Raw genomic sequence first — 57,515 nt, 5'->3', positions numbered from 1 at the left:
TACGAACGCCTGGATGGCGTGGTGGCGCCCGGTGCTCCAGTGTCTCGTGTACGGGATGAGGAACGCGCCCGCCATGCCGCAGACGAACATCGGCAGGTGGCAGAGCGGGTTGCGGTAGAGCCAGCGGTGCGCGGAGGCCGGGTTGTCGGCCCGCATCGAGGTGTGGCCGGTCAGGTTGAAGGCGGCCCACAGCGTGAAGATGATCAGCGTCATCACGAGGATCAGCAGGACCGGGCCGCGCCAGCCGAAACGGCGGGCCAGCCCGGCGACGAGCGGGATGAGGAACGGGAACAGCAGGTAGAAGAACAGCTCGACGCCGATGGACCAGCCGGGGCTGTTGTAGTAGCCCATCGCCACCTTGAGGTCACCGCTCCAGGTCTGCACGGCGAGCAGGTTCTGCAGCAGGGCCCAGCCGGGGTTGTCGCGGCCCTCGATCCAGCGGATGGCCACGCAGTAGCCGACGACCACCCAGTAGAGGGGCATCACCCGGGCGATCCGGGCCAGGTAGAACCGGACGGTACGCCGGCCCTGCCATCCGTCGAGGTGGGCGTAGTTGTAGGCGAGCACCACGCCGGAGAGCATGAAGAACATCGGGACGCCGATGTGGCCCCAGCCGGCGATCTTGGCGAGTGGCTCGGGCAGGCTCGCCGGCACCCCACTGTGCGAGATGACGACACCGATCGCCGCTACCGCCCGCAGGCCGGTGAGAGCCGTGAGCACGGGCCTGTTCTGTTCTGCCACTTACCTGGTCCCTCGTGAGCGTGGAGCCGACTCGGCATTGCAGCAGCGGCCGGCGAACGCAAAGTGTCCGGACAGGAAATGCACAGCGAAAAGCGCCGCCCGGCGGGAAACCGGACGGCGCTTCTCGTTTGCGGTGGTACGTCAGCCGAGCTTCACCTTGAAGATCGGGTTGGCGGCCAGCTTGCGGAACGCGGCCAGCGAAGCCGGGGTGCTGTCGATGCTGATGTCGCGGTCGCCCTGGTCGTCCTTCTTGGTGTCGAAGTGCACGATGGCCTTGATCGCGGGGCGGTTGCGCAGCTCGGCGACGACACTGTTGTAGACGGCGGACTTGTCGGTGTTGCGGCCGACGCGGTGGTAGGCGCCCCACTCGGCGACCATGATCGGCTTGCTCTTGTGCTTGGTGACGGCCCAGTCGTAGAAGCCGAGGCCACCGCCCTTGGGCTTGCGGTCCAGCAGGTCACCGAAGTCACCGAAGTGGTAGTAGCCCTTCTCGACCGAGACGTAGGAGTCCAGGCCGATCCAGTCCACGACGTCGTCGCCCGGGTAGAGGTCCTTCCACCAGGACTGCGCCATCCACTTCTCGTTGCCCATGTAGGCCACGACGTTGACCACGTTGGTCACGCCCTGCGCGCGCAGGCGCTTGATGGTGTGCCGGTACATGGCCGCGAAGTCCTTGGCCTCGTAGCCGGAGCCCTTCCGCGCGACGACGTCGTTCTCCGGCTCGTGGTTGAGGACCAGGAAGAACTTCTTGCCGTACGCCTTGGCACGCGCGGCGAAGGCGTCGATCCGCTTGTTCTGCTCGCCCTTGGCGACCTTGGCCCACGACGAGCCGTAGGCGATCTTCCAGTTGAGCAGCAGGGCACGCGGGTTGGCCGGGTCGTTGGTCATGGCGATCTCGGCCTTGGTCGGGAACGCCTCGTCGCCCTTGTGGTACTGGTGGAACAGGCTGGCGGTACGGCCGCTGGCCTTCTCCCAGGTCTTCAGCGCCTGGTCACGCGGGGTGCTGGTGAATCCACCGGCCGCGCCGCCCCAGAGGACGCCGCAGGACGGGACGAGCTTCGCGTCGGTGACGCAGTTCGCCGCGGGGGCGGCGGTGGCGGCGGTGGTCGGGGCCAGAGCGGCTCCGGCGCCGGCGAGAACGGCGGTCAGAGCTGTCAGGAACTTCGGCAGCTTGGCCAGGCGCATTCAGTGACTCCCCCAGTTTGTCCGGCTCGTTGTCGGCCGGGCATGGGAAAGAGATTCCAGGTCGGCGGGTGCAGGCCGAGTGCCCGTGCCGGTGCCACCCGGTTGCGGTGAAACGAGCCCCGAACGGGCGGATCTGCTTGCACGGACGGGCGGCGGCCGGTAGCCAGAGGAGATGAACTTGATCATCGACGGCCACAACGACCTGCCGATGCGTCTGCGGGAGTGGCACGGGTCGGCGGTGCCCGACCTGTCTGCGGTCCCGGGCCTGCACACCGATCTGCCCCGGCTGCGCAAGGGTGGCGTGGGCGGGCAGTTCTGGTCGGTCTACGTGCCGTCGGACCTTCCGGAGCCGGTGGCGGTGACGAGCACGCTGGAGCAGATCGACCTGGTCCACCGGCTGGTCGCGGCGTATCCCGACGACCTGGCGATGGCCTACACGTCGGCGGACGTGGAGCGGGCGATGGCCGGCGGGCGGATCGCGTCGCTGATCGGCGTCGAGGGCGGGCACTGTCTCGCGAGCTCGCCGGCGGTGCTGCGCTGCCTGGCGCGTCTCGGCATCCGTTATGTCACGCTCACCCACAACCACCACACCGGGTGGGCGGATTCGGCGACGCAGGCGGCGGCGCACGGCGGCCTGACCGATCAGGGGCGGGCGATGGTACGGGAGATGCAGCGCCTGGGAGTGCTGGTCGACCTGTCGCACGTCTCCACCGCCACCATGCACGCGGCCCTGGACGAGGCCGTCGCCCCGGTGATCTTCAGCCACTCGGGCGCCCGGGCGGTGACCGACCATCCGCGCAACGTGCCCGACGACGTGCTGACCCGGCTGTCCGGCAACGGCGGGGTGATCCAGTTGACGTTCGTGTCGTTCTTCGTGTCGCCGCGGGTGCGCGACTGGATGCAGGCGGCCGACGACGAGTGGGAACGGCTGGGCCTGCCCCCGTACGGCGAGGACTGGCCGCGTGCCCCGCTGCCGGGCGAGGAGCCGGCGCACGTGCCGGTGGCCGTCCCGCACGACTGGGCGGCCGAGCCGGCGTTCCGCCCGTGGCTGGCCGCGCACCCGAAGCCGCAGGCGACGGTGGCGCAGGTGGCCGACCACGTGGATCACGCCCGGGAGGTGGCCGGCGTCGACCACGTGGGCATCGGCGGGGATTTCGACGGCACGCCGGAGGTGCCGGACGGGCTGGCCGACGTGTCCGCCTACCCGCGGCTGTTCGACGAGCTGCGGGACCGCGGCTGGTCCGGCGCCGACCTGGAGCGACTCGCGAACCGCAACGTACTGAGGGTGCTGCGCGACGCCGAGGAGCACGCCGAGGACCCGCTCTGGCCCCGCTGAGTCCGGGCATCATCACGCCGGCCAGGGGCACCGGCTGAGATGTATCGATAAACGTCACTTTCTTGTAACTTCGGCCGCGGGCACCAGCCCGTTCCCCCGAAGGCACGAAGGGACGTACACATGCGCATCCCAGCCCGGATCCTCCTGGCCGCCGCCGTCGCGATGGCCGGCATGTTCGCGCCGGCCGCCGCCCAGGCAGCCCCCGTCGACCCCGGACCCGCCACCCAGGTCGTCGGCGGCGTGACCGCGAGCGAGAACTACTCGTTCATGGTCTACGTGTCCGGCTGCACCGGTTCGCTGATCAAGGCGAACTGGGCGGTCACCGCCGCACACTGCCCGACCCCCAGCACCGTACGGGTCGGCAGCATCAACCGGTCCAGCGGCGGCGTCGTCGTCTCGGTCCGGCGGGCCGTCACCCACTCCCGGATCGACGTCAAGCTGCTGGAGCTGGCCACCTCGGTGACCTACGCCCCGGCGCCGATCCCGACCACCTCCGGCGCCGTCGGCACCGCGACCCGGATCATCGGGTGGGGCCAGACCTGCCCGACCCGCGGCTGCGGCTCCACCCCGGTGGTGGCCAACCAGCTGGACACCTCGATCGTCACGGACAGCCGCTGCTCCGGCATCGACGCGGCCTACGAGATCTGCACCAACAACACCAACGGCAACGCCGGCGCCTGTTACGGCGACTCCGGCGGGCCGCAGGTCCGGCTGGTCAGCGGCCGGTGGGCGCTGATCGGCGTCACCAGCCGGGCCGGGAACAACAGCTCCACCTGCGCGACCGCCCCGTCGATCTACGGTGACCTGCCGTCGATCCGCGCATGGGTGAACACCCAGGTCGGCGGCCTCCCCGCCTGATCCGGTGGGCCGGGCGGGCGGTCAGACCGCCCGCCCGTGCCGCACCGCGACCACGCCGGGCATCCGCGACACCTCGTCGACCACCGCCGCATACACCCCCGGGCTGCTCAGGCTGACCTCCCAGAAGTACGGGACCCGCATCCCGGAGTCGCCCTTGAGCCGCCCGCCGTCACAGTAGGCGTCGCGGTACGCCGCCTCGGCCGGGTCGTGGTGGAACGACGACGCCACGGCACCCCAGACCCGGTTGATCGCCGCCTCGGCGTAGTTGCGCTGCACGTCGGTGGAGTCCTGGGCGACGTAGACCCGGGCCACCCGGCTGTGCGCGACGACCTCGGCCGGCAGGTCGTCGGGCGGCCCGGACGGGGTGCACGCCGCGAACGCCGCCGACTGCCCGCCGGACAGCACGACCGCCCCGGCCACCAGCACCGCCGCCGGGATGGCCGCGCGCATCCGGACCACCGCGAACGCCGTCACCACCATGGCCAGGATCAGCGCCCCCGAGGCGCCGGTCAGCGAGCCCAGGCTGAGCCACACGAACTCGTCGGCGGGCCGGTCGGGTCGCACGTTCCACATGCCGCCGAGCAGAGCGGTCATCAGGGTCCAGACGACCGCGGTCCAGGCGAGACCACCGGCGACCGCGGTCCGCAGCGGGTGGCCCTCGCTGCGGCGGCTCGCCCACCCGAAGAACAGCCAGCCGGCGAGCGCGCCGACGACTCCCCCGGCGGCGGCGACCGTGTCCAGCCAGGCCGGGGCGGACCGGGTCAGCTCGAAACTGTGCGCGCCGTCGGAGTCCCACGCCGCCCGCTCACCCCAGAGCGTTCCGTAGTAACTGAGCACCAGATCGTCGCGGGAGGCCCAGAACGTGGCGCCGTCGCTCGGGGTCACGGCCTCGTGGTCCACCTCGTAGACGACCTCGCCGTGCACGTCCCAGCCGGCCGCGGCCAGCCGGTCACGGGCACCCTCGGCATAGGCGCGCACGTCCCGGGTGGGGCCGTTGTGCTTCACCCAGTAGTCGGCGTAGCCGTAGACGGTCTGCTCACCGTCGCCACTGAGCCGGAACGGCTCCGCGTCGCCACCGCCCCACACCCGCTGACCGGGGAAGACGGTCTGGCCCAGAGCCTGCGACTCGGCGCCGGACGGCAGCGCGGGGGCGTTGGCCCAGCCGATTCGGGCGGCGGCGGCCGCACCGAGCAGGCCGGACGCGAGCGCGGCCAGGACGGCCAGGACCACCACCGCGGTGCTCGCCGGGTGACCCAGGCGGGCGCGTAGCCCGTACCGGACTAGGTTGAGGATCTCCCGGAGAGCCGGCCGGGAGCGCTGCGGCGGAGCGCACTCCAGCAGCGTCGCGAGCATCTCGGCGCGTCGCGGGCCGGGCGGGTAGAAGCGCAGCCAGCGGCCGTAACGCCGGGCCAGCCGGTCGCTCATGACGACACCGGTCCCAGGCCGAAGCGGCGGCGGGCGGCCAGTTGGGCGGTGGCCGCCTCCACGCTCGCGCGCAGCCGCTCGGTCTCCGCGTCGAGAGCGGCCGCGCCGTCGCTCGTGAGCCGGTAGTAGCGGCGCGGCCGGCCGTCGACCGTCTCCTCCCGGTCGAACTCGACCTGGCCGAGGGCGACCAGGCGGTCCAGGGCGGCGTAGAGGGTGCCCGCCTGCAGCGTGATCCGGCCGTCGGAGAGGCGGGTGACCTCCTGGATGACCGCGTAGCCGTAGCGCGGCTCGGGGGCGAGAGCGGTGAGGATCCAGAAGGTGGGTTCACGCATCGGCCCAATATAAAGATGATCTGACTATGCGGTCAACGCATGTTCGTCCGTGAGCGTTTGTGAACGAGTGGGCTCGAACAATCGCGTGAGCGTTCACATCATTACCAAGGTGTTGCCTAGCACGTTCCCCGCGTGCGTTCCCCCGCGTGGAAGGACGAGACCTTGCGAACCACCTTCTTACGTACCGTCATCGGCGGCCTCACCGCACTGGCACTGGTTCCCCTCACCGTCGTCACCGGCGCCGCACCGGCCGCCGCGGTCACCAACCAGTTCCGCGGCATGAACTGGGCCGTGCTCGGTGACAACTTCAGCACCGGCCCACTCGTCGTGCAGGGCCTGAGCCAGTCCGACAGCAACGCCACCGTACGGGCCAAGGCCAACGCCCTCTACGACGACATGGCCGCGGTCGGCGTCAACACCGTCCGCCTGCCGATCAACACGCACACCGTCGGGACCACCTGGTGGAACGCCTACCGGGGAGCCATCGACGCGGCCACCGCCCGCGGCTTCAAGGTCATCCTCGCCTACTGGGAGGACGGCGCCGCGTCCGGCGGCCGGATCACCAACATCGCCGCGTGGAACACCATGTGGTCCAACGTCACCTACCTGTACGGCGCCAACACCAACGTCTACTTCGAGCCGATGAACGAGCCGCACGGCTACACCTCGGCCGAGTGGCGCACCGTGGCGGCGAACTGGATGAGCTACCACTATTCGGCGGTGCCCAGCCGGACCCTCATCGGCGGTACCGGCTACAGCCAGGACCTGCGTGACGTCTGCAACGACAGCCGGTTCAACGGCACCCTGCTGTCGTTCCACCACTACGCGTTCTTCTACAGCGCGATGACCTACGACGCGTTCCGCACCCACGTGCAGACCCGCCTCGGCAACTGCGCCTCCCGCGCGGTCGTCACCGAGTACGGCGCGCCGATGTCCACCGGCCTCAACTACGCCGACGCGAACAGCACCGACAACTTCGTCCGGCACATCCGGGCCGTCACCCAGGTCATGCGGGACAACCAGATGGGTGGCGTCTACTGGCCGGCGCTCGGCGGCAAGCCCACCGGCACCTCCGGCTTCGACTACTACTCGATGTTCGCCTTCAGCGGCAGCGGCACGAACCTCAACCTGGCCGTCCGCAACACCTCCGGGCGCGACCGCATCCGGTACGGCTGGGGCCTCTGACCTAGCCGGGCCCTCCCGCGGGACGCTTTCGTCGTACCCCCGTGGGAGGGTTCTCGGTGTGTACGAGGAATGGACGTCACCGCTGCCGCACGTCGTCGCGTGGCGCAGCGTCACGCCGGCGGGCGCCGCGCCGAAACGGATCCTGCCGGACGGCTGCCTGGACCTGATCTGGCACGACGGCACGGTCTTCGTCGCCGGGCCGGACACCACCGCCCAGATCGGCCCGCCGTCGCCGGGCAGCCGCTATGCCGCGTTGCGGTTCGGCGCGGGCACCGGGCCGGGCGTGCTCGGCGTGCCGGCGTCCGAGCTGGTCGACCGGCGGGTGCCGCTGGAGGCGCTGTGGCCGGCGGCCGAGGTCCGGGCCGTCGCCGGGGCGGCCGACCCGATCGCCGCGCTGACCGCCGCCGCGACCCGGCGCTGGCAGGAGCCCGATCCCCTGATGGTCGCCCTGGCCGGGGCCGCGCGGGCCGGCCGCCCGGTGGCCGCGGTCGCCGAGCGGTGCGGCCTCAGCCCCCGGCAGCTGCAGAGAAGGAGCAACACCGCTTTCGGGTATGGTCCGAAGACTCTCCACCGCATCATGAGGCTGCAACGGGCCGTCGCGCTGGCCCGTGCCGGCCGGCCCTTCGCCGCGGTGTCGGCCGACGCGGGCTACGCCGACCAGGCCCACCTCGCGCGTGAGGTGCGGGCGATGGCCGGCGTGCCGCTGACCGCCCTGCTTCGCTGACTCCTCTACTGCGCCGCCTTCGACCAGGCGAAAAGGTCGACCACGTTGCCGTCCGGGTCCTTCACCTGGGCGTATCTCTGCCCCCACGGCGCGTCCCACGGCTCGTTGACCGACGGGTGGCCGGCCGCGACCAGGTCCGCGTGCACACTGTCGACCTCGGCCGGGTCGGCGCAGAGGAAAGCCCAGCCACCACCCGGAGGCCCGGGTTCGTAGGACGGGTCGAAGGACCCCAGCGAGGAGTGGGTGTCCCACATGAGACGGATGCCGCCGGCGACGACCGCCTCGGTGTGCGGCTCCCCCTCGGCGCCGGGCGCGAACTCCAGACCCAGCCGCCGGTAGAAGGACAACGACGTGGCCATGTCGGCCACCGCGATACCGATCGCGTTGAAGGTGGGTGCCATGTCCCCGACGCTACGAGCCGGCCGCGCCCCGGGTCTTGAAGAAATCAGACATCTCTCGGTCAGGCGGTCCGCGCCGGTAACCGGGCTGCCACCCGGTTGCACCGCCGTGCACACCAGCACCTTTGACGCCGCGCCGAATCTCCTGGTGAAGACGCACGGATCGACACCGATCCGGGCCCACGACAGGAGGACACCACATGACGAACCCGCACACCGACGCGATCGAGACCGCCCGGACCCGCCGCCGCCGTCACCTGACCCGGATGCTGGCCGCGGGCGCGCTCGGAGCGGGTGCGGCCGTCAGCATCGCCGTTCCCGCGCAGGCCGCCGCCATCACCGGCTACCACGTGAGCGGGACGAACGGCAGCGGCGCACGAGTCGTCAGCGACCCGCGGACCGCCAGACCCGCCACCGTCTCCACGCTGGCGGACGGCACCGCGATAACCATCGACTGTGGCATCCGCGTCAACCGCGACACCGTCTGGCACCACATCACGTCGCCGGTCGCCGGATTCGTGTCGGCCCGCTCCACCGACATCCCGCGCCACCAGCGAAACTGGCTCCTGCGCGGCGAGCAGAACTGTGCCCCCGGCACGTCCGCCCCCGCTCCCGCCACGCCGGCGCCCACCACACCGGCGCCCACGACGCCCGCCCCGGCCACGCCGGCACCGACCACCCCGGCGCCGGCCGCGACCCGCGGCGCGACCATCACCTACAACCAGGGGTACGCCGGCAGCTGCGTCTTCTACGCGCTGGACCGGTTCAAGAAGTTCACCGGTGTCTACCCGAAGGCGTTCGGTGACGCCAAGTACCTGGCGAGCAGCGCGGCCTCCAACGGCTGGGCCACCGGCAGCGTGCCGCGGGTCAACAGCATGGTGGTCTTCCAGCCGGGACAGAACGGTGCCGGCGCACAGTACGGCCACGTCGCCTGGGTCGAGCAGGTCTCCGGCGACCGCATCTACGTCGCCGAGATGAACTTCCCGAACGCCTACACCGTCACCTACCGCTGGCTCACCCCGGTGGCCGGCGTGCAGTACGTCTACGCCGCCTGACGATCGTCGACATGCAGCAGCGGGCATCCCCTCCGGATGCCCGCTGTTTTGTCCTACCCCCGGTAGTCGCGCGGTTGCGGAACTGTGATGTGAACAGTTAAGAAACTGTTTCGCGTGGTCGATTCTCGTGCTGGGACCGGATCGGTCCGACCGAGCGACCGCGGGGAGTAGGGCCAGTGTTGGCACGACGATGGGTGGCGTGGACGGCCGCGGCGACGGTTCTGCTCGCCGCCGGTGGCTGTGACAGCGGGACGACGGCCGCGGCTCCGGTCGTCGAGCGGGGCACCGTCGGGCTGGCGATGCCGACGAAGGAGTCGGAACGCTGGATCGGTGACGGCGAGAACATGGTCAAGCAGTTCGAGCTGCTCGGCTACCGCACCGACATGCAGTATGCCGACGACGACGTGCAGCTGCAGGTTCAGCAGATCGACGAGATGGTCGAGAACAAGGTGCGCGCCCTGGTGATCGGCGCGATCGACGGCACCGCGCTGAAGGGTGTGCTGGCGAAGGCGGCGGCGGCGGACATCCCGGTGATCTCCTATGACCGGCTGATCCGGGACAGCGGTGACGTCGACTTCTACGCGACGTTCGACAACTTCAAGGTGGGCGTCGAGCAGGCGTCCGCGCTGGTCGACGCGCTCGGTGTCCGTACCGGCAAAGGGTCTTTCCATCTCGAGCTCTTCGCCGGGTCCCCGGATGACAACAACGCCACGTTCTTCTTCAACGGGGCGATGAGCGTGCTGAAGCCGTACATCTCGTCGGGACGGCTGCGGGTGCGCAGTGGTGAGACGACGTTCGCGCAGGTCGCGACCATGCGGTGGGATGCGGCGGTGGCGCGGGAGCGGATGACGCGCCTGCTGGGAAGTGACTACGGTCAGGCTCGGGTGGACGCGATCCTGTCGCCTTACGACGGGATCAGCCGTGGCATCCTGGCCGCTCTCGAGGAGGACGGCTACGGGTCGAAGGGCCGCAAGCTGCCGGTGATCACCGGTCAGGACGCCGAGCTCGACTCGGTGAAGCTGATCGCGGCGGGCAAGCAGACCGAGACCGTCTACAAGGACACCCGTGAGCTGGCCAAGGTGGCCGTGCAGATGACGAACGCGCTGCTGACCGACGGGGAGCCGATGGTCAACGACACGAAGCAGTACCACAACGGGGTCGAGATCGTGCCGACCTTCCTGCTCCAGCCGGTGAACGTGGACCGGTCCAACTACGAGCGCGTCCTTGTCGACGGCGGCTACTACACCGCCGCCCAGATCGCCTCCTGACGCCCGGCCGAGACCACGGAGGTTCTGACGTGCCGAAACCCACACTGCTCCGGGACGCCCCGGTCAGCACGAAACTCACCGCGCTGGTCGGCGCCGGCCTGCTGGCCGTCGGCACCTGTGTCGGCGTGACGCTCTACAACAACCGGGTCGCCGACCGTACCGCGGACCGTCTGGCCGCCCTGAACTCCGCGAGTGCCCTGGTGTTGCGCCTGGACCAGGTGGCCAGCGACCTGAAGGTGCACGGTCTCCAGGCGATCACCCGGGACGAGCCGGCGGACCAGACCGCGCTGCTGCGTGACCGCCTGGCCGTGGCCGACGATCTGCTGAAACAGTTGAAGGCGATCGAGCTGCCGGGCGAGCTGACCGCCGCCGTGGACCGGATCCAGACTGTCTACGACGACTACGGGCAGGTCATCGAACGGTTCGTGGCCGGGGCGGTGGCCGAGCAGGGTCAGGCCCGCCTGGCCTGGGAGCAGATCGACGTCGACAACTATCTGACGAGTGCGGTGCTGGCGAACGAGCGGGCCCTGTTCGCCGCCACCATCACCGCGGCCAGTGCCGACGCGACGGCCAGCCGGGAGCGCGCGGAGCTGATCCTGCTGGCCACGGCCCTCGCCGCGATCATCGTGCTGTGCGTGCTGGCACGGATCATCGTCACCTCGATCACCCGGCCGCTCCAACGGGTCCGTACCGCGCTCAAGGCGATGGCCGAGGGAGATCTGACGGTCACCACCGACGTCACCTCCGGCGACGAGATGGGCCAGATGGCGCGGGCCCTGGACGAGGCGCAGGGCAACATGCGTACGGTCGTCGCCCAGGCCGCCGCCTCCGCGCAGGCCCTGTCGGCCGCGGCCGACGAGATGACCGCGACCGCGGGCAGCATCGCCGACGCCGCGCTGGGTTCGTCGCAGCAGGCGCGGACCGTGTCGGGTACGGCCGAGTCGGTGTCGTCGCACGTCGGCGCGGTCGCGGCCGGCGCGGCGGAGATGGCCGAGTCGATCCGGGAGATCGCGCACAGCACGGCCCGTGCCGCCGAGGTGGCCGGTCAGGCCGTCGACGTCGCGCGGTCGACGAGTTCGCACATCGACAAGCTGGGCACCTCGTCGGCCGAGATCGCCAACGTGGTCCAGGCGATCACGAGCATCGCCGAGCAGACGAACCTGCTGGCGCTGAACGCGACGATCGAGGCGGCCCGGGCCGGCGAGTCGGGCAAGGGGTTCGCGGTGGTCGCCAGCGAGGTGAAGGACCTGGCACAGGAGACGGCGCGGGCCACCGAGGACATCACCCGGCGGGTGGCGGCGATCCAGCACGACACCGCCGGCGCGGTCGAGGCGATCAGCCAGATCAGTTCGGTGATCGAGCAGATCAACGACTTCCAGGCGACGATCGCGGCCGCCGTGGAGGAGCAGACCGCCACGACCGCCGAGATGAACCGGGGTATCACCGCTGTCGCCGACGGCGCCGGGGACATCGCGGCCGGGGTCGCCGGTCTGGCGTCGGCGTCGGAGGTCACCACGACCGGTGCCGCGCAGTCGAAGCAGGCGATCACCGAGCTGAGCACGATGGCGCGGGAGCTGCAAGGCCTGGTCGCCCGCTTCCGGGCGTAAATCTTACGGCGATAGGGTTCACCCGGTGGAAATAATCGACTTCATCGGGTGGGCCGGCTCAGCCCTTCTCGTCTGGTCCCTGTTACAGAGCCGGCTGCTGCGTCTGCGCGCGCTCAACCTGGTCGGCTGTCTCGTGCTGATCGGTTTCAACGCGGCGGTCGGCGTCTGGCCGATGGTCGGGCTCAACGTGGTCCTCGCCGTGATCAACGTGTGGTACCTGTGGCGGATGCTGGCGACCCGCCACGACGACAAGGTCTACCAGGTCGTCGAGGTCCGCACCGACGACGCGTTCCTGCACCACGTCCTGCGCAACCACCACGACGACATCAGGAGATTCAACCCCGGCTTCGGTACGGAGATCCTCGCGCACCCGGACACCGCGGCATTCCTGGTCGTGAACGAGGACGAGGTGGCCGGGGTGGTCGTCTTCCACGCCGCCGGCGACGGGGTGGCGCAGGTGGACCTGGACTACGTCGTCGACCGCTACCGGGATCTGACTCCGGGCGAGTTCGTGTTCCGGCGCAGCGGCTACTTCACCGACCGTGGCTGCCGGGCGGTGGTCACCCCGCCCGGCATGCGCTCGCCCTACTACGGGCGGCTCGGTTTCCAGCCCCGCGGCGACTCCTACGTGCTGGAGCTCGCCCGTTAGGCGGCCGCGTGCCGGAAGGTGCGCCGGTAACTGTGCGGACCGACGCCGGTGACCGCGCGCAGGTGCATCCGGAACGACGCCGCGGTCCCGAACCCGGCGCGCTCGGCGATCCGCTCGACCGGCAGGTCGGTGCTCTCCAGCAGGTGCCGGGCCAGGTCGACGCGGCGGCTGATCAGCCACGAGCCGGGGGTGGCGCCGGTCTCCTGGCGGAACCGGCGGGTGAACGTGCGGACGCTCATCCGGGCGTGCCCGGCCAGCGCGGCCAGGTTGAGCGGCTCGTCGAGGCGTTGCAGTGCCCACTCGCGGGTCGGCGCGGTCGACGTCTCGGTCTGCTCGGGCACCGGCTGCTCGATGTACTGCGCCTGACCGCCGTCCCGCCACGGCGGCACCACGCAGCGGCGGGCCACCGCGTTGGCGATCTCGCTGCCGTGGTCGCGGCGCACGATGTGCAGGCACACGTCGACCCCGGCGGCGGCGCCGGCCGACGTGAGCACGTCGCCGTCGTCGACGAACAGCACCGCCGGGTCGACGGCGACCTGCGGGAACAGCCGCTGGAAGTGGTCCGCGCAATACCAGTGGTTGGTGGCCGGGCGGCCGTCGAGGAACCCGGCCGCGGCGAGCACGTAGGCGCCGGTGCAGATCGACACGAGCCGGGTGCCGGGCCGGATGTGGGCGAGCGCGGCACGGACCGGTTCGCTGAGGGTGCCTTCGGTGAACATCGGCGCGAGCGGGGCCAGCGCGGGCACGACGACGGTGTCGGCGGTGGCGAGGATCTCCGGGCCGTGCTCGGCGCTGATGCTGAAGTCGGCGTCGGTCGGCACCGGGTCGGCGCCGAGACCGGCGGTGACCACCTCGTACAGCGGCCGGCCGGTGCCGTCCACGACGCTGCCGAAGACCCGCTTGGGGATGCCCATCTCGAAGGGGTAGACGCCGGGCAGGGCGAGGACGACCACACGATGCATGGCCAGATCTTTGCACATGTCGTCGTTCAGGCCACTGTTTCGGTACGGCCCTGGCCGCGAGGCTCTAACCCATGCAGGCAATCACTCAAGATCGACTGGGCGGCCCCGAGGTACTCACGGTGACCACCGTCGACCGTCCGGAACCCGGCCCGACCGAGATCCTCGTCCGCGTCCACGCCGCCGGCCTCAACCCGGTCGACGCCAAATCCCGCGCACACGGCGGTTTCCTCGGGCAGCCGCCGTTCACCCTCGGCTGGGACGTCTCCGGGGTGGTGGAGAAGGCCGGCGTGGGCGTCACCCTCTTCTCCCCCGGCGACGAGGTGTTCGGCATGCCCTGGTTCCCCCGGCCGGCCGGCGCGTACGCCGACTACGTGACCGCGCCCGCCCGCCACTTCGCCGCCAAGCCCGCCGAACTCGACCACGTGCACGCGGCGGGTCTGCCGCTGGCCGGCCTCACCGCCTGGCAGGCGCTGACCGACCGCGCCCAGGTGCGGCCCGGCCAGCGGGTTCTCGTCCACGCCGCGGCCGGTGGAGTCGGTCATCTCGCCGTTCAGATCGCCAAATCCCTGGGGGCGTACGTGCTGGGCACCGCCCGATCCGACAAACACGACCTGCTCCGCGGCCTGGGAGCCGACGAGGTGATCGACTACACCGCCGTCGACTTCACCTCAGCAGTCGACCCGGTCGACGTGGTGATCGACCCGATCGGCGGCGCCGACGGCCCACGCTGCCTCCAGGTCCTCCGCCCCGGAGGCACCCTGGTGTCGTTGAACTCGCCCGCCGAACAACACCTGGTCCCGCGGGCCTCCGAACTCGGCGTCCGCGCCGGCTTCCTACTCGTCGAACCGGACCGGTCCGGCCTGCTCGCCCTCGCCGACCTGGTCCGTGACGGGCGCCTGCGGGTGCTCGTGGAGGCCGAACTCCCCCTGGCCGAAGCCGCGAAGGCCCACGAACTGAGCGAGACGGGCCGGGTGACCGGCAAGATCGTCCTCACCACGGGCGCCCGCTGAAACCCCGCCACCACCCGCTACTCAGCGCGCGGGTGCCGGCGCCCGCGGCCAGGAACACGCCGCCGAGCAGGATCCAGCCGGGTAGGCCCAACGCGACGGCGGTCGACGTGACCACCACCGGGGCCACCGCGCGGCCGATCGCGACGCCGGCCTGGCTGACTCCCTGATAGGCGCCGGAGCTGGCCGGGTCGGCCCATTCGAAGGCCAGTTCCCAGCCACCGGCCTCGGAGACGATCTCGCCGAGGCTGTGCGCCGCCACGGCGAGCACCAGCAACGTGACGGCGAACCCGGCAGGCCCCGGGAACCCGGCGGCCCCGTATCCGAGGCAGGCCGCGACGAGCAGCGCGGTGCCGTGGAAGACCGCACGCCCGGCCGACGGCACATCCTGGACCAGCCGCGTGGCACGAACCTGAAAGAACGTGACGATGGCGGTGTTGAGGAGCAACAGCAGCGCCACCGTCACGTCCGGTGCCGTCGTGTGGCCGGTCACCCAGAGCGGCATGCCGACGGTGAGCAGCAGGAACTGCATGCTGACCAGCGCGTGCAGGGCGGTCGCGGTCAGATAGCGGCGGTCGCGCAGGGGTGACCGGCCGCCGCCCTCTCCTGCCACCGCGGAACCGGTGCCGGCCTCCTCGGCGTATGCGGGCAACGTCCGCAAGGGCACCATCGCCAGCAGGACGAGTGCCGCTGCCGTCAGCATCGCCGTGGTGTAGGCGGTTCGGGTTCCCACTGCCAGGGCCACCGCCGCGGCGCCCGAACCCGCCGCGATGGACACGTTGTCCACGACGCGCAGCCGCGCCCGGACCGCGACCCGGTCGGCGCCGGTGAACGCCCGGGCCAGCAACGCCACGTGGGCGGTCCGTTGCACGCTCTCGGTTCCGATGGCCACGCAGGCGACCAGCACGAATCCGGCGGCGCTGTGGGTCAGGCAGTACGCGGCGAGTGCCGTTCCCTGCGCCAGCGCCGCCACGAGCAGCACCGGTCGCGGCCCGAATCGGTCGCAGAGACCGCCGGCTGCGAAAGCGGTCGCCACCGCGCCGATACCGGCGACGGTGAGGCCCGCGCCGACGGTCGCCGGGCTCAGGCCGACGACAGTGCTGAAGAACAGCGCGCTGACGCTGAACATCACGCCCTTTGCGGTCGAGGCGGCCACGGTGGCCCAGGTCAGAGAGGTCTCCAGATGCACCGGCACAGTTGACCGGGCCGGGCCGGAGGGTGCGATTGATGTAGCGTTCTGCTTCATGCCGGTGCGGTACAGGTTGGTCGGCCACGATCTGGCGGGTGTGCGGTTCGCTGTTTCACCGCTCAACGAGCTGGTGCTGTCCCTGCGCAGCTGGCGGGATCCTGGCCGGTTCCCGGTTCATCTGCCGTGGATCCGGCGGATGCAGCAGGCCCGTGACGTCCTCGACACCGAGATGCTGTTCGCGCTGATCACCGAGCGCCTGTGGACGCCGGATTTCCTGACACCACTACCCCGTTCACCGCTGACCAGGCTCGACGACGAGTTCGCGACGGTCGGGGCGACCCCGCCCGAGGTGGTACGCCGAGACCTGCGCCTCCTCTACGGCGGCGAGGACACCCGGGTGCCGCCGGTGCTGCGCGGGCCGGACGTGCTCCCCCGGATCGTCGGCGCGCTGACCGCCTACTGGGAGCTGTGCTTCGCCGAGCACTGGCCGCGGATGCGTGCCCTGCTCGAAGGCGACGTCACCCACCGCGGGCGGGAGATCGCGCAGCACGGGCTGGCGACCATGTTCGCGGGGTTGTCCGATCGGGTCCGCATGACCGGGGAAACGGTGGAGGTGCGCCTGCACTCGAATGTGCACTACACCCGTACCACAGTGGGGGGTCTGACCTTGATCCCGACGATGTGGACCCCGGCGGTGGCCGCACCGATCTCGCCGGACGAGCCGCCGATCATCATCTATCTCGCCCGGGGCAGCGGGACCCTGTGGCAGCCGGAACCGCTGCCGGCGCCCGGCGCGCTGGCGGCCCTGCTCGGCAACCACCGGGCCGGGCTGCTGGCCCGCCTCGGCACACCCACGTCCTCGACGGAGCTGGCGACCCGCCTGGGTGTCACGACGACCGCCGTCAACCAGCACCTTCGAGCCCTGAGAGCGGCCGGACTGCTGGTGAGCGCCCGGCACGGCCGCTCGGTCCTCTATCACCGCTCCGACCTCGGCGACCGCCTCCTGACCGGCGCCACCCGATGATCGGGTGCCGAGGGTGTCGGCCAGCGAACGGCGACGGCGAACCTCGTCGATGATCTGCTGATCGTCCTCAGGGGCGTCGAGCCGGCGCAGCAGGTCCCGCACGGTGCTGTCGACCCGTAGCCGCGCAGCACAACAGTAATTCCAGAGTCATGGCGACATCCTGGAAGGACCGTCATGGACGGGGTTCGTCGTCGGTGGCCAGCCACAACCAGCCGAGGAACGCGATCGCCACCACCGCCGCGATGCCGGCCGCCCCGGTGACGAAGGTGAGGCGGCTGGGTGACGGTGAGGCGGTCGTCATCGTCTCGGAGGTCCGGCCGACGAGCAGCCCGATCACCGTGACGGGTGCCCCGATGGCCGCGGTGGCCAGCAGCGGCAGGGTGCCGATCCGGCTGGGGCGGCCCGGCGCGGCCCGTCGGATCCGCAGCAGCCGGACGCCGAGAACGGCGATCGCGCCCCAGGCCAGGACCACCAGCAGCGCGGCGATGATGTCGCTCGGCCGGTGCCATCGCGCCCAGACGGTGCCGATCGCGATCACGGCGGTGTAGCCGGCACCGGCCAGCGCCGCGGGACCCCGCACGGCCGCCGGCAGGACGAGGACCAGGGCGAACGCGACCGACGCGGCCGCCGTGGTGTGGCCGCTGGGCAGCGAGTTGGGGTACGTCAGCCCGTCGAGTGTCGGCCGCGGCAGCCCGTCCTTGAGCAACTGGGTAGTGCCGTTGGCGCCGAGGACGAGGACGGCGGCGGCGATCGCCAGGTCGGCGCGTTTGCGGACGACACCGACGGTGGCCGCCACCACGCAGACGAGCACCAGGCTGGACAGTGTGGTGGCGTTGAGGATGCGGCTGAGCAGTTCCTCCAGGCGTGGATGGTGGACCTCGGTGCCGAGCATCGCCGCGGTGTCGAGCCACTGGCCGGAGATGGTACGGACGAAGACGTGGTAGGTGGCGGCCAGACCCAGGCCGGCGAGCACGCTGATGAGCAACGGCGCCACGAGGTAGACGACACCGGGGCGTCGCGTGGTAGCCGTGTCAGCGCTGCTCGTGGTCATGTTCTGGCCGCCTCCGGGTTCGCGAACGACCGAGCTTACGGGCCGCCGTCAACCGCCGGCGCCGTGAGGCCCTGTGCTCCGACGACGGCGAGCAGCTCCAGTCTGTCGTAGCTTTCGCTGCCCGGCACGGCGGTGTAGACGAGCAGCGAATGCGCCTGGTCGGGGTCGAGCAGCGCCTGGCAGGTGAGTTCGAGGGCGCCGACCTCCGGATGGGCGAACCGTTTGAGGTGGGAGAAGCCGACCGCGACCTCGTGCTCGGCCCAGACGGCCCGGAACTCGGCACTGCCGTCGAGCAGCAGCTCCAGCAGGTGGGCGGGCCGTGACCGGGGCCCGCGGAGCGCGACCATCCGGCGCAGGCCGGAGGCGAAGACCCGCGAGTGCAGCGGATGGTCGTCGGGGTGGTAGAGGGTGCGGCACGCGGGGTCCATGAACCACCGGTAGCCGACGCTGCGCATCGGGCCGGTGAACCGGGTCAGGTCGCCGTTGAGGGCGACGCCGAGCCGGTTCTGCCGGAGTGTCTCGCCGAGCTCGGTGACGATCTCGGCGGGCGTGTCGGTGAGCCGGTCGAAGATGCGCAGCAGGCCGGGGCTGATGTGCTCGCCGGCACCACGGGCCGGCGGGTGGTGCCCGGCCAGGCGGAACAGGTGGTCACGCTCGTCGTGGGACAGGTGCAGGCCCTGGGCGATCGAGGCGATCATCTGCTCGGAGGGGTGCGGGCCGCGCTCCCGCTCGAGGCGGCTGTAGTAGTCGGCGGAGATGTGGCAGAGCGCGGCCACCTCCTCCCGGCGCAGCCCGGAGGTCCGGCGTCGCTGGCCGCGGGGCAGGCCCACGTCCTCCGGTTGCAGCGACTCGCGGCGGCGCCGCAGGAAACCGGCGAGCCCGGCCCGATCAATCTGCACGATTCACTCCTGAGACCGACAAGAACATTACCGGGCCTGGGGTACGAACGTCCGCGTCAACTCTTCCGAGACCCGCCACACCCGGGCCGCGTCCTCCTCGCCGCGCAGCCGTGAGTACAGCTTCTGCCCGGCCGGCGCCCCGCCGAGGTGTCCCGGTCCACGGGGCCCGTAGAAGCCGCCGTCGTCACCCAGAGTGGCCCCATACAGGGCGGGGAGGGCCGCCGACCGGGCGGTGCCGAGCAGGATGCCGCGCGCCGACAGTGCGCCGATGAGCCGCCGGCCCATCGTCTCCCGGTCCCGGCCGACCTCGGGCCGGGCGGCGAGCAGGCTGGTCGGCGCGACGCCGGGGTGGGACAGGTTGCTGGTGACGCCCCAGCCGTGCAGGCGGCTGCGCCGGCTCAGTTCGAGACCGAACAACCCGAAGGCGATCTTCGACTGGCTGTAGGCGCGCATGCCGTCGTACGAGCGTTCCCAGCCGAGGTCGTCCCAGTTGATGCTGCCGGAGTTGGCGGCGACGCTGATCTGGCTGGTGATCCGGGCCCGGCCGGCCCGCAGCAGCGGCATGAGGTGTGCCACCAGCGCGAAGTGGCCCAGGTGGTTGGTGCCGAACTGGAGCTCGAACCCGTCGGCGGTGGTCTGCCGGTCCGGTGGTGTCATCACGCCGGCGTTGTTGACGAGCAGGTGGATCGGCCGGCCCTCCCGGGTCAGCGTCTCGCCGAGGGCCGCCACCGACGCCAGCGACGACAGGTCGAGCGCACGGGTGGACACCGCCGCGCCGGGCGTGCGCCGCCGGATCTCGGTGATCGCCGCCTCGCCCTTGCGCTCGTTGCGGACGGGCAGGACGACGTCGGCTCCGGCCGCGGCGAGGCGGGCGGCGATCTCGAGGCCGATGCCGTCGCTGGCGCCGGTCACGACGGCGCGCTTGCCGGTGAGGTCGGGAAGGGTGATGGTCGGTTCGTTTCGAGGCATGGCACCAGGATGCTGCCGATCACGGACCGTATCCACGGCCTGACGATCCCAGGCTAACCACTGTTGAGGTGGCCCAGGACGACCGCGGTCCACCAGGCGATCTGGGAGATCAGGGTGGCCGCGCCGGACCGGACGACGAGGGTGAGCGGCGGCGTGGCGTGGCGGGACAGCTCACGCAGGAGCACCCCGGCGTAGACGCCGTTGACCCCGATGACCAGGACGGCGAGCGCTTTGGGCCCGGCCGGCAGGCCGAGCAGCGCGCCGGAGGCGAGCAGCCCGGTGAATCCCGCCCAGATCGGCACATGGGTGCCCTGGGCGACACGCAGCACGTCGGCGAGGGTGCGCCGGCCGGTCAGCCAGAGCAACCCGAACCAGTCGACCGTCAGCACGGCGCCGAAACCGATCACCATCGAACTCAGGTGCACGAACAGGGCGATGTCGTGCACTCGTGGCGAAACGTGCTGGTGAGGGCTGACGAGCAGTACCGCGAACCAGCATGCCGCGACGGCCACGGCCTGCCGCAGAGGTGAGACGGGCCGCCGGTGCCGGCCGATTTCGACAACCACACTCTGGAGACGGCGGCCCGCCCGGCGAACAACAGAAATTCGCCGGGCGGGCCGCTGGTCACGGGGCGGGCGGGCGGAGTACGACCTGGGCGGATCCGGTCTGGCCGTCGGCGTCGGTGTATTCGGCGACGAAGACGGCGGCCAGGTTCTCGGCGCCGGCGTGGCCGGGGTCGATGAACGTGGTGATCGAGCCACTGCATCCGGTGCTGGTGGAGAGCGGGTGGCCGTGCTGGTCGTGGCCGAGGATGTAGGACACCTCGACGTTGGCGCAGATGACGGGCCGGTCGTCGACGACGTTGACCTGGAAGTTCACCGTGTCGCCGAACTGGAAGGGCTGGCCGGCGGTGGGGGTCGCGAACGACACCCGAGGTGCCACCGGGCCGACGTGGAGCAGGAACTCGGCGGAGGCGGACCGGCCGGTGGAGTCGGTGACCTTCAGGGTGGCCCGGTAGTCACCGTTGACGGTGTACGTGTATGACGGGTACGGGTGCCGCGAGTCGACGTCACCGTCGGCGTCGAAGTCCCAGGCGTACTTCAGGGCGTCGCCGTCGGGGTCGACGGTTCCGGCGCTGGTGAAGTTGACCGTGAACGGGGCGGATCCGACCGTCGGCTCCGCGTTGACCTTGACGATCGGGGTCTTGTTCGACGGCGCGTAGTCGATCCGGGCGAGCTGGGCGTCCGGGTTCTCGGCGAAGTAGCCGTCGCCGTACTCCAGCACGTAGAGCGCGCCGTCGGGGCCGAACTCGATGTCCATCGGGTTGTCGAAGACGATCGACGGGAGCACCGGGTCGATGGCCGTGACCTGGTCGTCGTCGTCGAGGCTGAACGCCTTGACGTAGTCACGGGTCCACTCGTAGAAGAGCGGTTTGCCGTCGAAGTCGGCCGGCCATTTGGTGGGCGACTTGAGGCGCCGGTCGTACCGGTAGGCGGGGCCACCCATCGGCCCGATGCCGCCGGTGCCGAGTTGCGGGAACTGGGCGCTGGCGCCGTACGAGTAGACGACCTCGGCCTGGGCGACCGGCGGCAGGTTGCGCAGCCCGGTGTTGTTCGGCGACTCGTTGACCGGCTGCGCGCAGTTGAACGGCTGCCCGGAGACGCCGGTGGCGAAGTCGTAGTCGATGTAGGGCAGGCCGGGGGCGACACAGTACGGCCACCCGTAGTTGGCGGGTTTCGCGATGGCCATCCAGCGGCCGTGCCCGGCGGGGCCGCGGGCGGCGTTGGGCTGGTTGGCGTCGGGTGAGTAGTCGGCCAGGTAGACGACCCCGGTCCGCTCGTCGACGTCGAACCGGAACGGGTTGCGCAGGCCCATCGCGTAGATCTCCGGGCGGGTCTTCGGGGTGCCCTTCCTGAACAGGTTGCCCTTCGGGATCGTGTAGCCGCCGTTGGGCTTGACCGTGATCCGCAGGAGCTTGCCGCGCAGGTCGTTGGTGTTGGCCGAGCTGCGCTGGGCGTCGAAGGCCGGGTTGCGGTCGGGCCGCTCGTCGATCGGCGTGAAGCCACTGGAGGCGAACGGGTTGGTGTCGTCACCGGTGGACAGGTAGAGGTTCCCCTGCCCATCAAAGTCGATCTTGCCGCCGACGTGGCAGCAGAGGCCACGGTCGACCGGGACCTGGATGATCTTCTGCTCGCTGGCCAGGTCGAGGGTGTTGCCGCGCAGCTTGAACCGGGACAGCTGGAGGTGACCCTTGAAGGGGGCGAAGTCGGCGGCCGTACCGGTCTCAGGTGCGTTGCCCTCGTTGACGGTCGGGGTGGCCGGGTCGTCGACCGGCGTGTTCAGCACCGGCGAGTAGTAGACGTACACCCAGTGGTTGCGGCTGAAATCGGGGTCGATGGCGATGCCCTGCACCCCCTCCTCGTCGTGCAGGTAGACGGGGATGGTGGCGGCCAGCACGTTGCGGCCGGTGCGCGGCTCGTGGATGCGGACCTGCCCCTTGCGGGCGGTGTGCAGCACCCGCTTGTCGGGCAGGACGGCCAGGGCCATCGGCTCGCCGGGGAAGTCGTTGAGCGTCACCTTCTGGAAGTCGGTGTCCGGCGGGGCCGCGGCCCGCACGGGGCTGCCGAAACCGGTGACCACTGTGGTGGCGAGCAGGGTAGCGGCCGCGGCGGTGAACAGGCGGCGCATGTCAGTACCTCAGTCCGGTCAGATACTGATATCCGACCCGGGCGGTGTCCAGGGCCTGCGCCGGGGTGCGGGGCGGGCTGCCGGCATCGTCGCGCTCCACGATGTACTCGACGAGCCCGGCCTCCGAGGCCCGGCGGAAGACCCGCTCGAAGTCGATCAGGCCGTCGCCGGGGTCGGCGAAGCCGCTGCCCACGTTCATGTCCTTGACGTGGACCTGCTTGATGCGGCGGCGGTTCTTCTCGATCAGGTCGACCGGATCGGCGGCGCCGCGCCACGCCCAGTAGATGTCGACCTCGAGGTGCACCAGGCGTGGGTCGGTGTCGTGGGTGAGGATGTCGAACCCGGTGCGCTCACCACCGTCCTGGCGCAGGAACTCGTTGTGATGGTTGTGGTAGCCGAAGCTGAGCCCGGCGCGGCGGGCCAGCTCACCGGCCTTGTTGAGGTCGGCGGCGAAGGCGCGGTAGACGGCGCCGTTGCGGATCGGCCCGGCGGCGTCGGTGCCGAAGTACGGGTGGACGATGAACTTGTTGCCGACGATCGCGGCGTCCTCGAGGGTGCGTTTCCAGGTCTCGGCGTTCCACGGCTGGGGGATGCCGGCGTGCCCGGAGGTGGCGCGCAGGCCCGCGTTGTCGAGGGCGGCGCGGAACTGGGCGGCGGTGCGGCCGACGAACCCGGCGTGCTCGACGCGGGTGTAGCCGATCGCGGCCAGTTGGGTGAAGCTGCCCTCCAGGTCGACGGAGAGCTGGTTGCGCAGGGTGTAGAGCTGCACGCTGATCTGGTCGCGGGGAACCCGGTGCGAGGAGTTCCCGCCGGCCTCGGCGGGTGAGCCGAGAGCGGTCGACGCTCCGACGGCGGCGACTCCGGCGGCCGCGGCGGTCAGCAGGTTGCGGCGGCTCAGGGCGGACTGGTGGGACGGTGACTCGTGCATGCGGTGGTGCCTCCGGTTTCGGCGGGGAACACGGATGGCATGCGGGAAGTCCGGTGGCGGCGACCCGCATGCGGCAACTTCTGCGCAGAGTGGCTTCCGTATCGCACGTTACCGCCGATTCACGATTGTCACTAGAGAAACATCTGAATGAAACACTGTAACTTTTGCTCGCTGAGATAAAAGGGCAGCAGCGGGTGGCCGGGCGCGATCGCACCCGGCCCCGGCCGGACAGCGGTTCTACTGGTGGGACGAGAAGGCGGCGTCGAACGCCGCCGACGGGGCGTCGAACGCCAGGCGGCGTACGAACTCGAGGGCCTCGGGCGCGCCGACCAGGCGATCCATACCGGCGTCCTCCCACTCGACGGAGATCGGGCCGTCGTAGCCGATCGCGTTCAGCGCCCGGAAGCAGTCCTCCCATGGCACGTCGCCGTGGCCGGTGGAGACGAAGTCCCAGCCGCGCCGCAGGTCGGCCCACGGCAGGTGGGAGCTGAGCCGGCCGCGGCGCCCGTCGCCGGTGCGGACCTTCGCGTCCTTGCAGTCCACGTGGTAGATGCGGTCGGCGAAGTCGAAGATGAAGTTGACCGGGTCGAGTTCCTGCCAGACGAAGTGCGACGGGTCCCAGTTCAGGCCGAAGGCGGGCCGGTGCCCGATGGCCTCCAGGGTGCGCTTGGTGGTCCAGTAGTCGTACGCGATCTCGCTGGGGTGCACCTCGTGCGCGAACCGGACGCCGACCTCGTCGAAGACGTCGAGGATCGGGTTCCACCGGTCGGCGAAGTCCTGGTAGCCACGCTCGATCATCGACGGCGGCACCGGCGGGAACATGGCCAGGGTGTGCCAGATCGAGGATCCGGTGAATCCGACGACGGTACGGACCCCGAGCGCCGCCGCGGCCCGGGCGGTGTCCTTGATCTCCTCGGCGGCACGGCGGCGTACCCCCTCGGGTTCGCCGTCGCCCCAGATCCGGGCGGGCAGGATGTCCTGGTGCCGCTCGTCGATCGGGTGGTCGCAGACGGCCTGCCCGACCAGGTGGTTGGAGATCGCGAAGACCTGGAGGTTGTGCTTGGCCAGGGTCTCGCGCTTGCGCTCGATGTAGCCGTCGTCGGCGAGCGCCTTGTCGACCTCGAAATGGTCGCCCCAGCAGGCGATCTCCAGGCCGTCGTAGCCCCAGCCGGACGCCAGCCGGCACACCTCGTCGAACGGCAGGTCGGCCCACTGGCCGGTGAACAGAGTGATCGGACGGGCCATGTTCTCACTTCCTCGCAGCGGTGGCTCAGAAAGTGGGATTCGATGCCCGGCGCGAGGAGCCGGTGAGTGGTGAGCGGTCAGGGCAGGTCGCGGCGGGCATGCCGGGGTGGGTTGCGCCTCCCGTCCCGGACACCGCTGTGTCCACGGTCACCGCAACCCACCCTAATCGCCGGTCGGACCTTAGGGAAGCCGCCACTGCTGGTTCGCGGCGGTGTGACAGTCCCAGATGTGGATCTGCTGGCCGTCGGCCGAGCTGTTCTGCGACACGTCCAGGCATCGGCCGGACTGCGGGTTGCGCACCGTGCCGTTCGCCTGCGCCGCCCAGCTCTGCGCTCCACTGCCGTTACAGGTCCACAGCTGCGCCTTGGTGCCGTTGGCGGTGCCGCCGCCGGCCACGTCCAGGCACTTGTTCGACTGCGGGTTGCGCCACACCTGGCCGGTGACCTGCCAGCGCTGGGCGCCACTGCCGTTGCAGGTCCACAACTGGACCTTGGTGCCGTCGGCCGAGCCGCCGTTGCTGACGTCCAGGCACTTGCCGGCCAGCCCGACGACCGGCCCACCCGGCGTGACCGGCCCGCCCAGCTCCTTGATCCGGATGTTGCGGAACGACGCGTCGTCGCCGTCACCGTGGTTCTGGATGCCGATGTGGCCGGCGAGCGACCGTACCGGATCGGTGTTGGTGAAGTCGTTGATCTTGACGCTGTTGAGGAAGACCTGCAGGCGCTCGCCCTCGACCAGGAGCTCGTAGGTGTTCCACTCCCCCGGCGGGTTGAGCGCGGCGTCGCGCGCGGCGATGTCCGCGGCCTTGAACGTGTAGACCGACCCGGTGGTGCGGTCGGCGGCGTCGGTGGCGTCGATCTGGATCTCGTAGCCGTTGTTCACCGCCGACCACGGGTCGGTCGACGGCGGGAAGCCGATGAAGACACCGGTGTTGTCGTCACCGGCCAGCTTCCAGTCGAGCTTGAGCGAATAGTTGGTGAACTGCTTCGCCGAGTACCAGTACAGGCCCATGCCACCGGTCGACGTCAGGGTGGCGTCGGTGTTGGTGAAGGCGCCCGGCCCGGCCTGCGACCAGCCGGTCGTCGACCCGTTGTAGAGCGCGGTGTAGCCGGTCTCCGGCCGGCAGTCGGCGTTCGTGCGCTTGGCCGTGTAGCGGATGCCGCCGAGCAGGTGGGCCCGGAAGGCGGTCTCGCCGTAGGCGGACTGGGTGTGGCCGCCGCCGGTGTAGAAGGAACGGCCCGCGTCGACCGTCCTGCACCAGGCGTGCGGGTGGTCGGCGCCCATCTGGCCGCCGGAGTAGGAGCTCTCGTCGAGGGTGGCCAGCACGTGGGCGGTGCTGCGGGCGTTGGTGCGGTAGTCGTACCACTCGTCGGTGCGCGGCCAGGTCTGCGGCAGGTGCGCGGTGGCCGCGTGCGCCCGGTCCTCGACTTCGACGGTCGCCTGCTGGACCGCCGGGTGGGAGGCGAAGTACGCGCCGACGAGCTGGCCGTAGAAGGGCCAGTCGTATTCGGTGTCGGCGGCCGCGTGCACGCCGGTGTAGCCGCCACCGGCCCGGATGTAGGACTCGAAGGCGGTCTGCTGTCCGGCGTCGAGGACGTCACCGGTGGTGTTGAGGAAGACGACCGTCTCGAAACGGGCCAGGTTGGTGGCGGTGAAGGCGGTGGCGTCCTCGGTGGCGGTCACGGTGAAGTTGTTCGCCGCGCCCAGGTCGCGGATCGCCTGGACACCGGCGGCGATGGAGTCGTGCCGGAAGCCGGCGGTCTTGGAGAAGACCAGCACGTCGTAGGCGGCGACGGCGGCGACGGGCGTCGCCACGGCGGTGCACGCCACGGTGGTCACCGCGGCGACGATGGCTCGGGCAAGCATGGGCTCTCTCCTCACTGAGGCAGGTTCCACTGCTGGTTGGCGGCGCCGAGGCAGTCCCAGATGTGGATCTGCTGCCCGTCGGCGGAGCTGTTCTGCGACACGTCCAGGCACCGGCCGGACACCGGGTTGCGCAGCGTCCGGTCGGGCTGGGCGGCCCAGTTCTGGGCGCCGGTGCCGTTGCAGGTCCACAGCTGCGCCTTGGTGCCGTTCACGGTGTTGCCACCGGCCACGTCCAGGCACTTGCCGGACTGCGGGTTACGCAGGACCTGGCCGTTGACCGACCACACCTGGGCGCCGGAGCCGTTGCAGGTGTACAGCTGGATCTTCGTGCCGTCGGTGACACCGCCGCCACTGACGTCCAGGCACTTGCCCGCGAGGCCGGTGACCGGCCCGCTCCGGGCGGTGGTGAGGGTGAACGCGTCGACGTCGAAGAGCGCGCCCGTGCCGCCACTGAACGTCAGGTACAGCGTGGTGGTGCCGGCCGGCGGACCGGTGAGCGCGGCGCTGACGTCGGTGAAGACGTTCCAGCCGCCGGTGACCGGGACGGCGACCGAACCGAGGACGGTTCCGGTGGCGGACCCGGCACGGACCTGGAGAGTGCCGCCGGCCCCGGCCGACGAGACGCGGGCGGTGACCCGGGTGACGTTGCCGAGCTGGTACGGCTGGAACGCGATCCAGTCACCGTTGTGGATGTCACCGACGGTCTTGCCGCCCTCGGCCTCCGGCTTGTCGAAGACACCGATCCCGGCCGACGTCCGGTAGTGCTCGGCCTGCCGGTGGGCGGGTTGCAGCGTGTGCTGGGTGTGGGTGGTGAGCCCGCCCGCGTCGGTGTACTCGGCGTCGAACACCGCGAAGATGTTCGCCGCGGTGTCGTGCTCGCCGTCGACCGGGATGGTCAGCGAGCCGGTGCACCCGGTCTTCGAGGTGATCTGGTGTCCGTGCTGGTCGTGGCCGAGCACGTAGGTCATCTTGACCCTGGTGCAGTCGATCGGCGTGTCCTCGGGGTCGGTGACGGTGACCGAGTAGGGCACGGTGTCGCCGAAGTTGAACACCTGACCGTCGCCGGGCAGGTTGATCCGTACCGCCGGGGCCGTGTTGCCGACGCCGATCTGGACGCTGTCGCTGCCGGAGGCGCCCTGCGGGTCGGTGACGGTGAGGGTGACGTTGTAGGAACCGTTGGCCGTGAACGTGTGCGACGGGTTGGCCGCGGTGGACGTGCCGCCGTCGCCGAAGTTCCAGGCGTAGGTGAGCGCGGAGCCCTCGGGGTCGGTGGAGCCGGCCGAGGAGAACTGGACGGTCAGCGGCGCCTGGCCGGACGTCCTGTCGCTGGTGGCGTTGGCGGTCGGGGCCTTGTTGCCGCCGCCGACGTAGTCGTAGCGGTACAGGGCCGAGTTGGCGTCGCCGTTGAAGTAGCCGGTGCCGTAGTCCAGGACGTAGAGCGCACCGTCGGGGCCGAACGCCAGGTCCATCACCTGTTTGCCGTTCCAGGTGAAGTTCGAGATCTCGCCCACCGCGCCGTCGCTGCCGACGTGGATCGGCTTGATCCAGCCGCGGCCGAACTCGGCGGCGAAGAAGTGGCCGTCCAGTGACTGCGGGAACTTCGTCGTGGACGGGTTCCCGGCGTCGTAGCGGTAGACCGGGCCGCCCATCGGGGATTCGGAACCGCCACCGAACTCCGCCGGGGTGCCGGCATCTCCCCCGTACCGTATCCAGGCCGTTCTCGCCGCCGGAAGGGTCTGCAACCCGGTGTTGCGGGCGGAGTTGTTGACCGGACCGCCCGCGCAGTTGAACTTGGCGCCGAGGGCGCCGGTGGCGAAGTCGTAGTCGGCGTAGGTCTCGGCGGCCGTGTTGGTGCCCGTGCAGTAGGGCCAGCCGTAGTTGCCGGGGCTGGTGATCCGGTTGAACTCGACCTGGCCGCTGGGTCCGCGGGCCGAGGAGGATCCGGCGTCCGGGCCGTAGTCGCCGAGGTAGACCACACCGGTCGCCTTGTCGACGGTCATCCGGAACGGGTTGCGGAACCCCATCGCGTAGATCTCCGGCCGGGTACCGGCCGTGCCCGGCGCGAACAGGTTGCCGGCCGGCGACGTGTACGTGCCGTCGGCGTTGACCTTGATGCGCAGGACCTTGCCGCGCAGGTCGTTGGTGTTGCCCGCGGTCCGCTGCGCGTCGAAGGCCGGGTTGCGGTCCGCGCGCTCGTCCAGTGGGGCGTAGCCGTCGGACTGGAACGGGTTGCTGTCGTCGCCGGTCGACAGGTAGAGGTTGCCGGCCGCGTCGAAGTCGATGTCACCGCCGACGTGGCAGCAGATGCCGCGGCTGGCCGGCACGTCGAGGATCGTGCGCTCGGCGCTGAGCTTCCAGTCGGCGGTGAGGGTGAACCGGGACAGCCGGTTGACGCCGTTCCAGGCGGAGAAGTCGGTGCCGGTGTCCGGGGCGTCGCCGGCCGGCGTGTTCAGCGGCGGGGCGTAGTAGAGGTAGATGAAGCGGTTGGTGGCGAAACCGGGGTCGACGCCGACACCCTGAAGGCCCTCCTCGTCGTGGGCGTAGACGGCGAGCGTGCCGACGACGGCGGTGGTGCCGGCCGCGTCGGTGCGGCGCAGCGTGCCGTTGCGGGCGGTGTGCAGGACGGACCGGTCCGGCAGCACGGCGAGGCTCATCGGCTCACCCACCTCGGGTTCCCCCTTGGCCAGCGTGACCTGCTGGAAGTCGGCGGGGTCGACCGGGTGGGCCCGGGCTGGGGCCTGCGCCAGGGCGAGGACGAGAATCACCAACGCCCACACACGGCGGCGGAACAAAATGGACATGGCTCTGCCATCCCTCCGAAGCGGATTTCATCGCCGCGCCGCCGGCGTCATCGTTCTGAAACAGTAAGGAAACCATCGACTTTTGTCACTACGAGCGGAACTTTTCAACGCTGACGGTGAACTGTCTCGTGCGCCAGAGCGGTCAGCGCCGCCTCCACCTCCGCCGGGATCCCGGCCCCGGCCAGCGCCGACAGGGCCGCACCCACCCGCAGCCCGATCATCCGCTCGACACCCTCCCGCGCGCCGGTGTCGACGATGATCCTGCGCAACTCGGCCGCCCCGCCCTCGTCCAGGTCGGGGCAGCCCAGCAGTTCCCGGATGCGGGCCGCCTGGTGGTAGTCGGCCGCCTCCCGGGCCAGCGCCATCATCACCGTCCGCTTGCCCTCCCGCAGGTCGTCCACTATCGACTTGCCGGTCACCGCCGGGTCGCCGAAGACCCCGAGCACGTCGTCGCGCAACTGGAAGGCGTCACCCAGCGGGTCACCGAAGGCGGCGTACGTCTCCAGCAGCTTGTCGTCGGCACCGGCCAGCGCGGCGCCGATCTGGAGCGGACGGGTCACCGTGTACCGGGCGGCCTTGAGCCGGATGACGGTCAGCGCGCTGGCCGCGGAACCGTCGCCGACCCCGGAGACCAGGTCCAGGTACTGCCCGGCGATCACCTCGGTCCGCATCGCCCCGAACACCGCATAGCCCCGGGTGATCTGCTCGTCGCTCAGCCCGCAGCCGTGGAACATCTGGTCGGCCCAGGCCGCGCACAGGTCACCACAGAGCAGGGCGGTGTTGCGGCCGTACCGGTCCGGGTCGCCCCGCCACGCCGACCGGGTGTGCAGGTCGGCGAAGAGAGCGTGCATCGACGGCTCGCCGCGCCGGCGGTCGCTGCCGTCCATGATGTCGTCGTGGATCAGCGCGAACGCGTGGAAGATCTCCAGAGCGGCGGCGGCCGTCATGATGCCGGGGCCGTCCTCGCCACCCGCACTGCGCCAGCCCCAGTAGCAGAACATCGGGCGCAGCCGCTTCCCGCCGGCCAGCACGAACCGCTGGAGGACACCGAGCAGCCCGCGGGGAGCGCCCTCCGGCCATTGTGGACCCTGGCCGGTGAGGAAGTCGGTGAGCCGGTCGTCGAACCGGGCCCGTAGTGTCACGGCGCCCTCCCCTACCGACCGGCCAGGCGCAGCAGCAGACTCTTCACCTCGGTCGCGGCGATCCGGTCGACGGCCACCGCCGGATCGGAGCACAGCAGCACCGGTGCGTCCTCGGCCCGGTCCGGGAGCCGGCCGTGCGAGCCGCGGACCGCCCGCGCTCCCGCGTCCAGACCGACCACCCGCATCAGGTAGCGCATGCCGAGCTTCTTGCGGGCCAGGGCCACGGCGGCCCGTCGTTTCGCGGCGGACGGATCGGCCGGGTCGAAGAACAGTTCGGCCGGGTCGTAACCGGGCTTGCGGTGGATGTCGACGAGACGCGCGAAATCCGGGGCCCGGTCGTCGTCGAGCCAGTAGTAGTAGGTGAACCACGCGTCCGGCTCGGCCACCAGCACCAGCTCGCCGGAGCGCTCATGACCGAGGCCGTCGTGCACCTCGGCGACCCCCGGCAGCCCGGCCAGCAGCGCCGCCACCTTCGGCACGTCGGCCGGGTCACGCACGTAGACGTGGGCCACCTGGTGGTCGGCGACGGCGAACGCCCGGGACGTCCACGGGTCCAGGTACTCCATGCCCGCCTGCGTGTACACCCGCAGCAGGCCGTGCTCGCGCAGCAGCCGGTTGACGTCGACGGGCCGGTGCACGGGCGTGATCCCGTACTCGGACAGCGCCACCACCGTCGCGTCGCGCGCCCTCGCGGCCTCCAGCAGCGGGCCGAGGACCTCGTCGAGCTCGGCCGCCGCGGCCGCCGCGCGCGGGTCGTCCGGGCCGTACCGCTGCAGGTCGTAATCGAGGTGCGGGACGTAGACCAGGGTCAGATCCGGATCGTGGGCCGCCATCACCCGGACCGCGGCCCGGCAGATCCAGCGCGACGACTCCAGGCCCGCGCCCGGACCCCAGTAGGAGAAGAGCGGGAACGTGCCGAGCGCCGCCGTCAGGTCGTCGTGCAGCTCGGGCGGGTCGGTGTAGCAGTCCGGATCCTTACGGCCGTCGGCGTGGTAGATCGGGCGGGGCGTCACCGTCCAGTTCACGTCCGCGCCCATGGCGTACCACCAGCAGATGTTGGCGACCGTGTAACCCGAGTCCCGGCGGCGGGCGGCCTGCCAGACCTTCTCCCCGCCGACCAGGGCGTGGTGCTGACGCCAGAGGAACACCTCGCCGAGGTCCCGGAAGTACCAGCCGTTGCCGACGATGCCGTGACCGGCCGGGGTCTCACCGGTCAGCAGGGTCGCCTGCACCGAGCAGGTGACGGCCGGGAGGACCGGGTCGAGGCGGACGGCGGCACCGATCGACCGCAGCCGGGGCATGTGTTCGAGCAGCCGCGGGGTCAGGCCCACGACGTCGAGGACCACGAGTTTCGTCACGCTGTCACCCCGGTCAGCTGGTCACGGGCCCAGGCGAGTTCACCGGCGATGCCGTCGGCCAGCTCCGCCGATGAGGTGGGCCGCTGCCCGGCGGGCAGGACGTCCCAGGTGTACGTCTCCACGTCGAAGTGGTCGCACTCCACCACGGCCAGCGCCTCCCGCAGCAGCGGTGTGGTGGCGGTCAGCGGCGGCTCCGGTGGCGCGTGCAGCGGGACGTGGAAGTGGATGCGCCACGGTCCGGGCGGGTTCTCGGCCAGGGCCTCGTCCAGGTCGTCGCAGGCGTGACCGGCCGAGCTGCGGGTCTGGTGCAGGAACCGGGGTTCGGCGTACCGCTCCAGAACCGGGCGCGCGGCGACCGGATCACCGACCTCCAGGGCGGCCGACACCTGCACCTTGACGACCGGGATCCCGGCAGCGGCGAGTTCCCGCACCGAGACGAGCGGATCCTCCCATGCGCACGCCAGGTGGGCCAGGTCCAGGCAGACACCGAGGCGGTCGGTGTCGGCGCCGGCCAGCATGCCGACGGCCTGCGTGGTGGTCTCGGCGACACAGCCCGGCTCGGGTTCGAACGCGACCCGCACCACCCGGCCGGTCTGCCAGGCGATCTCGGCGAGACCACCGGCGAGCCGGTCGAGCATGTGCCGGGCGGCGTCGCGCTGGGCGGCCCGCCACGGTTCGCGCCAGGCCAGCGGCAGCGTCGACACCGAGCCGCGTTCGGCGTCGTCGGGCAGCAGGTCGACCAGGATGCGGGCCAGGTCGAGGGTGTAGTCCAGCCGCGCCACGCTGGTCCAGTCCGGCCGGTAGACGGCGTGTTTGACGACCGGCGCCTGGAACGCCTCGTAGGGGAAGCCGTTGAGGGTGACCACCTCCAGGCCGCGGGCGTCCAGCTCGCGGCGCAGCAGCCGGCGGGCCTCGCCGTCGTCGGCCAGAGCGGCGGCCACCGGCGCCGCCAGCCACAGCCCGAGACCGAGCACGTCGGCGCCGAGCCGCTCCCGGACCGGTACGGCATAGGTGTCCAGCTGCCCGATGATGCCGGGCAGGTCCTCGGCCGGATGCACGTTGGTGCAGTAGCTCAGATGCACCGGCCGCCCGTGATGAGGCAGGCGCATCAGCTGCCCCCTCGCAGGATCGAGCTGCCCTCGAAGAGCGGCCCGGTGTCGCTCACATCGCTGAGATCGAGCCGCCCGGACTGCCCGTAGAACTCCACCGGGTTACGCCACAGCACCCGGTCCACGTCGTCGTCGCTGAACCCGGCCGCGAGCATCGCCTCGCCGGTCCGCACGGTCAGCAGCGGATCCGACCTGCCCCAGTCGGCGGCCGAGTTGACCAGCACCCGGTCCAGGCCGTGCCCACGCAGGATCTCCACCATCCGCGGCGGCGACATCTTGGTGTCCGGGTAGACGGAGAACCCCATCCAGCAGCCCGAGTCGTGCACGGCGGCGACGGTCACCTCGTTGAGATGGTCGACGACCACCCGGCCCGGGTCGATGCCGCTCTCCCGGACCACGTCCAGCGTCCGTTCGACGCCGTGCGCCTTGTCCCGGTGCGGGGTGTGCACCAGCGCCGGCAGGTCGTGCTCGACGGCCATCGCCAGCTGTACGGTGAACGCCTCGTCCTCCTCCGGCGTCATCGAGTCGTAGCCGATCTCACCGACCGCGACGACCGCGTCCTTGTCGAGATAGCGCGGCACCATTTCGAGGACGGCACGGCAGCGCGGGTCGTTCGCCTCCTTCGGGTTCAGCGCGATGGTGGCGTGGTGGCGGATGCCGAACTGGGCGGCCCGGAACGGCTCCCAGCCGACGAGCGAGTCGAAGTAGTCGGCGAACGAGCCCGGACCGGTCCGCGGCTGGCCCAGCCAGAACGCGGGTTCGACGACGGCTCGGACTCCGGCCGCCGCCATCCGCTCGTAGTCGTCGGTGGTACGTGAGGTCATGTGGATATGCGGGTCGAGGATGCGCACGGGACCTCCAACGGGGACGGTCAGGGGATGCGGTCGAGAAGGCGATACGCGTCCGGGGGCAGCCGCCGTCCGGCCGCCTCGCGCTCCGCGCGGAGAGCGGCCACCATCGCGGTCAGCTCACGGTCGGCACGGTGGTCCAGGTCGGACACCACCTCCAGGGGTACGGCCAGAAAAACGCACTTGAGCACGGCATGCCGCCACGCGTGCTGATCGAGGTGCCGGGAGTAGGGGCCGAGCGCCGCGGCGAGCAGCCGGGTGTCGTTGGTGCGGATCGCGTCGTGCAGCAGCGGGACACCCTCGGGGCCGAGCGGCAGGTCCGGCAGAGCGGTGAGGATCGCGAGCTTCTCGTTCGCGTCGCCGTGCCGGTAGAGGTCGTCGATCCAGTAAGGCAGAACCTCGGGCGGCAGTGCCAGCAGCAGCCTGGCCCGCGCCCGCTCCGCGTCGTCACAGTGCCGGCCGGCCGCCGCGAAGAATCGGACGATCGCCGGTGGATCCTCGCCGACTCGCGCGACGGCGCCGGCGAGCCAGGTGTTCTGTTCCATGACGCCTCCTCGTCTACTTCTGGGCGGCTCTCAGGAAGTCCAGGGACTGCGCCGCCACCGTGGGCGCGGCGTGGGAGTGCCGGGGCAGTTCGACGGCGACCAGCCCGCGGTATCCGGCCGCGGACAGAGCGGCCAGGACCGGCGGGAAGTCGATCTCCCCGGTGCCGAACTCGAGGTGTTCGTGCACACCCCGCCGCATGTCGTCGATCTGCACGTTGACCAGGTGATCGGCGACCGCGGTGACACAGTCCGGAACCGGGATCGGCTCCAGGCAGCGACAGTGTCCGATGTCGAGAGTGATGCCGAATCCGGCCGGCTCGCCGAGGGCGGCGTGCAGTCTCCGCCAGGCGGCGATGTCGTCGACGAGCATGCCCGGTTCCGGTTCGAAGCCGAGCGTCACACCCTTCTGCTGAGCCCGTTTCAGGGTCTGTGCGCAGCCGTCCACCAGCCGGTCCCAGGCGGTGGCGTCGCCGACCTCGGCCGGCTGGACGCCGGCCCAGAACGACACCGCCTCCGCGCCCAGATCGGCGCCGATGTCGACAGCCCGGCGCAGGAAGTCCAGCCGCAGCTCACGGCCCTCCTCCAGCAGGGTCGGCGAGTGTTTGCGCCACGGGTCGAGCAGGTAGCGGGCACCGGTCTCGATCACCACGCCGAGGCGCAGCCCTTCCAGCCGCTTTCCCACCGCGGCGACCCTCCGGGGCAGCTCCGGGGCGAACGGGTCGAGATGGCCGGTGTCCAGGGTCAGGGCCACCCCGTCGTAGCCGAGGTCGGCGATCACCCCGAGCGCGTCGTCGAGCCGGTGGTTGGCGAACCCGTTGGTGCCGTATCCGAACCGCATCCTGGCCGCGCCGGCACTTTCCCGGCCGCGCTCCGCCGCCGCGCCGGGCGTTCTGTCCGGCCCACCCACCTGGACCCGGCTGGGCTTTTTGTCCGGCCCACCCACCTGGACCCGGCTGGGTTTTTTGTCCGGCCCACCCACGGGGATCATGTCGGGCTCACCGCCTTGGCCAGGTGCTTTGCGACGACCGCGGCGCCGGCGACCGCGACACCGGCGGCGGGTGACCCGGCCCTCGCGGTCAGGGCGCCCTGCAGCGCGGGGAACGCGGTGATCCCCGCGACCACCGCGCCCCGCAGATTGGCGGCGTCCGGGTTGCCGACGGCGCGGCGCTGGGCGGCGCCGAAACGCGCCGCGTACCAGGCCGACAGCAGCCCGGCGGCGGGCGCCTGCCGGGAGGCGGCGACACCGGCCACTACCGCGGTGCCGGCGAGGGTCACCGTGGGCAGCGCGGCATCGGCGCCGGTCGTCTCGCGGCGGGACAGGACCGTGATGAGGTACGTGTGAGCCGCCACCGTGAGTGCCGCCGGCAGAGCTGCCCGATGCCGCCCGTGGCCGACACCGAGCAGCACGTCGAGGCCACGGCAGGCCGCCATCACGGCCGGTCCCGCCACGGTGTTCTTCGCGACCAGGTCGTAGGTCCAGACGGCCCCGGCCAGTGGCGCCGCGACCGCGAGCGCACGCCGTCCCCCGGCGGCCGCGGCCAGCCCCAGGCCCGCCCCGGTCAGTACGGCGGCGATGCCGAAGGCGGTGGAGGGCCGGACCCGCCCGGACGGGATGGGCCGGTCCGGCCGTTCGACGGCGTCGACGTGCCGGTCGGCCCAGTCGTTGGCGGCCATCCCGGCCCAGTAGAGGCAGACCGACGCCCCCGCCAGCCCCAGCGTCCGCGGCCGCAGCGTGCCCGCGGCGGCCGCACCGGCGACGACGTCACCCGGTACCGAGAGAGCGGCAGGAGCACGAACGAGCCGCGCGATGTCCCGCCACCTGGTCATGCCGCGACTTCCGGGTCGTTTCCCGCCGCTCCGCCATCCGGCCTCGCCGCTGCGCTTCCCAGCCCCGCCGCTCCGCTTCCCAGCCCCGCCGCTCCGCTTCCCAGCCCCGCCGCTCCGCTTCCCAGCCCCGCCGCTCCGCTTCCCAGCCCCGCCGCTTCCGGGGTCAGGCTCGCGGCGAATTCGACGAGCAGGCGCCATTGGTCGGCCAGGCCGTGCGGGACGTCGCCGAGCGGGTCCTTGAAGAAGAACGCCAGCTCGGTCAGCGGCCCGGACCGTCCGGAGGCGTGGGCCGCCGCGGTCAGCCGGGCCAGGTCCAGCACGAGCGGCGCGGCCAGTGCCGAGTCGCAGCCGTGCCAGGTGAACTCCAGGCGCATCCGGGTGCCCAGGAAACCGGCGAACGTGACCAGATCCCAGGCGGTCTTGAAGTTGCCGATGTCCTCGACGTACTCGATCCGGACCGTCCCCTGTGGCTGCTGCCCCAGCGTCTCGGCCAGGACCCGCTGCTTGCTGGCGCTCTTGGCACTGTTGGCGGCCGGGTCGGCGAGGTTGGCGCCGTCACCGCCGCCGAGCAGGTTGATCCCGGTCCACGTGCGGACGTCGAGGTGGCGCTGCGCGAACATCGGCGCGAGCACCGACTTGAGCAGCGTCTCCCCGGTCTTGCCGTCCCGGCCGGTGTAGGGCAGTTGCTGCCGGCGGGCGAGTTCGTCCAGCGCGGGCAGCCGGGCGCCGGTGGAGGGGGTGAAATCGACGAAGGGGCAGCCGGCCAGCAGCGCGGCGTAGGCGTGCAGGGCACTGGACGGCAGCACCGCCCGCTCCTCGCGCAGGGCGGCCTCCAGCAGGGCGAGGCTCGCGTGGGCGGGATCGTCGTCCGGGACCGGCTCGGTCGAGGCGACGTTGACGACGACCACCCGGTCCAGGCCGTGCCGCTCACGGAACTCGACCAGGTCGGCGACGATCAGACCGGCCGTCGCGGCCTGGGTGACGGCGTGCGGCAGCGGCCGGATGTCGGCGTCGACGGCGGTCAGGTCGTCATGCACGGCCGCCACCAGCGAGGCCGGCACCACTCCGGCGTCGGCGAGCGCCTCGGCCCGCTTGGTCAGCGGCACCACCGACGGGTCGTGGCCGCCGAAGATCAGATCGCCGAACCCGGGCAGGCCGGCGACGCGGAAGTCGGGTAGTTCGGTGACACAGCCGGTCGGCGCGGCCAGACCGGCGCGCAACGCGAGAGCTCCGACGATGCTGGTGACCGCGACGCTGCCGCGACCGCCGACCAGCCAGACACCCAGGGACATAGGACTCCTCCGATTCGTCGACTCCGATTCGTTGGCGGACAGGTGGCGGGCAGGCGGAACCGGTGCGGCGTTCCGGCTCCGCCTGCCGTCATCGGGCCACCCGGACCGGGCACGGGAATCCCCTTCCGTGCCGCGGCGGGTGGCGGTTCTCCCGCGCCGCCCGTCCGGAGACGGGGCGCACCGTGTCCGGACCCTCGCGGGCGGCGGGAAGTCATACGCGGTGGTCAGGCTGTACCGGTCAGGCGGCCACCTCCGCGAGGATCGGTTCGACATCGGTCCAGCCCGATCCCCGGTCCGCGGAGCGCAGCACCGCGTCGAGGACCAGCTGCACCTGGAGGGCGTCGGCGAACGACGGGGTCGGCGCGCCGCCGGTCGCAATCGCTTCGACGAGGTCGCGGGCCTGGTGGGTGAAGGCGTGCTCGTAGCCGATGCCGTGACCCGGCGGCCACCACGCCGACAGGTACGGGTGATCGGGTTCGGTCACCAGGATGCGTGTGAAGCCCTGCTCGCCGGAGGGTTCGGTGGCGTCGTAGAACTCCAGCTCGTTCATCCGCTCGAAGTCGAACGCCACCGAGCCACGCGAGCCGTTGATCTCGACACGGAGCCCGTTCTTGCGGCCGGTGGCGAACCGGGTCGCCTCGTAGGTCGCGATGGCCCCGCCGTCCAGTCTGGCCAGGAACAGCGCCGCGTCGTCGACGGTCACGGGGCCGGTGGCCGTACCACCGCCGCCGTTGTCGTCAGCGGCGGCGCTGAGCCCGCTGGAGGTCTGCGGCAACGGCCGCTCCTTGACGAACGTCTCGGTCAGCGCGGTCACCCCGGTGATGCGCTGACCCGAGACGAACTGGGTGAGATCGATGATGTGCGCCCCGATGTCACCGAGGGCGCCGGAGCCCGCCTTGTCCTTCTGCAGACGCCAGACCAGCGGGAACTGTGGATCGGTGATCCAGTCCTGAAGGTAGGCGGCACGGATGTGCCGGATGTCGCCGATCCGCCCGTCCGCGACGAACTGCCGCATCAGGCTGACCGCTGGCACGCGCCGGTAGTTGAATCCGCACATCGACCGGACGCCGTCCGCCTCGGCCCGGGCGGCCGCGGCGGCCATCTCCCGGGCCTCGGCGATCGTGTTCGCCAGTGGCTTCTCGCAGAGGACATGCTTACCAGCTGCGAGGGCCGCGATCGCGATCTCGGCGTGGCTGTCACCGGGGGTGCAGACGTCGATCAGATCGATGTCGTCCCGGGTCACCAGGGACCGCCAGTCGGTGGTGTGTTCCTGCCAGCCGAGCTTGGCCGCCGCCGCGGCGACGTTCGCCTCGTCCCGGCCGCAGACCGCCGTCATCCGGACGTGCAGTGGCAGGTCGTAGACACGGTTCACGGTGCGCCACGCCTGGGAGTGCGCGGCGCCCATGAACGCGTAGCCGACCATGCCGACCCGCAGATGTGATTGCGTGGACAAGATGGGTCTCCCCCCGTACGCGGTCAGAACCCGAGCTGGATGTAGCTGCTCGCGTTCCCCTTCGTGATGGTTTCCGAGGCCAGCACGATCTCCTTGGGTACCTGGAGCTCCACCAGGTCGGCCATGCCCTTGTTCTGGCCGATCAGGCGGGCCAGCGAGATCGCCGAGGAGGCCATCGACGGGCTGTAGGTGACCGTCGCCTTCAGCACCGTGTTGTCGGCCTGGATCGTCTCGATCGCCTGCTTCGAGCCGGCGCCGCCGACCATGATGAACTCGCTGCGGCCGGCCTGGTTGATCGCGGCCAGCACGCCGACGCCCTGGTCGTCGTCGTGGTTCCACAGGGCGTCCATCTTCGGCAGCGCCTGGAGCAGCTGTGACGCCTCCTGCTGTCCGGAGTCGACGGTGAACCGGGCGGCGCGCCGGTTGGCGACCTTGAACCCGGCCGCGGCCAGGGTCTCGGAGAAGCCCTTGGACCGGGTCTGGGTCAGCTCCAGCTCGTCCATGCCGGCGATCTCGCCGATGATCGGGCTGGTGACGCCTTTGACCTTCATCTGGGTGATGATGTAGTCGGCGGCGGCCACGCCCATGCCGTAGTTGTCGCCCATGATCTGGGTGCGGTAGGCGCGGGCGTCGGGGAACGCGCGGTCCAGGTTGACGACCGGGATGCCGGCCGCCATCGCCTCCAGGCCGAACGAGTTGAGTTCCTTGCCGTCGTGCGGCAGCAGCACGATCACGGTCGGCTTCTGGCCGATCAACGTGGACAGCGCGGCCCGCTGGGCGGCGGCGTCGGCGCCCGCCTCCACCGACTTGAACTCGACGTCGCTGAAGGTGGCGGCCTGCGCCTTGGCGTTGTTGGTGATGGCCGCGATCCAGCCGTGGTCGGCGGCCGGCGCGGAGAACCCGATGGTGACCTTCGTACCGGGGGCGGCATTGCCACCGCCGGTGGTGTCGGCGGCCTTGGTCTGAGCCGTGGTCGGTGCCGCCGCCTCGTTGCTGGTGCAGGCGGTGAGCAGGGCCCCCGCACCCACCGCGGCGCCGCCGAACAGAAGCCGGCGTCGTGACAGATCGGAATTGATCTTGGACATGACCATCTCCTATGTCTTCATCAGAGCGGAGCGAATGAGGATGTACGGATCCCGGCGGCCGTTTTCACCAACGGCCACCGCGCCTTTTCGATTGCCTTTAGTTACGAGCGAAGAATCGCGTGAGGGATTTGAAACGGAACTGCTGGACCAGCACGGCGGCGACGATGATGCCGCCCTTCACCATGTTCTGGGCCTCGGTGGAGAGGCCGTTGATGGCGAACAGATTCGTGATCGTCGCGAAGATCAGGACACCGAGGATGGAACCGACGATCGTGCCCCGGCCGCCACTGAGCAGCGTGCCCCCGATGATGGCGGCGGCGATGGCGTCGAGTTCGTACAGGTTGCCCATCGCCGCCTGCGCGGACGTCGCCTGCGAAGTGAGCATGATCGCCGCGATGCCGCAGCAGAGACCCGACAGGCCGTACAGCAGCATGGTGTGGCGTTTGACGTTGATGCCGGCCAGCCGGGCGGCCTCCGGATTGCCGCCGACCGCGACCGTGCGGCGGCCGAAGGTGGTGCGGTTCAGCAGGATCCAGCCGGCCACCGCCACCGCGGCGAGGATGTAGACCAGCACCGGGATACCGAGGATCTTGGTGGACGCGATGCCGTTGATGAAGGTGTTCGACGAGATCTGCGTCTGCTTGCCGGAGATCGCCGCGGCCAGGCCGCGGGCCGACACCAGCATCGCCAGGGTGGCGATGAAGGGCACCAGACGGCCGTACGAGATGAGCACCCCGTTGACCAGCCCGACCGCCACGCCGACCACGATCGCGGTGAAGATCATGCCGCCGGCGCCGTAGGACTGGGTGGCCACCGTCGTGCACCACACCCCGGCCAGGGCGACGATCGCGCCCACCGACAGGTCGATGCCGCCGCCGATGATGACGAAGGTCATCCCCACCGTCACCACGCCGACGACCGAGGCCAGCTGCAGGATGGACAGGATGTTGGTCCACACCCAGGCCGAATTGCTGTAGAGCTCCGGCTGGGTGATCGCGCCGATCACGATGAGGGCGACGAGCACCCCGACCAGGACCAGGTTGCGGGTCACCGACTCGCCGGACTCACCGGCCCACGGCCGTTTGCGCCCACCGGGCAGGGCTGGCTCGGGGCCGGTCGGCGCCGGCGCTTGCAGCCCGGTGCCTTCGCTGAGGGTCACGCCGGCGCTCCTTCCATGAGCGACCCCGCCATGACGAGGTCGAGAACCGTGTCTTCGTCGATGTCGGTCGAGGGCGCCTCGTGGACGACCCGGCCCTCCCGCATGACCAGGACGCGGTCGGACAGGCCGAGCACCTCGGGCACCTCACTGGAGACGAGCAGCACCCCGACGCCCTGGGCGGCGAGGTGCCGGATCACCCGGTACAGCTCGGCGCGGGCACCCACGTCCACGCCCCGGGTCGGCTCGTCGAGCAGCAGCAGGCGGGTGTCACCCAGCAGCCACCGGCCGACCACGACCTTCTGCTGGTTGCCGCCGGAGAGGGTGCGCACCGGCCGGCGGACGTCGAGCGGGCGCAGATCCAGGGAACCGGCGATCCGGTCGGACTCGGCCCGCTCCCGCCGGGCGTTGGTGAAACCGAGACGGGCCAGACCGGTGAAGGTGGCCAGCGTCATGTTGCGGTAGATCGGCTCGCCGAGCAGCAGCGCCTGGCTCTTGCGTTCCTCGGGGGCCATGCCCATGCCGGCCCGGACGGCGGCGCCGACACTGCCGGGGCGCAGGGCCTTCCCGGCGAGTTCGACGGTGCCGGAGTCCGGGCGGCGGGCACCGTAGATGGTCTCCAGCAGCTCGGACCGGCCGGAGCCGACCAGGCCGGCGATACCGACGATCTCGCCTGCGGCGACACTGAGCGACACGTCACGGAACTCCCCGGAACGGCTCAGACGGTGTACGCGCAGCAGCTCGTCACTCGACTCCGGCTGGTCGGGGCGGGGCGGGAAGACGTACTCGATGGTCCGTCCGGTCATCCGGCTGACCAGCTCGCTGGTGGGGGTATCGGCCGCGGACAGGTTGGCCGCCGTGGTGCGGCCGTCCTTCAGCACGGTGACCCGGTCACCGATCTCGCGGATCTCCTCGAGCCGGTGCGAGATGTAGATGACCGCGATACCCCGTGCGGTCAGCCGGCGGATGATCCGGAACAGGTTCTCCACCTCGTCGTGGGCGAGCACCGCGCTGGGCTCGTCCATGATCAGCAGCCGGGCCTCCTGCGACAGGGCGCGGGCCATACTGACCACCTGCTTGCCGGCCGCCTGGAGGGCGTGGACCATGCGGCGCGGCGGGATCTCCTCGTGCCCGAGAGAGCCGAGGATGCCGCGGGTACGGTCGGCCATCGCGCCCCGGCGCACGAATCCCAGCCGGCGCGGCTCGTGGCCGAGGAAGACGTTCTCCGCCACGGTCAGGTCGTCGACCAGGTCCAGCTCCTGGTAGATGGTGGCGATCCCGGCCTTCATGGCGGCCTGCGGGTTGCCGTACGACACCTGCTCGCCGAGCCACTCGACGGTGCCGGAGTCCGGGCGGTGCACGCCGGACAGCACCTTGATCAGGGTGGACTTGCCGGCGCCGTTCTGGCCGAGCAGACAGTGCACCTCGCCGGCGCGGACCTCCAGCTGGACGCCGTCGAGCGCCTTGACACCGGGGAACGTCTTGACCAGGTCGGTCAGTCGCAGAACGACCTCGTGCTCGCTCGTCTCGGCCGGGCCGGTCATGACGCCTGCTCGAAGGCCACGTCGCTGGCCAGCACCGCGGCTCCGGTGACGCCGGCGCGGGAGCCCAGCTCGGACAGGACGATCGGGAGGTTGCCGGTGGCCAGCGGCAGCGACCGGCGGTAGACGGCGCTGCGGATCTCGGCCAGCAGGATGTGCCCCAGCTGGGCGAGCCCTCCACCGATCACGATCATCGACGGGTTGACGAAACTGACCAGCGACGCCAGCACCGAACCGATCCGGTGGCCGCCCTCGCGGATGAGCTTGATGCACGCGACGTCGCCCTCGCTGGCGCCCTCGGCGACGTCACGGGCGGTCAACGTGCCGTTGGCGGCGAGCCGGTCGGCGAGGGCCTGCGACGTGCCGGCACGGGCCGCGACCAGTGCCTCCCGGGCCAGTGCGGTGCCGCTGAACAACGCCTCCAGACAGCCGACGTTGCCGCACGAACACATCGGACCGTGCGGGTCGACCTGGATGTGACCGATGTCCCCGGCGCATCCGTCGGTGCCGCGATAGACCTCGTCGTTGAGGTAGATACCGCAGCCGATGCCGGTGCCGACCTTGACGAACAGGAAGTCCTGAACGCTGTGCGCGACACCGCCGTGCTGCTCGCCGACGGCCATGATGTTCACGTCGTTGTCGACGACGGCGGGGCATCCGTGCTCGCGGGTCAGCAGCTCCCGGACCCCGAACCGGTCCCAGCCCGGCATGATCGGCGGCGAGACCGGCACCCCGTCGCGGAAACTGACCGGCCCCGGCACACCGATGCCGATAGCGTCGAGCCGCTCGTAAGCCCCGTCGACACGGGCCTTGGCCAGCAACTCGTTGACCCGGTGCAGGATCGCCTTGGGGCCGGAACGGATGTCGGCCTCCTCGGTGTAGGCGGCGACCGGTTCGAGGCGGCCGTTGGTGACCTCCACATCGATCGAACTGGCCCCCAGATCGACGGCGGCGAACCGCAACCGGGGGTGCAGCTCGACGAGTGTGGATCGGCGGCCGCCCCGCGAGGCCGCCATGCCGGCCTCCACCACGTAGCCCTGGCTGACCAGGCGCTCGACCTCGGCGAGCAGCCGGGGACGGGGAAGTTGCAGGCGATCGGCCAGCTCAGCCCGGGAGATGGCGCCCTCGTTCCGGAGCAGGCGCAGCAGCCGCAGGTAGGGGGGATCGATCGTCATACGCACGGTTGACCTCATATCCGCACGCCCCGGCGTGCCCGAGCCCGTCGGGTGTGACATTCAGGTTTCGTCAATGTGTTACATGCGCCACAGTAGAAGCCTTTGCTTCCGCTGTCCACAGCTTCTTCATGATCTACATCTAACTTTCGACAGATCCTGCAAAAGCCTTTGGTGGTTGCCGTCCACCGGCGGCTAGGGTCGGCGCATGCTCCCGCCTTATGCCGCCGTGCTCTTCGACTGCGACGGGGTCCTCGTCGACTCCGAGGCCATCACCAACAGCGTGCTGCGGACGATGCTGCACGAGCTCGGCTGGCCCGTCTCCGAGGCCGACTGCTTCCGGCTCTTCGTCGGCCGCGCCCTCCGCGACGAGACCGCCGTGATCGAGGCCCACACCGGTTTCACCGTCACCGACGAGTGGCTGGACGGCTTCCGCAAACGCCGCAACGACGCCCTCACCCTCGACCTGCTGCCGATCCCGGGTGCCGTCGCCGCGGCCGTCGAGATCGACCGCCTCTACAGCGGACGGCTGGCCTGCGCGAGCGGCGCCGACCGGCACAAGGTGGAGCTGCAGCTGACCAAGGTCGGCCTGGCCGACGTCTTCACCGGCCGGATCTTCAGCGGCATGGAGACTCCGCGCAGCAAACCGGCCCCCGACGTCTACCTGGCCGCGGCAGCCGCCCTGAACGTCGACCCGTCCCACACCGCGGTCATCGAGGACACCCCCACCGGAGTCCGCGCGGGAGTAGCGGCCGGCGCCACGGTCTACGGCTACTGCCCGCCGTCGAGCCCCACCCACAACCCACCGGAAGCACTGCTGTCAGCAGGCGCCACCCACATCTTCACCGACATGTCCGCACTGCCGGCCCTGCTCACCCAGCCCCACTGACCTTCCACACCCGCTCGCCGAGATGTCCACGCCGAGTTGCGGCGAGGACGTTGCGGGGTCAGAGGGTGAAAGGGTGTTCGCCCTCCCGGGAGTGTTCGATCAAGGCCTCGACGTGTTCGGCCGGCATGGGGCGGGCCAACAGGTCGCCCTGGCCGAAACGGCACCCGGTGGCGTACACCGTCTCGAGGTCGTCATCGGTCGTCAGGCCGTCGGCGATGACGTCCATGCCGAGGCGGCGGCCCAGGGTCACGGCGACGTCCATGATCGCGCCGACCGCCGACGGGGCGGGATCCTGGCGGCTGAAGACCGTGCGGTCCACCTTCAGCAGGTCGACCGGGAGCACCCGCAGCCGGCTCAGTGAGGTGGGGCCGGCGCCGAAGTGACCGACCGCGGTGCGGACGTCGCTGGTACGCAGCCGCCGCAGGTGTTCGGCCAGCCGTTCGCCGGATTCCGGGCTCTGGTGCAGGTCGTCCTCGCTGACCTCGACGACCAGCGCCGACCGGGGGATCCGGTGGGCGGCGAGCACCTCGTCGAGGCCGGAGTGGAAGACCTCCTCACCGAGTTCGCCGGGCCGGACGTTGATCGAGAACCAGAGTGGTAGGTACTGCGCGCGCCACGCGGCCACCTGCCGGCACGTGCGTTGCAGCGCCCACCGGCGCAGGTCGCCGAGCATGCCGAGGTCCTCGGCGAGGGCCAGCAGTTCGCCGGCGGACAGCCGGCCGACGGTCGGGTGCCGCCAGCTGAGGACCGCCTCGACGCCGACCGGCTGCCGGCCGGACAGCTCGAACACCGGCTGGAAGAGCAGCTCGATCTCGTTGCGGTCGATGGCGGTCGGCAGGTCCTGTTCGAGAGCCGACCGGCGTACCAGCTGTTCCTCGATGGCCTCGTCGTACCACTCGACGCCGCCGGGTGGCTGGGACCGGGCCATCCGCAGGGCGAGCGCGGCCCGGCGCAGCACCTCGTCGGTGTCGGTCTGAGGGCACACGTCGCTCAGCCCGGCCCAGACGAGCAGGTGCGCGCTGGCCCCGTCGAGTTCGTAAGGGGCGGTCAGCACGGTCACGAGCTGGTTGGCGAGCAGGTGTGCCCGGACGGCGCCGTTGCGGGTCATCACCGCGAGGCGGGCGTCGCCGACGCGGGCGGCGACGTCGGTGGGGCCGATCCGCGTACGCACCCGGCGCGCCGCCTCGACGAGGACCGTGTCGGAGCGCTCGGCGCCGTGCACGTCGGCGATCGCGGTGAGCCCGCTGAGCTCCAGCATGATCAGCGCGCCGCCGTCGCTGGCCTGCGGGCCGGCGCGGCGCAGCCCGCGGGGGTTGGCCAGGCCGGTCAGCGGGTCCAGGTGGGACGCCTGCTGCAGGGCCTCTTCGAGTTCGCGCTGGTCGGTGATGTCCCGGATGTGCAGCACGAGGCTGCGGCCGGGCATCGACGGGTCGGCCCCGCCGGCCGTCCACTCGGTCTCGCGCCAGCGGCCGAAGCCGTCCCGGAACCGGGCCGAGACGGATCGCGCGTCGGCGAGGTCGAACCGGTCCTGGTTGAGCCGCTCGGTCAGGAACTCCTCCAGCTCACCGGCCTGGTCCCGGTGCACGAGGGAGGTGATCGGGCGGCCGAGAACGTCCTGGTCGGAGAGCCCGAAGTGGCGGGCGGCGGCCGGGGACTGCCAGCACACGGCCAGGCCGGTGTCGAGCACCATCGCCACGTCGGACGAGCCGAACATCAGGCTGCGCAGCCGGTTGCCGTGGTGGGCGAGCAGGTCGGCGTGCCGGCGCAGGACGATGGCCGCGACGAACTCCCGGGAGGCCACCGCCATCAGGGCGATCGCGGCCAGGGCGATCGAGGTGGCGTCCAGGCCGCCGCCGTGCAGCAGGCGCGCGGCGACCGCCACCGACGAGCCCAGCACCGGGAGGGCGAAGAGCGGGAATCCGGCAGCCGGTTCGCCACCGGCGGGGACCGGCGGGCCGGCGTCGGGGTCGACCTTGACGGTGCCCCACCACATCACCCAGGCCGCGGCGTTGACGGCGGCGCCGGCCGCCACCGTGGCCAGGGCCGAGTTGGGGTTGGCCGGGTTGTCCGCGGCGATCACCAGGGCGGTCAGGCACGTGAGGGTCAGCGCGACACCGGGGCCGGCCCAGCGCAGGGCCGCCCGGTGCCGGATCGAGTGGACGCCGGCGACCGCGGCGAGGGCGGTCGCGGTGGCGCCGACGACGGTGGCGATCGCCGAGGCGCCCCGCAGGTAGCCGTCGCTGAAGATGAGCGCCCAGGGGCCGAGGATGAGGCAGGCGGAGACCCCGACGGTGTCGAGGCACACCCGCAGCCGGCCGAGAGGGTCGCGGTGCTGGTGCGGGCGCAGGAGCCCGGGCAGCATCACCAGGATCGCCAGCACGAGCACGACCAGGGAGAGACGTGCCGCCACCGGAACGCCGTCGACGCTGACCTCCGGCTCGGCGAGCGTGATGACCGCGTACGCCACCCCGGTCACGCCGATCAGGAGGAGCCCGCCGCCGAGCAGCAGAGCCCGGCCGCGCGGCCCCGCGGCGGTGCCCCGGCGTGCGGCCAGCACCATCGCCGCGCCCGGAACCAGCACCCCCGCGGCCAGCAGTGCACCGGCCACGGCCAGGGGAAGCAGCACCAGGACCGCCAGGGAACAGACCGCCCCGAAAGCGACAAAACCTGATGGACGCACCGATCGGAGCCCATTCATGCGGCACATCTTACGTATCCGCACTCGATCTATTAACACCCCGTAACTGATCAATGACTCCATTTGCGGGTGTCGTGACCCTTCAGTGTCAGCTCCGCCAGCCGATGGTGAGGCCGTTCCAGTGCTCGGGTGAGGAGACGGATGAGTGGCGAAGCTGTGGCCCGGCGTACCTGCGTCGGTGCCCTGGTGCGGTGGTCGGGTGCGCTGGCGCTCGTCGCCGTGGTGGTGTTCGCCCTCAATCTGGCCGGTGTCCGCACACCCGTACCGCTGCTCTGGCTCCCCATGCCGCTCGCCGCGCTCGTGGCGATGATCTCGCTGGCGAGTCTCGCCCGCACCACCACGCTGCCGGCGGCGACCCGCCGGTTCTGGCGGCACCTGGCGATCGGCACCGGGTTCGTGGTCGCCGGGTCGCTCGGGCACGCCTATGAGGGTGCGGTGCTCGGTCTGCCCGCCGTCGCTGTGTCGGGTGTGGCCGCGATCGGCTACGGCGGTTCGGTCGCCATGAACCTGTGGGCGATGAGCCGGCTGCCGCTGCGGTTCGGCAGCCGTGGCGATGTGCTGCGGGCCGGCCTCGACGGGCTCACCGTGCTGCTGGCCACGGGAGCGTTCTCCTGGCACTTCGTGACCCGGCCGGTGCTGGAGAGCGCCGGTTTCGGCACCGCCGCGGTGGCCGCCGGTTCCTTCACGATGGCCGTCAACCTGCTCTCCCTCTTCGCGGTGGGCAAGGTCGCGCTGACCGGTCGCGGCCACCTCGCCCCGGGTGTACTGCGGATGCTGATCCTCGGGCTGGCCTCGGGCACCGTGATCGCGGCCGGGCAGCCGCTCGTCGACCAGCCGTGGCTGACCTGTGCGCAGCCCGCCATCCCGGTCGTCATGTTCTGCACGGTGCTGGCCGCCCGTACCCAGGCCCGTGCCGCCGCCGGACGCCAGCGCGGCACCGTGCCCACCCGCCGGCTGCCGTCCTGGCTGCCGTACGTCGCGATCGCCGCCGCCGACGGGCTGCTGCTGGCCCTGATCGCGAGCGGCCACGACGACGCGCTGCCGATCGGTGTCGTCGCCGTCCTGCTGACCGGCCTGGTGGTGGCCCGCCAGCAGACGGTGTTCCGGGAGAACGCCGGTCTGGTCGCCCGCCTCGACCACGGCGCCACCCACGACGCCCTGACCGGCCTGCCGAACCGGGCGCTGTTCACCGATCGACTCGATGCTGCTCTCGCCGTGGACGGTGACGAGCGGCCGGTGAGTGTGGCGCTGATCGACCTCGACGACTTCAAGACGGTCAACGACACTCTCGGGCACGGCATCGGTGACGCCTTGCTGGTCGCGGTGGCCGCCCGCCTGGAGGGTGCGGTCCGCACCCACGACACGGTGGCCCGCCTGGGCGGCGACGAGTTCGTGGTGGTGCTGGAGGACATCGACCCGGAGGCCGCCGAGGCGGCCGCGTACCGGATGATCGCGGCGCTCGCCGAGCCGGTCGTCGCCGAAGGACACGAGCTTCTGGTACGCGCCAGCATCGGCCTGGCCCACGGGCACACCGGTCAGGACGCCGCCGACCTGCTGCGTCGCGCCGACATCGCCATGTACGCCGCCAAGCACGACGGTGGCGGCAACGTGCAGTCCTACAGCGACGTGATGGCCGTGTCGATCGCCGACACCGCGGCCCTCGGCGCGCAGCTGCAGCACGCGATCACCGACGGCCAGCTGTTCCTGCAATACCAGCCGATCGTCGCGCTCGACACCGGCCGCCTGCGTGGTGTCGAGGCCCTGGTGCGGTGGGCGCACCCGGAGCGGGGCATCGTCCCGCCGGTCGAGTTCATCCCGGTCGCCGAGCGCACCGGCCTGATCGTCCCGCTCGGCGACTGGGTGCTGGTCGAGGCCTGCCGTCAGCTCGCCGCGTGGCGTCACGAGCACGGCGACGCCGCACCCCGGATGCTCAACGTCAACGTCAGCGCCCGCCAGATGCGTGACGGCGGTTTCGTCGACCGGGTCGCGGCCATCCTCAACGAGACCGGGGTGCCCCCGCACCGGCTCACCCTGGAGATCACCGAGAGCACCGCCGTCGCGCTGGGCGAGACGGTCACCCGGCTCGACGATCTGCGGCGGATGGGCATCCGGATCGCCCTGGACGACTTCGGCACCGGCCAGTCGACCCTGACACTGCTCCACGAGCTGCCGGTCGACCAGCTCAAACTCGACCGGTCGTTCACCCAGGGCACCGACACGAGCCGGCGTGACACGATGCCGGCCGCGGTCATCGCGCTGGCCGACGCGGTCGGGCTGGACCTGGTCGCCGAAGGGGTGGAGACCGGCGACCAGGCGGCGCGGCTCGCCGAACTCGGCTACCAGCACGCGCAGGGCTACCACTTCGCCCGTCCGCTGCCGGCCGCCGCGATCCGTGACCTCATGGTCCAGCAGCCCGTCCCGGTGCCGGCGGCGACCTAGTCTGGGGTGATGACGACCCTTGCCGGCCGCACCATCGCGGCCCTGCGCAGTGAGTACGACAGCCTCGCGGACCTGGTCCCGACACTTTCCGCCGACCAGCTGACCGGCCCGTCCGGCGCCTCCGAGTGGACGGTCGCCGACGTCCTGTCGCACCTGGGCAGCGGCGCGGAGATCACCCGGGCCGGTTTCCGGGCCGCGGTGGGCGAGGCCGAGGCACCCGGCCCGGACTTCAATCAGAGCGTGTGGGACCGGTGGAACGCGTTGAGCCCGCAGGATCAGGCCACCGGCTCGATCGCGGCGAACGCGGAACTCGTCGCCGGCCTGGAGTCGGTGCCCGAGGACCGTCACGAGGACCTCCGGGTCCGGACGTTCCTGCCGGACCCGGTGCCGTTCGCGTCGTTCGCCGCCATCCGGTTGAGCGAGGTCGCCCCGCACACCTGGGACGTCCGGGCCGGCCTCGACCCGGCTGCGGCCATCGCCGACGGATCCGCCGCGCTGCTCGCCGAGCACCTCAGCGGCGGCCTGGGCTTCCTGCTCGGTTTCATCGGCAAGCCGAAGGAGGCGCCCGAGCACGCCGTGGTCGAGATCAGCGGCACGGACTACCGGATCGTCATCGACGACTCGGTCCGGCTCACCACCGAGAGCCTGCCGGTGACGGCCACCTTCACCGGTCCGCTGGAGGCCGCGGTGCGGCTGCTCTACGGCCGGCTCGGTCCCGCGCACACCCCGGCCGGCACCGGGGCGACCGGCAACATCACCCTCGACCAGTTGCGGGCGGTCTTCCCCGGTTTCTGACCGGCCGGGCCACGTCGCGTAATCCGCCCGCGCCCTTCCCCCCGGGGCCACGTCACGGAATCCGCCAGCGCCCGTCCCCCGAACCACGTCACGGAATCCGCCCGCGCCCTTCCACCGAACCACGTCACGAAATCCGCCCGCGCCCTTCCACCGAACCACGTCACGAAATCCGCCCGCGCCCTTCCGGGGCCGAGGCCCGTTTGTGAGCCGTCGCTCCGGCACCCCATCGGCCGCCGTTGAGATGTCTGAGCGACGGCTCGCAAAACTGCGAGATCATCGACGGCACCAGCGGGACCTGGTCCTAAGCCTCCCGGCGCGGGCCCAGGTCCCGCCGCGGAGTGGCTCGGCTCAGGGGCAGGCGTGCCGTTCAGGATCCGCGCGGGTACCGGACCACGGCTGACGCAGGCGCCAGTCGCTTGGCTAGCCCGGTGGACGACCGGGCGCCATCACCGCCCACCAGCGACGCCAGACGCACCCCACGGCCGACCGGGTGCGATCACCGCCCACCCAGAGACGCCAGACGCACCCAACAACCCAACGGGCACCACCACCGCCCACCAGAGACGCCGGACCCACCCCACGGCCGACCGGGTGCGATCACCGCCCACCCAGCGACGCCAGACGCACCCCACGACCCAACGGGCACCACCACCGCCCACCAGAGACGCCAGACGCACCCAACGACCCAACCGGGCACCACCACCGCCCACCCAGCGACGCCAGACGCACCCCACGGCCGACCGGGTGCGATCACCGCCCACCACAGACACCCACCCCACCCAACAACCCAACGGGCACCACCACCGCCCACCCAGCGACGCCAGACCCACCCCACGGCCGACCGGGTGCGATCACCGCCCACCAGGGACGCCCACCCCACCCGACAACCCAACGGGCACCACCACCGCCCACCCAGCGACGCCGGACGCACCCGACGGCCCCACCGGGTGCGATCACCGCCCACCACAGACACCCACCCCACCCAACAAATCCTGCTGAAGGTCCTGGCCGGCCGCTGAGCGGGAACCGCGGGCGGTGGACGGGGCAGCCCACCGCCCGCGGGGTCAGGCGGGCCCGGTCAGGGCGGCCCGCAGGATCGGCTCGGCGTCGGCGGCCGCGTCCAGCGTGTCCAGGGCCAGCAGCGCCGCCCCGGTCACCGGCAGTGCCGACAGAACCGTGACGTCGGCCAGCGGCGCCTGGGCACGGATCCCCTCGATCACCCGGTCGTGCAGCTGCGGGATGCGTGCCTGCAACACCCCACCACCGAGGACCACGGCGTGCGGGGCGGCGAGCAGTCCGAGCCGTCCGGCGGCCACCCGGTGCTGGGCCAGGATCTCCTCGGCCTGCCGCCCGACCAGCGCCGACGCCACCTCGTCGCCGGTCGCGGCGATCTCGAAGAGCAGTGGGGTCAGTTCGGGGACACGGTCACGCGACAGGTCACCGAAGTGCAGGGCGATGCTCACCTCCTCGACTGTCGGCCGGCCGAAGTGCGCGGCGACCGCGGCGGACAGGGCGGTGATGCGGCCCCGGCCGTCCTCACCCCGGGCCGCCTCGCGGAGCGCGTGTTCGGCTAGATCATGCCCGCCGCCCCAGTCCCCGGAGACCGGGCCGAGAGCGACGAATCTGGCGGTACGCCCGTCGGCGGCCCGCCCCACACAGTTGGTGCCGGCCCCGCACACGACGACGACCGCGTCCGGCACGGACGTGCCTGCCCGGAGCAGCGCGAAGCAGTCGTTGTCGACCTGTACCCGCCGGGCCCAGTTCTGCGCCGAGACGGCCTCGTGCAGGCGGGTCACCTCGATCGGCAGGTCGGCTCCGGCCAGGTAGACGGCGACCGTCTCGACCGGGGTGCCGGCGGTGATCCCGGCCTGCTCGCGGGCCTCGGCGATCAGGCCACCGAGGACGTCGATCGTGCCGTCCAGGCCGACGTTGTGCGGTGACGACGTGCCACCGCGAACTGTGGCCAGCACCTTGCCGGACGCGTCACCGAGGACCACGTCGGTTTTCGAGTTTCCACCGTCGACCGCCAGGTACAGCGGGTTCATCGCGCCCACGCGAGGTGCTCGCGGCCGGCGGCCAGGAGCCGGTCGGTCAGGGCCTCCGCCTGTTCGTGCTGGCCGATCAGGGGGTGTGCGAGCAGCGCCCGGTAGACCCGGTCACGTCCTCCTCGCAATGCCGCGTCGAGCGCCAGTTCCTCGTACCCCCAGGTGTGTGTGATCAACGCGGCCAGATCGGGCGGCAGTGCGGTGACCGGCAGCGGCGCCGGCCCGTTGAGGCCCGCCCGGGCCGAGACCTCGATGACCGCCGCGTCCGGGAGGAACGGCAGGACGCCGTTGTTGCGCACGTTGACCGAGTGGACCGATGTGTCGTCGAGTCCGGAGAGGGAGGCGATGAGTCCGACGGCGGCCTCGGAGTAGTAGGCGCCGCCGCGCTCGCCGAGCAGCGCCGGCTTCTCGGTGAGGGTGACGTCGCGGTACAGGTCGAGCAGGATCGCCTCGATCTCGGCGACCCGCTGGCCGCGTGTGGCCGACCCGATCGACTGCCGCACGTGCGCGTCGTGTTTGTAGAAATAGGACAGGTAGTAGGAGGGCACCGCGCCCAGCATCCCGATGATCGAGGCAGGAATGTCCACTTCTTCGGATATTTCGGAAATATGATCGCCGAGAAGGCCGGGCAGCCGATCAACGCCGTCCACCACGGCCGCCCGTTCCCAGGTCAGATGGTTCAGGCCGACGTGATCGAGCACGACCGCCGCCGGGTCGACACCCAGGTAGCCGGCGAACCGCCGCTGGAAACCGATCGCCACGTTGCACAACCCGACCGCCCGATGACCGGCGTCCAGCAGCGCCCGCGTCACGATCCCCACCGGGTTGGTGAAGTCGACGATCCATGCCCCCGGTTTCGCCCGCAGGCGCACCCGGTCGGCGACGTCCAGGATCACCGGGACCGTGCGCAGCGCCTTGGCCAGCCCGCCGGCACCGGTGGTCTCCTGGCCGACGCAGCCGCACTCCAGCGGGAACGTCTCGTCGGTGATGCGGGCCCGCTGCCCGCCGACCCGCAGCTGCACGACGACGGCGTCGGCGTCGGTGACCCCGGCGTCCAGGTCGGACGTCCACGTCACCGTCCCCGGATGGCCGTAGTGGCGGAAGATCCGGGCGGCGAACGACCCGACGATCTCCAGCCGTTCGGCCGCCGGGTCGATCAGCACCAGCTCGGAGACGGCCGAACCGAGCCGGGCGAACCCGTCCACCAGCTCGGGCGTGTATGTCGAACCACCGCCGACGACTGCGATTTTCACCCTTTGAATCCTGTCAGCGTGATGCCCTGCACGAATGAGCGCTGGGCGAAGAAGAAGATGATGATCAGTGGCGCCATGGCCAGCACGGTGGCGGCCGTGACCAGGTTCCAGTCGACGTGGTGGACGGTTCGGAACGAGGCCAGGCCGAGCGAGAGCGTCCACGAGCTCTCGTTCTCGCTGGTGTAGAGCAGTGGTCCGTAGTAGTCGTTCCAGCAGTAGAAGAACTGGAACAGTCCGGCGGCCGCGATGCCGGGGCGGGCCATCGGCAGCACCACCCGCAGCAGGGTCCGCCACTCGCCGCAGCCGTCGACGCGGGCCGCGTCGAGGTACTCGCTGGGAATCGTCAGCAGGAACTGGCGCAGCAGGAAGATGCAGAACGCGTCACCGAACAGCGCTGGGATGATCAGCGGGGCGAGCGAGCCGGTCAGGCCGTAACGCGCCCACATCAGGTAGAGCGGAACCGTGACGACCTGAGGCGGCAGCATCATCACGCAGATGACGACGAGGAACATCAGATTCCGGCCGCGGAACTTCAATTTCGCGAGGGCGTACGCCGCGGGCACGCTCGAAACGAGGGTGAGGCAGGTGGCGGTCACGGCGTAGAGGACGGTGTTCAGCAGGTAGTGCGGCAGGGGTGTCGCCTGGAAGACCTTGAGGTAGTTCTCCGGATGCCAGGTGTTGGGCCAGTAGTCGCTGGTCAGGGCTTGGTTGCTGGTCATCAGCGACAGCAGGACGAGGTAGACGACCGGCGTGAGGAACATGATCGCGAGTGCGATGGCGATGCTGTGCCGGGCGATCCAGGCGAGTTTCACGACTCCTCCCCGGAGAAGGCTCTGGCGCGGCGCAGCAGGATCACGGTGACGGAGAGTGCGACCAGGAAGAGCACGATCGCGAGGGCGTTGGCGTAGCCGAGCGCGCTGTACCGGAACCCGACGGTGTAGAGCCACAGTGGATAGGTGAAGGTGGAGCCCTCCGGGTAGCCGAAGGACTGGGAGATCCCGGCGCCGACGGTGGCCTGCCCGCTGGCGATCGAGCCGGCCACCGCCGCCTGGTCGAAGTACTGCAGTGTGTAGATGACGCCGGTGACCGCGGCGAACAGGATCACCGGGCGGATCGTCGGCAGTGTGATCGACCGGAACTTGTGCCAGGCGTTCGCGCCGTCCAGCGACGCGGCCTCGTAGAGGCTCTCCGGGACACCCAGCACCGCCGCCAGGAAGATGATCATCAGGTCGCCGATGCCCCACAGGCCGAGCAGGACCAGCGACGGTTTCGCCCAGGCCGGCGAGTTGAACCAGAGCGGCCCGTCGATGCCGACCATCTCCAGGACGTGGTTGACCGGGCCGGTGCCCGGCTTGAGCAGGTAGACGAACGCGATGGTGGCGGCCACCGGCGGCACCAGGGCCGGCAGGTAGAAGATCGTCCGGAAGAACCCGGCACCCTTCTTGAGCTGCACCAGCAGCATCGACAGGCCGATCGCGCCGAGGATGCGGATCGGGACGAAGACCACGACCATCCAGAGCGTGTTGCGGACGGCCTGGAGCAGGAAGGGATCCCCACCCATCCGCCGATAATTCTCCAGACCGACCCATCGGGGTACGGACAACAGGTCGAACTGGGTGAACGAGAAGTAGATCGCCGAGATCAGTGGGTAGACGAAGAAGAGCGCGATGCCGAGGAGCGCGGGCGCGACGAAGGTGAACGTCGTCGCGCCCCGGCGCAGGGAGGTGCCCGTCACCTGGGTCAGCCGCCCAGCGACATGACGCTGTCGATCTGCTTGTCCGCCTCCAGCAGGCCCTGGTTCAGGTCGGCGACCTTGCCGGACTGGTAGCTGGTCAGGAACGTCCCGAAGGTCTCCTGGTAGGCGGGCCCGGACTTCGACGGCGGCGAGGTCATCGAGTTCGGGTTGTTGAAGATGTCGATGAACGCCTTGAAGTCCTGGTCGGCGTTGAGTCCCGGGTCGGCGATAGCGGTGGTCGTGGTCGGCACGTTCTTCAGCAGCCCGGCCAGCTTGATGACCGCCTTGTCGTCGGTGGTCAGGTACTTGATCAGTTCCCAGGCCGCCTCGGGGTTCTTGGCGTTCTTGCTGATGCCGACGATGTTGCCGGTCACGTAGCCACCGCCGTAGCGGGCCGGGTCGCTGGTCGGGAGCGGCGCCACCCCGTACTTCAGGTCCGGGGCCTGGTCCTTGAGGAAGGCGAGACGGTACTCGGCGTCGACGTTGATCGCGACCTGGCCCTTCTGGAAGGCGTTGTCGGCGCTGAACTCGTCACCCAGCGAAGCCTTGAACTTGGTCAGGTTCTCGTAGCCGTACCAGTCGACGAGGTTCTTCTGCCAGGCAAGCAGGGTCTTCCAGCCGGGGTCGGTGCCGACCGCGCTCTTGCCTTCGGGGGTGAGCCATTCGGCGCCGGTGGCCGGGGCGAGGTGCGACGCCGAGTTCTCGTAGAAGTCGTAGAGCGGCAGGAACCCGACGGTCTTGAGCGAGCCGTCCGGGTTGCGGACGGTGAGCTTCTTGGCGTACTCGGTCAGCTCGTCGAGGGTCTTGGGCGGCGCGGTCAGGCCGGCCTGGGCGAAGAGGTCCTTGTTGTAGTACATGCCGTACGCGTCGGCGAGGAACGGCATGGCGCAGCGTTTGCCGCCGAACTCGGTGTACGTCCGGGTCGTCGCGTTGAGCTTGGTCAGGTCGACCTTGTCGCGGGCGATGTACGCGTTGAGGTCCACCCACGCCCCGGAGGAGCAGAACTTGCCGACGATGTCGGTGGAGTAGGACAGCCCGATGTCCGGCCCGTTGCCCGCGCCGATCGCCTGGGTGACCTTGGAGTCGTCCTGTCCGGACTTGACGGTGACCTTGATGTTCGGGTGGCCGTCGGAGAAGTCCTTGATCACCTCGTCGATGGCCTTGGCCTCGCGCTCGGTGAAGAAGTGCCACAGCTCGACCGTCCCGGACACCGCGGTCCCGGGGTCGGCGATCTTGTTGTCCTTGGGTGCGGGGGTGCACCCGCCCGTCAGAAAAACCGCTGTTGTCATGACAAAAAGGGCATGGGGTATCCGCTTGTTCACTATGTCGGCCTTTCGCAGGGTGTCTAGCTGTCCCGAATGGCGGTGATGAGGGCTTCCCGGACCGCGGCGAGACCGGCGTCGAGCGCGCCGACCAGCACCGCGTCGTCATCGATGGCGGTGACGGCGAACGAGCTCTCCAGCGGGGCGGCCCGCCGGAACGCGTCGTTCACCGCACCGAGCAGGGTGTCGCCGCCGGCCTGGGCGATCGGGCCGGCGAGGACCACGAGGTAGGGGTCGAGGATGGCGGTCACGGCGGCCAGGCCGACCACGATCCGGTCGGCCAGGGTGTGCACGAACTCCTCCACCCCACCCGCGGCAGCGGCGGCGGCCACCTCGGCCGGGGTGTCACCGCCGACGCCGTTGTCGCGGGCCAGATCCATGATCGCGGCGCCGCCGAAGAGGTCCTGGAGGTCGAGCTT

At 71.0% G+C, this 57,515-nt stretch carries 49 protein-coding genes (2 of these 49 only partly in view); 13 read left to right on the top strand and 36 right to left on the bottom strand.

The window, feature by feature from the left end; genetic code table 11:
* Together ACFO0C_RS41520 and ACFO0C_RS41515 are read right to left on the bottom strand one after the other, a co-directional pair.
* Positions 1–720, bottom strand: partial view of an acyltransferase family protein gene (locus ACFO0C_RS41520; protein WP_378072332.1) — the 5' portion only. 441 nt of this gene lie to the left of the window's left edge; the window shows 720 of its 1,161 coding nt (coding positions 1–720); the start codon lies at positions 718–720; the stop codon falls past the left edge of the window.
* A gap of 162 nt (positions 721–882) precedes the next feature.
* Positions 883–1,926: a glycoside hydrolase family 26 protein gene (locus ACFO0C_RS41515; RefSeq protein WP_378072331.1), complete on the bottom strand. Its 1,044-nt coding sequence runs from the start codon at positions 1,924–1,926 to the stop codon at positions 883–885.
* 172 nt (positions 1,927–2,098) lie between these two features.
* Between ACFO0C_RS41515 and ACFO0C_RS41510 the strand changes: the two genes are divergently transcribed.
* Both ACFO0C_RS41510 and ACFO0C_RS41505 read left to right on the top strand, forming a co-directional pair.
* Positions 2,099–3,262, top strand: coding sequence for a dipeptidase (locus ACFO0C_RS41510; protein ID WP_378072329.1), 1,164 nt, complete (start codon positions 2,099–2,101; stop codon positions 3,260–3,262).
* 120 nt (positions 3,263–3,382) lie between these two features.
* Entirely contained in the window at positions 3,383–4,120 is a 738-nt protein-coding gene (locus ACFO0C_RS41505) for a S1 family peptidase (RefSeq protein WP_378072328.1), read from the top strand.
* A gap of 21 nt (positions 4,121–4,141) precedes the next feature.
* Here the strand turns inward: ACFO0C_RS41505 and ACFO0C_RS41500 are convergent, their stop codons facing one another.
* Positions 4,142–5,545 (bottom strand): hypothetical protein, encoded by a 1,404-nt coding sequence (locus ACFO0C_RS41500; protein WP_378072327.1) that lies wholly within the window; start codon positions 5,543–5,545, stop codon positions 4,142–4,144.
* Positions 5,542–5,877, bottom strand: coding sequence for a PadR family transcriptional regulator (locus ACFO0C_RS41495; protein WP_378072326.1), 336 nt, complete (start codon positions 5,875–5,877; stop codon positions 5,542–5,544). Before ACFO0C_RS41495 ends, ACFO0C_RS41500 begins: the two co-directional genes overlap by 4 nt.
* A 162-nt stretch (positions 5,878–6,039) precedes the next feature.
* Here ACFO0C_RS41495 and ACFO0C_RS41490 point away from each other — a divergent pair, with 162 nt between their 5' ends.
* Both ACFO0C_RS41490 and ACFO0C_RS41485 read left to right on the top strand, forming a co-directional pair.
* Positions 6,040–7,062 (top strand): glycoside hydrolase family 5 protein, encoded by a 1,023-nt coding sequence (locus ACFO0C_RS41490; RefSeq protein WP_378072325.1) that lies wholly within the window; start codon positions 6,040–6,042, stop codon positions 7,060–7,062.
* Between the two features lie 58 nt (positions 7,063–7,120).
* Positions 7,121–7,786, top strand: a complete 666-nt coding sequence (locus ACFO0C_RS41485) for a helix-turn-helix domain-containing protein (protein WP_378072324.1) — start codon at positions 7,121–7,123, stop codon at positions 7,784–7,786.
* 5 nt (positions 7,787–7,791) lie between these two features.
* Here ACFO0C_RS41485 and ACFO0C_RS41480 read toward each other — a convergent pair whose 3' ends face one another.
* The gene (locus ACFO0C_RS41480; protein ID WP_378072323.1) at positions 7,792–8,187 is read right to left on the bottom strand and encodes a VOC family protein; all 396 of its coding nucleotides are present in this window, start codon (positions 8,185–8,187) and stop codon (positions 7,792–7,794) included.
* 197 nt (positions 8,188–8,384) lie between these two features.
* On the opposite strand from ACFO0C_RS41480, the gene ACFO0C_RS41475 reads away from it, so the two are divergent.
* The 4 genes from ACFO0C_RS41475 (at position 8,385) to ACFO0C_RS41460 (ending at position 12,763) form a co-directional block, all read left to right on the top strand.
* Positions 8,385–9,239: a CHAP domain-containing protein gene (locus tag ACFO0C_RS41475; protein WP_378072322.1), complete on the top strand. Its 855-nt coding sequence runs from the start codon at positions 8,385–8,387 to the stop codon at positions 9,237–9,239.
* Positions 9,240–9,415: 176 nt separating this feature from the next.
* A complete protein-coding gene (gene chvE / locus ACFO0C_RS41470; protein WP_378072321.1) occupies positions 9,416–10,507 on the top strand; it encodes a multiple monosaccharide ABC transporter substrate-binding protein in 1,092 nt (363 codons plus the stop codon).
* Positions 10,508–10,536: 29 nt separating this feature from the next.
* Complete coding sequence (locus tag ACFO0C_RS41465; protein WP_378072320.1) at positions 10,537–12,114, top strand: methyl-accepting chemotaxis protein; 1,578 nt, start codon at positions 10,537–10,539, stop codon at positions 12,112–12,114.
* Between the two features lie 25 nt (positions 12,115–12,139).
* Positions 12,140–12,763 (top strand): hypothetical protein, encoded by a 624-nt coding sequence (locus tag ACFO0C_RS41460; protein WP_378072319.1) that lies wholly within the window; start codon positions 12,140–12,142, stop codon positions 12,761–12,763.
* Here ACFO0C_RS41460 and ACFO0C_RS41455 read toward each other — a convergent pair.
* Positions 12,760–13,725 (bottom strand): GlxA family transcriptional regulator, encoded by a 966-nt coding sequence (locus tag ACFO0C_RS41455; protein WP_378072318.1) that lies wholly within the window; start codon positions 13,723–13,725, stop codon positions 12,760–12,762. The two genes, ACFO0C_RS41460 and ACFO0C_RS41455, sit on opposite strands and share 4 nt — an antisense overlap.
* A gap of 119 nt (positions 13,726–13,844) precedes the next feature.
* Here ACFO0C_RS41455 and ACFO0C_RS41450 point away from each other — a divergent pair, with 119 nt between their 5' ends.
* Positions 13,845–14,735, top strand: coding sequence for an NADP-dependent oxidoreductase (locus tag ACFO0C_RS41450; RefSeq protein WP_378072317.1), 891 nt, complete (start codon positions 13,845–13,847; stop codon positions 14,733–14,735).
* Here ACFO0C_RS41450 and ACFO0C_RS41445 read toward each other — a convergent pair.
* Positions 14,716–15,921, bottom strand: a complete 1,206-nt coding sequence (locus ACFO0C_RS41445) for an MFS transporter (RefSeq protein ID WP_378072316.1) — start codon at positions 15,919–15,921, stop codon at positions 14,716–14,718. The genes ACFO0C_RS41450 and ACFO0C_RS41445 overlap by 20 nt on opposite strands.
* A 55-nt stretch (positions 15,922–15,976) precedes the next feature.
* Here ACFO0C_RS41445 and ACFO0C_RS41440 point away from each other — a divergent pair, with 55 nt between their 5' ends.
* Entirely contained in the window at positions 15,977–16,945 is a 969-nt protein-coding gene (locus ACFO0C_RS41440; RefSeq protein WP_378072314.1) for an ArsR/SmtB family transcription factor, read from the top strand.
* A 172-nt stretch (positions 16,946–17,117) separates the two neighbouring features.
* Here ACFO0C_RS41440 and ACFO0C_RS41435 read toward each other — a convergent pair whose 3' ends face one another.
* The 22 genes from ACFO0C_RS41435 to ACFO0C_RS41330 form a co-directional block, all read right to left on the bottom strand.
* A complete protein-coding gene (locus tag ACFO0C_RS41435; RefSeq protein ID WP_378072313.1) occupies positions 17,118–17,996 on the bottom strand; it encodes a phosphatase PAP2 family protein in 879 nt (292 codons plus the stop codon).
* 35 nt (positions 17,997–18,031) lie between these two features.
* A complete protein-coding gene (locus ACFO0C_RS41430) occupies positions 18,032–18,895 on the bottom strand; it encodes a helix-turn-helix transcriptional regulator (protein WP_378072312.1) in 864 nt (287 codons plus the stop codon).
* Positions 18,896–18,922: 27 nt separating this feature from the next.
* Positions 18,923–19,864 (bottom strand): SDR family oxidoreductase, encoded by a 942-nt coding sequence (locus ACFO0C_RS41425; RefSeq protein WP_378072311.1) that lies wholly within the window; start codon positions 19,862–19,864, stop codon positions 18,923–18,925.
* A 53-nt stretch (positions 19,865–19,917) separates the two neighbouring features.
* Positions 19,918–20,310: a hypothetical protein gene (locus tag ACFO0C_RS41420; protein ID WP_378072310.1), complete on the bottom strand. Its 393-nt coding sequence runs from the start codon at positions 20,308–20,310 to the stop codon at positions 19,918–19,920.
* 178 nt (positions 20,311–20,488) lie between these two features.
* Complete coding sequence (locus ACFO0C_RS41415) at positions 20,489–22,552, bottom strand: PQQ-dependent sugar dehydrogenase (RefSeq protein ID WP_378072309.1); 2,064 nt, start codon at positions 22,550–22,552, stop codon at positions 20,489–20,491.
* A 1-nt stretch (position 22,553) separates the two neighbouring features.
* Positions 22,554–23,480 (bottom strand): sugar phosphate isomerase/epimerase family protein, encoded by a 927-nt coding sequence (locus ACFO0C_RS41410; protein WP_378072308.1) that lies wholly within the window; start codon positions 23,478–23,480, stop codon positions 22,554–22,556.
* Positions 23,481–23,717: 237 nt separating this feature from the next.
* Positions 23,718–24,725, bottom strand: coding sequence for a sugar phosphate isomerase/epimerase family protein (locus ACFO0C_RS41405; protein ID WP_378072307.1), 1,008 nt, complete (start codon positions 24,723–24,725; stop codon positions 23,718–23,720).
* Positions 24,726–24,905: 180 nt separating this feature from the next.
* Positions 24,906–26,591 carry a ThuA domain-containing protein gene (locus ACFO0C_RS41400; RefSeq protein WP_378072306.1) on the bottom strand — a complete coding sequence of 562 codons (1,686 nt, stop codon included), beginning with the start codon at positions 26,589–26,591 and terminating at the stop codon, positions 24,906–24,908.
* An 11-nt stretch (positions 26,592–26,602) separates the two neighbouring features.
* On the bottom strand, positions 26,603–29,392 hold the full coding sequence (locus ACFO0C_RS41395; protein ID WP_378072305.1) for a PQQ-dependent sugar dehydrogenase: 2,790 nt from the start codon (positions 29,390–29,392) through the stop codon (positions 26,603–26,605).
* A gap of 104 nt (positions 29,393–29,496) precedes the next feature.
* Positions 29,497–30,534 (bottom strand): polyprenyl synthetase family protein, encoded by a 1,038-nt coding sequence (locus tag ACFO0C_RS41390; protein WP_378072304.1) that lies wholly within the window; start codon positions 30,532–30,534, stop codon positions 29,497–29,499.
* A gap of 11 nt (positions 30,535–30,545) precedes the next feature.
* Positions 30,546–31,892, bottom strand: a complete 1,347-nt coding sequence (locus ACFO0C_RS41385; RefSeq protein WP_378072303.1) for a nucleotide pyrophosphatase/phosphodiesterase family protein — start codon at positions 31,890–31,892, stop codon at positions 30,546–30,548.
* Positions 31,889–33,001, bottom strand: a complete 1,113-nt coding sequence (eboE, locus tag ACFO0C_RS41380) for a metabolite traffic protein EboE (RefSeq protein WP_378072302.1) — start codon at positions 32,999–33,001, stop codon at positions 31,889–31,891. Before eboE ends, ACFO0C_RS41385 begins: the two co-directional genes overlap by 4 nt.
* Complete coding sequence (locus ACFO0C_RS41375) at positions 33,001–33,852, bottom strand: TatD family hydrolase (protein ID WP_378072301.1); 852 nt, start codon at positions 33,850–33,852, stop codon at positions 33,001–33,003. The genes eboE and ACFO0C_RS41375 overlap by 1 nt, the downstream gene beginning before the upstream one ends.
* A gap of 20 nt (positions 33,853–33,872) precedes the next feature.
* Positions 33,873–34,394 (bottom strand): EboA domain-containing protein, encoded by a 522-nt coding sequence (locus tag ACFO0C_RS41370; RefSeq protein ID WP_378072300.1) that lies wholly within the window; start codon positions 34,392–34,394, stop codon positions 33,873–33,875.
* A 13-nt stretch (positions 34,395–34,407) separates the two neighbouring features.
* The gene (locus tag ACFO0C_RS41365; RefSeq protein ID WP_378072299.1) at positions 34,408–35,232 is read right to left on the bottom strand and encodes a sugar phosphate isomerase/epimerase family protein; all 825 of its coding nucleotides are present in this window, start codon (positions 35,230–35,232) and stop codon (positions 34,408–34,410) included.
* Between the two features lie 146 nt (positions 35,233–35,378).
* Positions 35,379–36,221, bottom strand: a complete 843-nt coding sequence (locus ACFO0C_RS41360) for an SCO3242 family prenyltransferase (RefSeq protein WP_378072298.1) — start codon at positions 36,219–36,221, stop codon at positions 35,379–35,381.
* Entirely contained in the window at positions 36,218–37,513 is a 1,296-nt protein-coding gene (locus tag ACFO0C_RS41355; RefSeq protein WP_378072297.1) for an inositol-3-phosphate synthase, read from the bottom strand. Before ACFO0C_RS41355 ends, ACFO0C_RS41360 begins: the two co-directional genes overlap by 4 nt.
* A 238-nt stretch (positions 37,514–37,751) precedes the next feature.
* Complete coding sequence (locus ACFO0C_RS41350; RefSeq protein WP_378072637.1) at positions 37,752–38,936, bottom strand: Gfo/Idh/MocA family protein; 1,185 nt, start codon at positions 38,934–38,936, stop codon at positions 37,752–37,754.
* Positions 38,937–38,989: 53 nt separating this feature from the next.
* Positions 38,990–40,051, bottom strand: coding sequence for a substrate-binding domain-containing protein (locus tag ACFO0C_RS41345; protein ID WP_378072296.1), 1,062 nt, complete (start codon positions 40,049–40,051; stop codon positions 38,990–38,992).
* A gap of 97 nt (positions 40,052–40,148) precedes the next feature.
* Entirely contained in the window at positions 40,149–41,150 is a 1,002-nt protein-coding gene (locus ACFO0C_RS41340; RefSeq protein WP_378072636.1) for an ABC transporter permease, read from the bottom strand.
* A gap of 56 nt (positions 41,151–41,206) precedes the next feature.
* Positions 41,207–42,751, bottom strand: a complete 1,545-nt coding sequence (locus tag ACFO0C_RS41335; protein ID WP_378072295.1) for a sugar ABC transporter ATP-binding protein — start codon at positions 42,749–42,751, stop codon at positions 41,207–41,209.
* On the bottom strand, positions 42,748–43,923 hold the full coding sequence (locus ACFO0C_RS41330) for an ROK family protein (protein WP_378072294.1): 1,176 nt from the start codon (positions 43,921–43,923) through the stop codon (positions 42,748–42,750). The genes ACFO0C_RS41335 and ACFO0C_RS41330 overlap by 4 nt, the downstream gene beginning before the upstream one ends.
* Before the next feature lie 205 nt (positions 43,924–44,128).
* On the opposite strand from ACFO0C_RS41330, the gene ACFO0C_RS41325 reads away from it, so the two are divergent.
* The gene (locus tag ACFO0C_RS41325) at positions 44,129–44,809 is read left to right on the top strand and encodes an HAD family hydrolase (protein ID WP_378072293.1); all 681 of its coding nucleotides are present in this window, start codon (positions 44,129–44,131) and stop codon (positions 44,807–44,809) included.
* Positions 44,810–44,867: 58 nt separating this feature from the next.
* Here the strand turns inward: ACFO0C_RS41325 and ACFO0C_RS41320 are convergent, their stop codons facing one another.
* Positions 44,868–47,507, bottom strand: a complete 2,640-nt coding sequence (locus ACFO0C_RS41320) for an EAL domain-containing protein (protein WP_378072292.1) — start codon at positions 47,505–47,507, stop codon at positions 44,868–44,870.
* A 141-nt stretch (positions 47,508–47,648) separates the two neighbouring features.
* On the opposite strand from ACFO0C_RS41320, the gene ACFO0C_RS41315 reads away from it, so the two are divergent.
* Together ACFO0C_RS41315 and ACFO0C_RS41310 are read left to right on the top strand one after the other, a co-directional pair.
* The gene (locus ACFO0C_RS41315; protein WP_378072291.1) at positions 47,649–49,946 is read left to right on the top strand and encodes a putative bifunctional diguanylate cyclase/phosphodiesterase; all 2,298 of its coding nucleotides are present in this window, start codon (positions 47,649–47,651) and stop codon (positions 49,944–49,946) included.
* A gap of 9 nt (positions 49,947–49,955) precedes the next feature.
* Positions 49,956–50,741 (top strand): maleylpyruvate isomerase family mycothiol-dependent enzyme, encoded by a 786-nt coding sequence (locus tag ACFO0C_RS41310; protein WP_378072290.1) that lies wholly within the window; start codon positions 49,956–49,958, stop codon positions 50,739–50,741.
* A gap of 1,064 nt (positions 50,742–51,805) precedes the next feature.
* On the opposite strand, the gene ACFO0C_RS41305 is transcribed toward ACFO0C_RS41310, so the two are convergent.
* The 6 genes in view from ACFO0C_RS41305 to ACFO0C_RS41280 are tightly spaced (at most 56 nt apart) and all read right to left on the bottom strand, a layout consistent with a single transcriptional unit that may run on beyond the window.
* Positions 51,806–52,786, bottom strand: a complete 981-nt coding sequence (locus tag ACFO0C_RS41305; protein WP_378072289.1) for an N-acetylglucosamine kinase — start codon at positions 52,784–52,786, stop codon at positions 51,806–51,808.
* Entirely contained in the window at positions 52,783–54,039 is a 1,257-nt protein-coding gene (locus ACFO0C_RS41300) for a family 4 glycosyl hydrolase (protein ID WP_378072288.1), read from the bottom strand. Before ACFO0C_RS41300 ends, ACFO0C_RS41305 begins: the two co-directional genes overlap by 4 nt.
* The gene (locus ACFO0C_RS41295) at positions 54,036–54,851 is read right to left on the bottom strand and encodes a carbohydrate ABC transporter permease (protein ID WP_378072287.1); all 816 of its coding nucleotides are present in this window, start codon (positions 54,849–54,851) and stop codon (positions 54,036–54,038) included. The genes ACFO0C_RS41300 and ACFO0C_RS41295 overlap by 4 nt, the downstream gene beginning before the upstream one ends.
* Positions 54,848–55,774, bottom strand: coding sequence for a carbohydrate ABC transporter permease (locus ACFO0C_RS41290; RefSeq protein WP_378072286.1), 927 nt, complete (start codon positions 55,772–55,774; stop codon positions 54,848–54,850). The genes ACFO0C_RS41295 and ACFO0C_RS41290 overlap by 4 nt, the downstream gene beginning before the upstream one ends.
* Before the next feature lie 5 nt (positions 55,775–55,779).
* Positions 55,780–57,063: an ABC transporter substrate-binding protein gene (locus ACFO0C_RS41285; RefSeq protein ID WP_378072285.1), complete on the bottom strand. Its 1,284-nt coding sequence runs from the start codon at positions 57,061–57,063 to the stop codon at positions 55,780–55,782.
* Positions 57,064–57,119: 56 nt separating this feature from the next.
* A protein-coding gene (locus tag ACFO0C_RS41280; protein ID WP_378072284.1) for an ROK family transcriptional regulator crosses the window boundary here: on the bottom strand, positions 57,120–57,515 show its 3' portion. 780 nt of this gene lie beyond the right edge of the window; 396 of the gene's 1,176 nt are visible here — the last part of the coding sequence; its start codon lies off the right edge, out of view — the gene reads right to left on this strand; its stop codon occupies positions 57,120–57,122.

Origin of the sequence: Actinoplanes subglobosus, assembly GCF_042650585.1 — a bacterium.
Taxonomy (GTDB): Bacteria; Actinomycetota; Actinomycetes; order Mycobacteriales; family Micromonosporaceae; genus Actinoplanes; species Actinoplanes subglobosus.
The sequence above is the reverse complement of the archived record's forward strand: the minus strand, read 5'-3'. Positions and strand labels throughout refer to the sequence as shown.

What these genes read in the sequence shown, in the direction of transcription:
- ACFO0C_RS41515 (WP_378072331.1), bottom strand. Translation starts at nt 1,926, where the DNA reads ATGCGCCTGGCCAAGCTGCCGAAGTTCCTGACAGCTCTGACCGCCGTT.
- ACFO0C_RS41510 (WP_378072329.1), top strand. Translation starts at nt 2,099, where the DNA reads ATGAACTTGATCATCGACGGCCACAACGACCTGCCGATGCGTCTGCGG.
- ACFO0C_RS41505 (WP_378072328.1), top strand. Translation starts at nt 3,383, where the DNA reads ATGCGCATCCCAGCCCGGATCCTCCTGGCCGCCGCCGTCGCGATGGCC.
- ACFO0C_RS41500 (WP_378072327.1), bottom strand. Translation starts at nt 5,545, where the DNA reads ATGAGCGACCGGCTGGCCCGGCGTTACGGCCGCTGGCTGCGCTTCTAC.
- ACFO0C_RS41495 (WP_378072326.1), bottom strand. Translation starts at nt 5,877, where the DNA reads ATGCGTGAACCCACCTTCTGGATCCTCACCGCTCTCGCCCCCGAGCCG.
- ACFO0C_RS41480 (WP_378072323.1), bottom strand. Translation starts at nt 8,187, where the DNA reads ATGGCACCCACCTTCAACGCGATCGGTATCGCGGTGGCCGACATGGCC.
- ACFO0C_RS41475 (WP_378072322.1), top strand. Translation starts at nt 8,385, where the DNA reads ATGACGAACCCGCACACCGACGCGATCGAGACCGCCCGGACCCGCCGC.
- ACFO0C_RS41455 (WP_378072318.1), bottom strand. Translation starts at nt 13,725, where the DNA reads ATGCATCGTGTGGTCGTCCTCGCCCTGCCCGGCGTCTACCCCTTCGAG.
- ACFO0C_RS41440 (WP_378072314.1), top strand. Translation starts at nt 15,977, where the DNA reads ATGCCGGTGCGGTACAGGTTGGTCGGCCACGATCTGGCGGGTGTGCGG.
- ACFO0C_RS41435 (WP_378072313.1), bottom strand. Translation starts at nt 17,996, where the DNA reads ATGACCACGAGCAGCGCTGACACGGCTACCACGCGACGCCCCGGTGTC.
- ACFO0C_RS41425 (WP_378072311.1), bottom strand. Translation starts at nt 19,864, where the DNA reads ATGCCTCGAAACGAACCGACCATCACCCTTCCCGACCTCACCGGCAAG.
- ACFO0C_RS41415 (WP_378072309.1), bottom strand. Translation starts at nt 22,552, where the DNA reads ATGCGCCGCCTGTTCACCGCCGCGGCCGCTACCCTGCTCGCCACCACA.
- ACFO0C_RS41410 (WP_378072308.1), bottom strand. Translation starts at nt 23,480, where the DNA reads ATGCACGAGTCACCGTCCCACCAGTCCGCCCTGAGCCGCCGCAACCTG.
- ACFO0C_RS41405 (WP_378072307.1), bottom strand. Translation starts at nt 24,725, where the DNA reads ATGGCCCGTCCGATCACTCTGTTCACCGGCCAGTGGGCCGACCTGCCG.
- ACFO0C_RS41400 (WP_378072306.1), bottom strand. Translation starts at nt 26,591, where the DNA reads ATGCTTGCCCGAGCCATCGTCGCCGCGGTGACCACCGTGGCGTGCACC.
- ACFO0C_RS41395 (WP_378072305.1), bottom strand. Translation starts at nt 29,392, where the DNA reads ATGTCCATTTTGTTCCGCCGCCGTGTGTGGGCGTTGGTGATTCTCGTC.
- eboE (WP_378072302.1), bottom strand. Translation starts at nt 33,001, where the DNA reads ATGCGCCTGCCTCATCACGGGCGGCCGGTGCATCTGAGCTACTGCACC.
- ACFO0C_RS41370 (WP_378072300.1), bottom strand. Translation starts at nt 34,394, where the DNA reads ATGGAACAGAACACCTGGCTCGCCGGCGCCGTCGCGCGAGTCGGCGAG.
- ACFO0C_RS41365 (WP_378072299.1), bottom strand. Translation starts at nt 35,232, where the DNA reads ATGCGGTTCGGATACGGCACCAACGGGTTCGCCAACCACCGGCTCGAC.
- ACFO0C_RS41360 (WP_378072298.1), bottom strand. Translation starts at nt 36,221, where the DNA reads ATGACCAGGTGGCGGGACATCGCGCGGCTCGTTCGTGCTCCTGCCGCT.
- ACFO0C_RS41355 (WP_378072297.1), bottom strand. Translation starts at nt 37,513, where the DNA reads ATGTCCCTGGGTGTCTGGCTGGTCGGCGGTCGCGGCAGCGTCGCGGTC.
- ACFO0C_RS41350 (WP_378072637.1), bottom strand. Translation starts at nt 38,936, where the DNA reads ATGGTCGGCTACGCGTTCATGGGCGCCGCGCACTCCCAGGCGTGGCGC.
- ACFO0C_RS41345 (WP_378072296.1), bottom strand. Translation starts at nt 40,051, where the DNA reads ATGTCCAAGATCAATTCCGATCTGTCACGACGCCGGCTTCTGTTCGGC.
- ACFO0C_RS41335 (WP_378072295.1), bottom strand. Translation starts at nt 42,751, where the DNA reads ATGACCGGCCCGGCCGAGACGAGCGAGCACGAGGTCGTTCTGCGACTG.
- ACFO0C_RS41330 (WP_378072294.1), bottom strand. Translation starts at nt 43,923, where the DNA reads ATGACGATCGATCCCCCCTACCTGCGGCTGCTGCGCCTGCTCCGGAAC.
- ACFO0C_RS41325 (WP_378072293.1), top strand. Translation starts at nt 44,129, where the DNA reads ATGCTCCCGCCTTATGCCGCCGTGCTCTTCGACTGCGACGGGGTCCTC.
- ACFO0C_RS41320 (WP_378072292.1), bottom strand. Translation starts at nt 47,507, where the DNA reads ATGAATGGGCTCCGATCGGTGCGTCCATCAGGTTTTGTCGCTTTCGGG.
- ACFO0C_RS41315 (WP_378072291.1), top strand. Translation starts at nt 47,649, where the DNA reads ATGAGTGGCGAAGCTGTGGCCCGGCGTACCTGCGTCGGTGCCCTGGTG.
- ACFO0C_RS41310 (WP_378072290.1), top strand. Translation starts at nt 49,956, where the DNA reads ATGACGACCCTTGCCGGCCGCACCATCGCGGCCCTGCGCAGTGAGTAC.
- ACFO0C_RS41305 (WP_378072289.1), bottom strand. Translation starts at nt 52,786, where the DNA reads ATGAACCCGCTGTACCTGGCGGTCGACGGTGGAAACTCGAAAACCGAC.
- ACFO0C_RS41285 (WP_378072285.1), bottom strand. Translation starts at nt 57,063, where the DNA reads ATGACAACAGCGGTTTTTCTGACGGGCGGGTGCACCCCCGCACCCAAG.